General features: G+C 70.6%; 55 protein-coding genes (2 of these 55 cut by a window edge). 48 read left to right on the forward strand and 7 right to left on the reverse strand.

Features of this window, described 5'->3' with window-relative positions; all coding sequences use genetic code 11:
- Both thrS and AB0903_RS02580 read left to right on the forward strand, forming a co-directional pair.
- Window positions 1-720, forward strand: the final stretch of a protein-coding gene (thrS, locus tag AB0903_RS02575; protein ID WP_366698179.1) for a threonine--tRNA ligase. It extends 1,254 nt beyond the left edge of the window; 720 of the gene's 1,974 nt are visible here — the last part of the coding sequence; its start codon lies beyond the left edge, outside the window; the stop codon is at window positions 718-720.
- 134 nt (window positions 721-854) lie between these two features.
- Complete coding sequence (locus AB0903_RS02580) at window positions 855-1,412, forward strand: HIT domain-containing protein (RefSeq protein WP_366698407.1); 558 nt, start codon at window positions 855-857, stop codon at window positions 1,410-1,412.
- Window positions 1,413-1,488: 76 nt separating this feature from the next.
- Here the strand turns inward: AB0903_RS02580 and AB0903_RS02585 are convergent, their stop codons facing one another.
- Complete coding sequence (locus tag AB0903_RS02585; RefSeq protein WP_366698181.1) at window positions 1,489-3,144, reverse strand: hypothetical protein; 1,656 nt, start codon at window positions 3,142-3,144, stop codon at window positions 1,489-1,491.
- Window positions 3,145-3,344: 200 nt separating this feature from the next.
- Window positions 3,345-5,555, reverse strand: a complete 2,211-nt coding sequence (locus AB0903_RS02590; protein WP_366698409.1) for an elongation factor G-like protein EF-G2 — start codon at window positions 5,553-5,555, stop codon at window positions 3,345-3,347.
- 278 nt (window positions 5,556-5,833) lie between these two features.
- On the opposite strand from AB0903_RS02590, the gene pgsA reads away from it, so the two are divergent.
- The 15 genes from pgsA to AB0903_RS02665 all read left to right on the forward strand — a co-directional run bounded on the left by pgsA (window position 5,834) and on the right by AB0903_RS02665 (window position 21,615).
- Entirely contained in the window at window positions 5,834-6,499 is a 666-nt protein-coding gene (gene pgsA, locus AB0903_RS02595) for a phosphatidylinositol phosphate synthase (protein WP_366698183.1), read from the forward strand.
- A 17-nt stretch (window positions 6,500-6,516) separates the two neighbouring features.
- Window positions 6,517-7,413 (forward strand): phosphatidylinositol mannoside acyltransferase, encoded by an 897-nt coding sequence (locus tag AB0903_RS02600; RefSeq protein ID WP_366698411.1) that lies wholly within the window; start codon window positions 6,517-6,519, stop codon window positions 7,411-7,413.
- The gene (locus AB0903_RS02605; RefSeq protein ID WP_366698185.1) at window positions 7,410-8,573 is read left to right on the forward strand and encodes a glycosyltransferase family 4 protein; all 1,164 of its coding nucleotides are present in this window, start codon (window positions 7,410-7,412) and stop codon (window positions 8,571-8,573) included. The genes AB0903_RS02600 and AB0903_RS02605 overlap by 4 nt, the downstream gene beginning before the upstream one ends.
- Window positions 8,574-9,129: 556 nt before the next feature.
- Window positions 9,130-9,636, forward strand: a complete 507-nt coding sequence (locus AB0903_RS02610) for a hypothetical protein (RefSeq protein WP_366698412.1) — start codon at window positions 9,130-9,132, stop codon at window positions 9,634-9,636.
- Window positions 9,637-9,822: 186 nt separating this feature from the next.
- On the forward strand, window positions 9,823-10,731 hold the full coding sequence (pdxS, locus tag AB0903_RS02615; protein ID WP_366698187.1) for a pyridoxal 5'-phosphate synthase lyase subunit PdxS: 909 nt from the start codon (window positions 9,823-9,825) through the stop codon (window positions 10,729-10,731).
- Complete coding sequence (pdxT, locus tag AB0903_RS02620; RefSeq protein ID WP_366698188.1) at window positions 10,731-11,330, forward strand: pyridoxal 5'-phosphate synthase glutaminase subunit PdxT; 600 nt, start codon at window positions 10,731-10,733, stop codon at window positions 11,328-11,330. Before pdxS ends, pdxT begins: the two co-directional genes overlap by 1 nt.
- A 62-nt stretch (window positions 11,331-11,392) precedes the next feature.
- The gene (locus AB0903_RS02625; protein ID WP_366698190.1) at window positions 11,393-12,145 is read left to right on the forward strand and encodes a YebC/PmpR family DNA-binding transcriptional regulator; all 753 of its coding nucleotides are present in this window, start codon (window positions 11,393-11,395) and stop codon (window positions 12,143-12,145) included.
- A 118-nt stretch (window positions 12,146-12,263) separates the two neighbouring features.
- Window positions 12,264-12,806 (forward strand): crossover junction endodeoxyribonuclease RuvC, encoded by a 543-nt coding sequence (ruvC, locus tag AB0903_RS02630; protein WP_366698192.1) that lies wholly within the window; start codon window positions 12,264-12,266, stop codon window positions 12,804-12,806.
- The gene (gene ruvA, locus AB0903_RS02635) at window positions 12,803-13,411 is read left to right on the forward strand and encodes a Holliday junction branch migration protein RuvA (RefSeq protein WP_366698194.1); all 609 of its coding nucleotides are present in this window, start codon (window positions 12,803-12,805) and stop codon (window positions 13,409-13,411) included. Before ruvC ends, ruvA begins: the two co-directional genes overlap by 4 nt.
- Before the next feature lie 182 nt (window positions 13,412-13,593).
- On the forward strand, window positions 13,594-14,655 hold the full coding sequence (ruvB, locus tag AB0903_RS02640; protein ID WP_366698196.1) for a Holliday junction branch migration DNA helicase RuvB: 1,062 nt from the start codon (window positions 13,594-13,596) through the stop codon (window positions 14,653-14,655).
- Between the two features lie 235 nt (window positions 14,656-14,890).
- Complete coding sequence (gene yajC, locus AB0903_RS02645) at window positions 14,891-15,370, forward strand: preprotein translocase subunit YajC (protein WP_366698198.1); 480 nt, start codon at window positions 14,891-14,893, stop codon at window positions 15,368-15,370.
- Between the two features lie 150 nt (window positions 15,371-15,520).
- A complete protein-coding gene (secD, locus tag AB0903_RS02650) occupies window positions 15,521-17,266 on the forward strand; it encodes a protein translocase subunit SecD (protein ID WP_366698200.1) in 1,746 nt (581 codons plus the stop codon).
- A gap of 1 nt (window position 17,267) precedes the next feature.
- The gene (gene secF, locus AB0903_RS02655; protein WP_366698202.1) at window positions 17,268-18,374 is read left to right on the forward strand and encodes a protein translocase subunit SecF; all 1,107 of its coding nucleotides are present in this window, start codon (window positions 17,268-17,270) and stop codon (window positions 18,372-18,374) included.
- Window positions 18,371-18,916 (forward strand): adenine phosphoribosyltransferase, encoded by a 546-nt coding sequence (locus tag AB0903_RS02660; protein WP_366698204.1) that lies wholly within the window; start codon window positions 18,371-18,373, stop codon window positions 18,914-18,916. Before secF ends, AB0903_RS02660 begins: the two co-directional genes overlap by 4 nt.
- 215 nt (window positions 18,917-19,131) lie before the next feature.
- Window positions 19,132-21,615: a RelA/SpoT family protein gene (locus AB0903_RS02665; RefSeq protein WP_366698206.1), complete on the forward strand. Its 2,484-nt coding sequence runs from the start codon at window positions 19,132-19,134 to the stop codon at window positions 21,613-21,615.
- Window positions 21,616-21,772: 157 nt separating this feature from the next.
- Here AB0903_RS02665 and AB0903_RS02670 read toward each other — a convergent pair whose 3' ends face one another.
- Together AB0903_RS02670 and AB0903_RS02675 are read right to left on the reverse strand one after the other, a co-directional pair.
- A complete protein-coding gene (locus AB0903_RS02670) occupies window positions 21,773-23,002 on the reverse strand; it encodes a DUF349 domain-containing protein (RefSeq protein WP_366698208.1) in 1,230 nt (409 codons plus the stop codon).
- A 174-nt stretch (window positions 23,003-23,176) separates the two neighbouring features.
- Window positions 23,177-23,956: a peptidylprolyl isomerase gene (locus AB0903_RS02675; RefSeq protein WP_366698210.1), complete on the reverse strand. Its 780-nt coding sequence runs from the start codon at window positions 23,954-23,956 to the stop codon at window positions 23,177-23,179.
- 183 nt (window positions 23,957-24,139) lie between these two features.
- Between AB0903_RS02675 and AB0903_RS02680 the strand changes: the two genes are divergently transcribed.
- The 4 genes from AB0903_RS02680 to AB0903_RS02695 all read left to right on the forward strand — a co-directional run bounded on the left by AB0903_RS02680 (window position 24,140) and on the right by AB0903_RS02695 (window position 28,413).
- Window positions 24,140-24,847 (forward strand): MBL fold metallo-hydrolase, encoded by a 708-nt coding sequence (locus AB0903_RS02680; protein WP_366698212.1) that lies wholly within the window; start codon window positions 24,140-24,142, stop codon window positions 24,845-24,847.
- Between the two features lie 13 nt (window positions 24,848-24,860).
- Window positions 24,861-26,123, forward strand: a complete 1,263-nt coding sequence (gene hisS, locus AB0903_RS02685) for a histidine--tRNA ligase (protein ID WP_366698214.1) — start codon at window positions 24,861-24,863, stop codon at window positions 26,121-26,123.
- A gap of 217 nt (window positions 26,124-26,340) precedes the next feature.
- On the forward strand, window positions 26,341-26,985 hold the full coding sequence (locus AB0903_RS02690) for a vitamin K epoxide reductase family protein (RefSeq protein ID WP_366698216.1): 645 nt from the start codon (window positions 26,341-26,343) through the stop codon (window positions 26,983-26,985).
- Between the two features lie 63 nt (window positions 26,986-27,048).
- Window positions 27,049-28,413, forward strand: coding sequence for a replication-associated recombination protein A (locus tag AB0903_RS02695; RefSeq protein WP_366698218.1), 1,365 nt, complete (start codon window positions 27,049-27,051; stop codon window positions 28,411-28,413).
- Window positions 28,414-28,443: 30 nt separating this feature from the next.
- On the opposite strand, the gene AB0903_RS02700 is transcribed toward AB0903_RS02695, so the two are convergent.
- Window positions 28,444-29,139: a DUF2470 domain-containing protein gene (locus AB0903_RS02700; protein WP_366698414.1), complete on the reverse strand. Its 696-nt coding sequence runs from the start codon at window positions 29,137-29,139 to the stop codon at window positions 28,444-28,446.
- A gap of 188 nt (window positions 29,140-29,327) precedes the next feature.
- Here AB0903_RS02700 and rpsD point away from each other — a divergent pair, with 188 nt between their 5' ends.
- Entirely contained in the window at window positions 29,328-29,942 is a 615-nt protein-coding gene (rpsD, locus tag AB0903_RS02705; protein ID WP_366698219.1) for a 30S ribosomal protein S4, read from the forward strand.
- A 27-nt stretch (window positions 29,943-29,969) separates the two neighbouring features.
- On the opposite strand, the gene AB0903_RS02710 is transcribed toward rpsD, so the two are convergent.
- On the reverse strand, window positions 29,970-30,428 hold the full coding sequence (locus AB0903_RS02710) for a hypothetical protein (protein WP_366698220.1): 459 nt from the start codon (window positions 30,426-30,428) through the stop codon (window positions 29,970-29,972).
- A 199-nt stretch (window positions 30,429-30,627) separates the two neighbouring features.
- Between AB0903_RS02710 and AB0903_RS02715 the strand changes: the two genes are divergently transcribed.
- The 14 genes from AB0903_RS02715 (at window position 30,628) to nusB (ending at window position 44,658) form a co-directional block, all read left to right on the forward strand.
- Complete coding sequence (locus tag AB0903_RS02715; protein ID WP_366698221.1) at window positions 30,628-31,059, forward strand: DUF948 domain-containing protein; 432 nt, start codon at window positions 30,628-30,630, stop codon at window positions 31,057-31,059.
- A gap of 3 nt (window positions 31,060-31,062) precedes the next feature.
- Window positions 31,063-31,482: a DUF6167 family protein gene (locus tag AB0903_RS02720; protein WP_366698223.1), complete on the forward strand. Its 420-nt coding sequence runs from the start codon at window positions 31,063-31,065 to the stop codon at window positions 31,480-31,482.
- Window positions 31,482-34,166 (forward strand): alanine--tRNA ligase, encoded by a 2,685-nt coding sequence (alaS, locus tag AB0903_RS02725; RefSeq protein ID WP_366698225.1) that lies wholly within the window; start codon window positions 31,482-31,484, stop codon window positions 34,164-34,166. Before AB0903_RS02720 ends, alaS begins: the two co-directional genes overlap by 1 nt.
- A gap of 17 nt (window positions 34,167-34,183) precedes the next feature.
- Complete coding sequence (ruvX, locus tag AB0903_RS02730; RefSeq protein ID WP_366698416.1) at window positions 34,184-34,648, forward strand: Holliday junction resolvase RuvX; 465 nt, start codon at window positions 34,184-34,186, stop codon at window positions 34,646-34,648.
- 102 nt (window positions 34,649-34,750) lie between these two features.
- The gene (mltG, locus tag AB0903_RS02735; RefSeq protein ID WP_366698227.1) at window positions 34,751-36,526 is read left to right on the forward strand and encodes an endolytic transglycosylase MltG; all 1,776 of its coding nucleotides are present in this window, start codon (window positions 34,751-34,753) and stop codon (window positions 36,524-36,526) included.
- Window positions 36,526-37,356, forward strand: coding sequence for a shikimate dehydrogenase (locus AB0903_RS02740; protein WP_366698229.1), 831 nt, complete (start codon window positions 36,526-36,528; stop codon window positions 37,354-37,356). Before mltG ends, AB0903_RS02740 begins: the two co-directional genes overlap by 1 nt.
- Before the next feature lie 512 nt (window positions 37,357-37,868).
- Window positions 37,869-39,053 carry a chorismate synthase gene (gene aroC, locus AB0903_RS02745; RefSeq protein ID WP_366698231.1) on the forward strand — a complete coding sequence of 395 codons (1,185 nt, stop codon included), beginning with the start codon at window positions 37,869-37,871 and terminating at the stop codon, window positions 39,051-39,053.
- 29 nt (window positions 39,054-39,082) lie between these two features.
- Window positions 39,083-39,565, forward strand: coding sequence for a shikimate kinase (locus AB0903_RS02750; protein ID WP_366698418.1), 483 nt, complete (start codon window positions 39,083-39,085; stop codon window positions 39,563-39,565).
- The gene (aroB, locus tag AB0903_RS02755; protein ID WP_366698233.1) at window positions 39,562-40,656 is read left to right on the forward strand and encodes a 3-dehydroquinate synthase; all 1,095 of its coding nucleotides are present in this window, start codon (window positions 39,562-39,564) and stop codon (window positions 40,654-40,656) included. The genes AB0903_RS02750 and aroB overlap by 4 nt, the downstream gene beginning before the upstream one ends.
- Window positions 40,653-41,093 (forward strand): type II 3-dehydroquinate dehydratase, encoded by a 441-nt coding sequence (locus AB0903_RS02760; protein ID WP_366698235.1) that lies wholly within the window; start codon window positions 40,653-40,655, stop codon window positions 41,091-41,093. The genes aroB and AB0903_RS02760 overlap by 4 nt, the downstream gene beginning before the upstream one ends.
- A 177-nt stretch (window positions 41,094-41,270) precedes the next feature.
- Complete coding sequence (locus AB0903_RS02765; protein WP_366698237.1) at window positions 41,271-42,107, forward strand: Pro-rich N-terminal domain-containing protein; 837 nt, start codon at window positions 41,271-41,273, stop codon at window positions 42,105-42,107.
- Between the two features lie 372 nt (window positions 42,108-42,479).
- Window positions 42,480-43,598, forward strand: coding sequence for an aminopeptidase P family protein (locus tag AB0903_RS02770; RefSeq protein ID WP_366698239.1), 1,119 nt, complete (start codon window positions 42,480-42,482; stop codon window positions 43,596-43,598).
- A gap of 62 nt (window positions 43,599-43,660) precedes the next feature.
- Window positions 43,661-44,227 (forward strand): elongation factor P, encoded by a 567-nt coding sequence (gene efp / locus AB0903_RS02775; RefSeq protein ID WP_366698241.1) that lies wholly within the window; start codon window positions 43,661-43,663, stop codon window positions 44,225-44,227.
- Between the two features lie 2 nt (window positions 44,228-44,229).
- Entirely contained in the window at window positions 44,230-44,658 is a 429-nt protein-coding gene (nusB, locus tag AB0903_RS02780) for a transcription antitermination factor NusB (protein WP_366698243.1), read from the forward strand.
- Between the two features lie 203 nt (window positions 44,659-44,861).
- On the opposite strand, the gene bldD is transcribed toward nusB, so the two are convergent.
- On the reverse strand, window positions 44,862-45,362 hold the full coding sequence (bldD, locus tag AB0903_RS02785) for a transcriptional regulator BldD (protein WP_329828429.1): 501 nt from the start codon (window positions 45,360-45,362) through the stop codon (window positions 44,862-44,864).
- A gap of 229 nt (window positions 45,363-45,591) precedes the next feature.
- Here bldD and pyrR point away from each other — a divergent pair, with 229 nt between their 5' ends.
- From pyrR to coaBC, 12 genes are all read left to right on the forward strand, one after another.
- Entirely contained in the window at window positions 45,592-46,170 is a 579-nt protein-coding gene (gene pyrR, locus AB0903_RS02790) for a bifunctional pyr operon transcriptional regulator/uracil phosphoribosyltransferase PyrR (RefSeq protein ID WP_366698245.1), read from the forward strand.
- 90 nt (window positions 46,171-46,260) lie between these two features.
- Complete coding sequence (locus AB0903_RS02795; protein WP_366698247.1) at window positions 46,261-47,298, forward strand: aspartate carbamoyltransferase catalytic subunit; 1,038 nt, start codon at window positions 46,261-46,263, stop codon at window positions 47,296-47,298.
- 4 nt (window positions 47,299-47,302) lie between these two features.
- Window positions 47,303-48,589: a dihydroorotase gene (locus AB0903_RS02800; protein ID WP_366698249.1), complete on the forward strand. Its 1,287-nt coding sequence runs from the start codon at window positions 47,303-47,305 to the stop codon at window positions 48,587-48,589.
- Window positions 48,586-49,152 (forward strand): hypothetical protein, encoded by a 567-nt coding sequence (locus AB0903_RS02805; protein ID WP_366698251.1) that lies wholly within the window; start codon window positions 48,586-48,588, stop codon window positions 49,150-49,152. Before AB0903_RS02800 ends, AB0903_RS02805 begins: the two co-directional genes overlap by 4 nt.
- Entirely contained in the window at window positions 49,149-50,300 is a 1,152-nt protein-coding gene (gene carA / locus AB0903_RS02810) for a glutamine-hydrolyzing carbamoyl-phosphate synthase small subunit (protein WP_366698253.1), read from the forward strand. Before AB0903_RS02805 ends, carA begins: the two co-directional genes overlap by 4 nt.
- Entirely contained in the window at window positions 50,293-53,601 is a 3,309-nt protein-coding gene (gene carB, locus AB0903_RS02815) for a carbamoyl-phosphate synthase large subunit (protein ID WP_366698255.1), read from the forward strand. Before carA ends, carB begins: the two co-directional genes overlap by 8 nt.
- Before the next feature lie 58 nt (window positions 53,602-53,659).
- Window positions 53,660-54,766 carry a quinone-dependent dihydroorotate dehydrogenase gene (locus AB0903_RS02820; protein WP_366698257.1) on the forward strand — a complete coding sequence of 369 codons (1,107 nt, stop codon included), beginning with the start codon at window positions 53,660-53,662 and terminating at the stop codon, window positions 54,764-54,766.
- Window positions 54,763-55,605, forward strand: coding sequence for an orotidine-5'-phosphate decarboxylase (pyrF, locus tag AB0903_RS02825; protein ID WP_366698259.1), 843 nt, complete (start codon window positions 54,763-54,765; stop codon window positions 55,603-55,605). Before AB0903_RS02820 ends, pyrF begins: the two co-directional genes overlap by 4 nt.
- 322 nt (window positions 55,606-55,927) lie before the next feature.
- Window positions 55,928-56,251 carry an integration host factor gene (locus AB0903_RS02830; protein WP_005319887.1) on the forward strand — a complete coding sequence of 108 codons (324 nt, stop codon included), beginning with the start codon at window positions 55,928-55,930 and terminating at the stop codon, window positions 56,249-56,251.
- A 38-nt stretch (window positions 56,252-56,289) separates the two neighbouring features.
- The gene (gmk, locus tag AB0903_RS02835; RefSeq protein ID WP_366698261.1) at window positions 56,290-56,853 is read left to right on the forward strand and encodes a guanylate kinase; all 564 of its coding nucleotides are present in this window, start codon (window positions 56,290-56,292) and stop codon (window positions 56,851-56,853) included.
- A gap of 42 nt (window positions 56,854-56,895) precedes the next feature.
- A complete protein-coding gene (gene rpoZ / locus AB0903_RS02840; RefSeq protein WP_005319902.1) occupies window positions 56,896-57,168 on the forward strand; it encodes a DNA-directed RNA polymerase subunit omega in 273 nt (90 codons plus the stop codon).
- A 105-nt stretch (window positions 57,169-57,273) separates the two neighbouring features.
- On the forward strand, window positions 57,274-57,671 hold the beginning of the coding sequence (gene coaBC / locus AB0903_RS02845; RefSeq protein WP_366698263.1) for a bifunctional phosphopantothenoylcysteine decarboxylase/phosphopantothenate--cysteine ligase CoaBC. Its footprint extends 829 nt past the window's final position; the window shows 398 of its 1,227 coding nt (coding positions 1-398); the start codon lies at window positions 57,274-57,276; the stop codon falls past the right edge of the window.

Here is a 57,671-nt window from a genome sequence, read left to right on the forward strand (position 1 = left end):
CTGACCTTCGTGCTGAATCTGCTGCGCGACTACGGTCTGACCGACTTCTACCTGGAGCTGTCCACCAAGGACCCCGAGAAGTTCGTCGGCTCGGACGAGGTCTGGGAGGAGGCCACCGAGACGCTGCGCCAGGTCGCGGAGAAGCAGGGCCTCCCGCTGGTCCCGGACCCGGGCGGAGCCGCGTTCTACGGGCCGAAGATCTCGGTGCAGGCGAAGGACGCCATCGGCCGGACCTGGCAGATGTCGACCGTGCAGCTCGACTTCAACCTGCCGGAGCGCTTCGACCTGGAATACACCGGCCCGGACGGCACCAAGCAGCGGCCGGTCATGATCCACCGTGCGCTGTTCGGTTCCATCGAGCGGTTCTTCGCGGTACTGCTGGAGCACTACGCGGGCGCGATGCCGCCGTGGCTCGCCCCTGTGCAGGCCGTCGGTATCCCGATCGGTGACGCCCACGTCGAGTATCTGCAGGCGTTCGCGGCGGACGCCAGGATGAAGGGCCTGCGGGTCGAGGTGGACTCGTCCTCGGACCGGATGCAGAAGAAGATCCGAAACCAGCAGAAGCTGAAGGTCCCGTTCATGATCATCGTCGGTGACGACGACATGAACGCCGGCACGGTCTCCTTCCGCTACCGCGACGGCTCGCAGAAGAACGGTGTTCCGCGTGACCTCGCGTTGCAGGAACTCGCTGACGCTGTGGACCGGCGTATCCAGGTGTGACCTGGTCCCCGCTGACGCGGGGGTGATCCGCTCGCAGACGTAGTGGAGCGTCGCGTCCAGGTCTGAGCCCGCGAGTGAGGGGCGTCCCTTCCCCAGGGGTCGCCCCTCTCCGCATGCCCGCACCAGCGCCGAATATGCTGGCCCGCATGACGACAGAGCCGGAGCAGCAGATCGGGGTCGGGACGCCTGACGCGTTCCAGCGCCTGTGGACGCCTCACCGTATGGCGTACATCCAGGGTGAGAACAAGCCGACCGGCTCCGGCGCCGGGGACGGCTGTCCCTTCTGCTCCATCCCGTCGAAATCCGACGAGGACGGCTTGGTCGTCGCCCGCGGCGAGCGGGTCTACGCCGTGCTGAACCTGTACCCGTACAACGGCGGCCACATCATGATCGTCCCGTTCCGGCACGTCGCCGACTACACGGACCTCGACGCTGCCGAGACCCTTGAACTGGCCGAATTCACCAAGCGGGCCATGGTCGCGCTGCGGACGGCGTCCGGGGCGCACGGGTTCAACGTGGGGCTGAACCAGGGTTCGGCCGCCGGCGCCGGGATCGCCGCCCATCTGCATCAGCACATCGTGCCGAGGTGGGGCGGCGACACGAACTTCATGCCGGTCGTCGGCAACACCAAGGTGCTGCCGCAGCTGCTCGGCGACACCCGCAAGATGCTCGCGGACGCCTGGCCCGCGTAGCGGCCCTCCCGGCCCCCGAGCGGACGGCGGGCCCGCGTGGGGCAGGCCCGCGCGCCTGCCCCGGCCCGGCTGTGCCCTACGCGTCGTAGACGTCCGCCTTGCCGGGCGCCGGGGCCTGGACGAAGCCGCTGACCACCGATGCGCGGTTGCCGAAGTTCTCGGTGTCGACGCCGTTGTCCTCGAGGACCCTGATCGCGGCCGCGTGTGCTACGCGCAGCACGGGTGCGGCGGCGCGCATGGCATCGTCGGCCATGAACCGGTGGCGCCACGGCTTCTCCGCCCAGGCGTGGCGGAGGCCGAAGGGCTCGGGGAGCACCAGTTTGCCGCCGAGGAAGTCGAGCAGCGGCGGGTACCAGGTGAACGGGGCGCGCACGGCGAGGCGTACGACCTCTTTGGTGTCGACCAGGGGCAGGACCCGGTCGACCGTCTCCCAGAAGCGGACCGTCTTGTTGACGGTCACGGTCTTGGGCTCCGGCTTCGTCGTGAAAAGGGAGTGGACGGGGCCGAGGGCGTGGCCGGTGACCTCGACGCGCAGGGTCTCGTGGAGCACGGTCACGGTGATCAACATGGTGATGACCAGCTGGCCGTCCCAGAGGGTGAACTGCACGCCCAGGTAGTGGCGGTGGCCGCTGCCGAACTGCTGGTGGTTGCAGATGCGCTGTATTTCGTGGCTCTTGATCTGGAAGGTCTCGACCTCCTGGCCCTCGGGGCGGGCGACGGCGGCGGCGTTCTCGCCGACGGGGGAGACGATCCAGTGCTTGACCGAGGGCGTGGGGAAGCCGCCGGAGTTGAGGGGGCCGCGTTCCAGAAGCTTGAGCTTGTCGTGGATGGCCCGTATGACGTCCCAGCTGCGGAACTGGTTGATCTCCTTGCCGGGCTCCTTGGAGACGAGTTCTTCGGCCATCTGCCAGCTGCCCCAGCGGGTGCCCATGCCGAGTATGCCCTTGGGGCCGGCGTAGAAGACGACGTTGGACTGCTGTTCCGCGGTGAGCTTCTCCAGGCCCTGGCGGAGCTGTTCGCGGGCTGCGTCGCCCGGGTCCCCCGGTACGGCTTCGGGCACCTTGGCGCCGACGCCGCCGCCCGACAGCAGGGCGTCCCAGCGGGCGCGCAGGTCCTGGGCGGAGGATTCACAGATGCGTTTGGCGACGAACCAGCCGATGACCGGGGCGATGAGCATGGCCCGGACGTAGTAGGCCCAGAAGCCGCCGAAGGGCAGCCGGACGAGGAAGATCACGACGAGGATGCCGATGCCCACCAGCAGAAGGGTGCCGAGTGCTCCGGCGTTCTTCTTCTGTGAGCCGGCGAAGGTGCGGCGGAGCTGGAACACCCCGAGCCACAGGAGGAGTCCGGGCAGGAAGAGCAGTCCGCACGCGGCCATGACGGCGGTGAGTCTGCCGTCGCGTTCCCGGCGCAGGCGGGTGGCGGCGAGGCAGTGCTCGACGACGGTCTGGGGTTCGGTGCCGAAGGACTGGATGAGCGCGCCGCGCCCGCCGCCGAGCATGCGGACCTGTACGGCCCGGCAGAAGGCTTCTCCGAGGTTGGGCTCGAAAAGGGAGATCTTTCCCGGTTTGACCTCGGACTTGTGCCAGTCGCTGTTGGCTTCGAGGATCTTCTTGAGTTCGGTGTCCCGGTAGGCGGCCGATGCGAGAGCGTGGGTCGCCGCGGTCTGGCCGGCCGCGCCCATGAGCGGGACCTGCGCCCCGGGCGTGAAATCGAATAGGTCGTTCGCCACTGCCGCCCCCATCGCCGCGTGATTGCGCACTGCGGCCTGTTCCCAACTGCCGTGCCCCGCACACCTTCCGAGCCGGGCGGCCCAGTCGGCATGCCCAGCCTATCGAGGGCGCGCCCGTCGGATAAGGGGGCGATCAGGTCGGCCGCCCACCCGGCCCGCGGTGCGCGGGTGGCGGGCGGACGGCGTCGGCAGGGCGCTGTTCAGGCGTTGGCGGCGGCCTGTTCGCGCATTCTGTCGGCAACCTGCTGCGGCATCGGCTCATGGCGGGTGTAGCGGCGGCTGAAGCGGCCGGTGCCATGGGAGATGGAGCGCAGGTCCACGGCGTATCGGCCGATTTCCAGTTCCGGCACCTCGGCTCGTACGAGAGTGCGGGATCCGGCGGTCTGTTCGGTGCCGATGACCCTGCCCCGACGGCCGGACAGGTCGCTCATGACCGGGCCGACGTAGTCGTCGGAGACGAGGACCTGCAGTTCCGCCACGGGTTCGAGCAGGTTGATGCGGGCGTCCGCGGCGGCTTCGCGCAGGGCGAGGGCGCCGGCGGTCTGGAAGGCGGCGTCGGAGGAGTCCACGGAGTGGGCCTTGCCGTCGCGGAGGGTGATCCGTACGTCGACGAGGGGGTAGCCGGCGGCGACGCCTCGGGCGGCCTGGGCGCGTACGCCCTTCTCCACGGAGGGGATGAACTGGCGCGGCACCGTGCCGCCGACGACCTTGTCGACGAATTCGATCCCGGATCCGGGGGGCAGCGGGTCGACGTCGATCTCGCAAATCGCGTACTGGCCGTGTCCGCCGGACTGCTTGACGTGCCGGCCGCGGCCGGCGGAGCTGCCGCTGAAGGTCTCGCGGAGCGACACCCTGTGCGGGACGACGTCGACCTGGACGCCGTAGCGGCTGCGGAGCCGTTCCAGGGCGACGTCCGCGTGTGCCTCGCCCAGGCACCACAGGACGACCTGGTGGGTGGCCCGGTTCTGTTCGAGCCGCATCGTCGGGTCCTCGGCGACGAGGCGGGCGAGGCCCTGGGACAGCCTGTCCTCGTCGGCCTTGCTGTGGGCCTCGATGGCCAGCGGCAGCAGCGGGTCGGGCATCGCCCAGGGCTCCATGAGGAGCGGGTTGTCCTTGGCCGAGAGGGTGTCCCCCGTCTCGGCGCGGGAGAGCTTCGCGACGCAGGCCAGGTCGCCGGCGATGGCGTGGGGGAGGGGGCGCTGCTGTTTGCCGAAGGGTGCGGACAGGGCGCCGACGCGTTCGTCGACATCGTGGTCCTCGTGCCCGCGGTCCGCGAGGCCGTGCCCGGACACGTGCACGGTGTCGTCGGGCCGCAGCGTCCCGGAGAAGACGCGGACCAGCGAGATCCGGCCGACATACGGGTCGGAGGCCGTCCTGACGACCTCGGCGACGAGCGGGCCGCTCGGATCGCAGCTGATCTGCGGGCCCGGCCTGCCGTCGGGGGTGGTGACGGTGGGCGGTACGGGCTCGAGGGGCGTGGGGAAGCCACCGGTGATCAGTTCGAGGAGTTCGACGGTGCCGAGGCCCTGCTTGGCGCCGTTCACGGCGGGTGCGGCGGCCAGGACGGGATGGAAGGTGCCGCGGGCGACCGCCTTCTCGAGATCGTCGATCAGTGTCTTGAGGTCGATCTCCTCGCCGCCGAGATAGCGGTCCATGAGGGTCTCGTCCTCGCTCTCGGCGATGATCCCCTCGATGAGGCGGCCGCGGGCCTCCTCGATCAGCGGTGCCTGCTCGTCCTCGGGCGGGCTCTGGCTGCGTTCGCCGGACGCATAGTCGTGGAGCCGCTGCGTGAGCAGCCCGAGGAGTCCGGTGACGGGTGCGTGTCCGTCGGCGTGCCGGGGCCCGTACCGCGGCAGGTAGAGCGGCAGTACGGCGTCGGGGTCGTCGCCGCCGAAGACGCGGGCGCAGACGCCGGTGAGCTCCTCGAAACCGGTGCGTGCGGTCTCCAGGTGGGTCACCACGATCGCGCGGGGCATGCCGACCGCCGCGCACTCCTCCCAGACCATCCGGGTCGCGCTGTCGACGGCGTCGGCCTCCTGGGCGGCCGAGACGACGAAGAGGGCCGCGTCCGCCGCTCGCAGACCGGCCCGCAGCTCGCCGACGAAGTCGGCGTATCCGGGGGTGTCCAGCAGGTTGATCTTGCAGCCGCCCCATTCGAGGGGGACGAGGGAGAGCTGTACGGAGCGTTGCTGGCGGTGCTCGATCTCGTCGTAGTCGGAGATCGTCGCGCCGTCCTCGACCCGGCCTGCCCGGTTGACCGCTCCCGCGGTCAGCGCGAGCGCTTCGACCAGGGTCGTCTTGCCGGATCCGCTGTGGCCGACCAGCACCACATTCCGTACGGATGCGGGGCGGTCGGCCGTTACCGCCCTGCCGGCGGCTCCGGGGTGGTGTGCGTGTGCCTTGTCGCCCATGATCTTGCCTCCCGATCGATTCACGGCTCGATTGCACGGCGAGGAAGGAAGCCGCGGGCGGGCGGGGAGCCATGAAGGCGTCCCGAAGGGCGTCCGGGGCAGCTCCGGCGATGCCCGCGGTGGTCTTTCGAGCTTTCCACTCCCGTCACTGTGCGTCCATATGTCCGACGCCGCCTCCGGGGGAAGGGTGCGCGGCGTTGCGGCCGGGCGGTCGTGGCTACGATGGGCCAGCCGGTGGCCGCTCGGGCCACACGGCCCACCGGACCCTCGGGAAGGCCATGCTGAACAAGTACGCGCGTGCATTCTTCACGCGTGTCCTCACTCCGTTCGCCGCTTTTCTCCTCCGCCGCGGGGTGAGCCCGGACGCGGTCACGCTCATCGGTACGGCCGGGGTGATGGCGGGGGCGCTGGTCTTCTTCCCCCGTGGCGAGTTCTTCTGGGGCACGATCGTCATCACGCTGTTCGTCTTCTCCGACCTGGTGGACGGGAACATGGCGCGCCAGGCGGGTGTCTCGAGCCGCTGGGGCGCCTTCCTGGACTCGACACTGGACCGGGTCGCCGACGGGGCGATCTTCGGTGGTTTCGCGCTCTGGTACGCGGGCGGCGGTGACGACGACGTGCTGTGCGCGGTGGCCATCTTCTGCCTGACCAGCGGGCAGGTGGTGTCGTACACGAAGGCGCGGGGCGAATCGATCGGTCTGCCGGTGGCGGTCAACGGGCTCGTCGAGCGCGCGGAACGCCTGGTGATCTCGCTGGTGGCCGCCGGGCTCGCGGGGCTGCACGGTTTCGGCGTGCCGGGGATCGACATCCTGCTGCCGATCGCGCTGTGGATCGTCGCCGTGGGCAGTGCCGTGACGCTGGGGCAGCGGGTGGTGACCGTGCGGCGTGAGTCGGCGGAGGCCGACGCGGCCGCGGCGCGCGATCGCGGGGCGGAGGCGTCGTGATGCGGGACAGCGCCGTGATGCGGGACAAGCTGACGGACGCGCTGTACGGACTCGGGTGGGGCGCCGTCACGAAGATGCCGGAGCCCATGGCGGCCCGGCTGGGCCGCACCATCGCCGATACGGCGTGGAAGCGGCGCGGAGAGGGCGTGCTGCGGCTCGAGTCGAACCTGGCCCGCGTGGTGCCCGACGCCGGTGCCGAGCGGCTCCGGGAGCTGTCCAGAGCCGGCATGCGTTCGTACATGCGCTACTGGATGGAGTCGTTCCGGCTGCCCACCTGGAGCAGGGACCGTGTCAAACGCAGCGTCGAGATCCAGGACCTGCACCGCCTGACCGACGGCCTCGCCTCCGGCCGGGGCGTGATCCTCGCGCTGCCGCACCTGGCCAACTGGGACCTGGCGGGGGTGTGGGTGACCAGGGCCCTCGGCGTGCCCTTCACCACGGTCGCCGAGCGCCTGCGGCCCGAGTCGCTGTACGACCGGTTCGTCGCCTACCGCGAGAGCCTCGGTATGGAGGTGCTGCCGCACTCGGGCGGCGCGGCCTTCGGCACCCTCGCGCGCCGGCTGCGCTCCGGCGGCCTGGTCTGTCTGGTCGCCGACCGCGACCTTTCGGCGTCCGGGGTCGAGGTGGAGTACTTCGGCGAGACGGCACGCATGCCGGGGGGGCCGGCGCTGCTCGCGCAGCACACCGGGGCGCTGCTGCTGCCCGCGACCCTCTGGTACGGCGAGGAGTCCGTCATGCACGGGCGGGTCCACGCTCCCGTCGCCGTACCGGAGAGCGGCACACGGGCCGAGAAGACGTCCTCCATGACACAGGCGCTGGCCGACGCCTACGCCACAGGGATCGCCGAACACCCGGAGGACTGGCACATGCTGCAGCGGCTGTGGCTCGCGGACCTCGAGGAGCGCCGGACGTGAAGATCGGCATCGTGTGCCCGTACTCGTGGGACGTACCCGGTGGTGTGCAGTTCCACATCCGGGACCTCGCCGAACACCTGATCCGTCTCGGCCACGACGTCTCCGTGCTCGCCCCGGCCGACGACGAGACGCCGCTGCCGCCGTACGTCGTCTCCGCCGGGCGGGCCGTGCCCGTCCCGTACAACGGTTCCGTCGCACGGCTGAACTTCGGCTTCCTGTCAGCCGCCCGGGTGCGGCGGTGGCTGCACGACGGCACCTTCGACGTCATCCACATCCACGAGCCGGCGTCGCCCTCGCTGGGGCTGCTGTCGTGCTGGGCGGCGCAGGGCCCCATTGTGGCGACCTTCCACACGTCGAACCCCCGCTCACGGGCCATGATCGCCGCGTACCCGATCCTGCAGCCGGCCCTGGAGAAGATCAGCGCGCGTGTCGCGGTCAGCGAGTACGCGCGGCGCACGCTGGTGGAGCACCTCGGCGGCGACGCCGTCGTCATCCCCAACGGTGTCGACGTCGGCTTCTTCGAGAAGGCCGAGCCCAAGGAGGAGTGGCAGGGGAACACGATCGGCTTCATCGGCCGGATCGACGAGCCGCGCAAGGGTCTGCCGGTCCTGATGAAGGCGCTCCCCGCGATCCTCGAGCAGTGCCCGGACGCGCGGCTCCTGGTCGCCGGGCGCGGTGACGAGGAGGAGGCGGTCGCGACCCTGCCGCCCGCCATGCGCCGGCGCGTCGAGTTCCTCGGGATGATCAGTGACGAGGACAAGGCGCGGCTGCTGCGCAGTGTCGACGTGTACGTGGCGCCCAACACGGGCGGCGAGAGCTTCGGCATCATCCTCGTCGAGGCGATGTCGGCGGGCGCGCCGGTGCTCGCCTCGGACCTGGACGCGTTCGCGCAGGTCCTCGACCAGGGCGGGGCGGGCGAGTTGTTCGCCAACGAAGACGCGGAGGCGCTGTCGTCGTCGGCGGTGCGGCTGCTGAGGGACCCGGAGCGGCGCGCGGAACTGCGGGCTCGGGGCAGCGCGCATGTGCGGCGCTTCGACTGGTCGACCGTGGGCGCGGACATTCTGGCGGTGTACGAGACCGTCACGGACGGGGCGGCGTCGGTGGCGGCGGACGAACGCGTAGGGCTGCGGGCGCGGTTCGGACTGGCGGCGCGCGACTGACGCGGCGGGCGCGGTGGCGGTGGCGGGCCGCTGACGTGGCGGTGGCGGAGGCGGAGGCGCGATGCGGGTCGGGGTGACGCCTGAGGCGGGCCCGTTCCCCACCCCGCGCCTTCCCGGACCCGGTGCTCAGTCCTGGCGGAGCCCGGGAGCCCCGCGTGCCGGGCGGGCGGCCCGCGCTTCGCCCGGGGCCGGTACCGCGCTTCGCGCGGTGGCCTCAATCGCCTCGCCGGGCTGACGCGTCAGCCCCGTCGGCTTTCGGGGCGCCGGGTCCGGCGGGCGGAGCCCGTGGACGGGGCGAGTGGCAGGTGTTCGGGGCGCGGAGACGGGGCGAGTGGCGGCCTCGACGGTGTTCGGGGCGCGGAGCCCGACGGCGGGGCGGGTTGCAGCGTCGCCGGCGCTTGAGGCGCGGGGCCCGCGCGGTGGCCCCGGGTTCGGGAAGCGGCGCGGAACAGGCCCCGCGCCGGACCCGTGGGGGACGGGTGCGGCGCGCCCACCGGTAGCCTTGCCGCCCGTGAGCACCCTGATCTGGATCGTCGTCGCGCTCGTCGCCATCGGCATGTACCTCTCCTGGACCGCCGGCCGCCTCGACCGGTTGCACGCCCGGATCGACGCGGCCCGTGCCGCGCTCGACGCGCAACTGCTGCGGCGTGCCTCAGTCGCGCAGGAACTCGCGACCTCCGGCGTGCTCGACCCGGCCGCGTCGATCGTTCTCTACGAGGCGGCGCACGAGGCCCGACAGGCGGAGGAGGAGCACCGTGAGGTCGCGGAGAGCGAGCTCAGCGCGGCTCTCCGGGCCGTGTTCGGCGCCGCCGAGCAGGTCGAGGCGGTACGGGAGGTGCCGGGCGGCGAGGAGGCCGCCGGGGAGCTGGCGCAGGCGGTGCGCCGAGTGCCCATGGCGCGCCGGTTCCACAACGACGCCGTGCGCGCGGCCCGCGCGCTGCGGCGGCACCGTACGGTCCGCTGGTTCCGGCTCGCCGGCCATGCTCCGTTCCCGCTGGCCTTCGAGATGGACGACGAGCCGCCCACCGCCCTGGCGGACCGTCCCGTGACCGGCGCCCCGTGACCCCCGCCGCCGGCCCCGGCGCCGCACGACCGGCCCCGACCGCCACCGCCGTGCGGTCCGGCGCCACATGATCGCCGTTTGACCGGCGAAAACGATCCACCGGGTGTTCATTGGCCCTTGCAGCGGACTGGTCGGTGCCTGTTCCATCGATGACGCACCACAACGTCGTCATCGAGTGAGGTTCCCGTGTCCGTCACCCCCACCCCGCAGACCCCCGAGACCGGCACCGCGCGCGTGAAGCGCGGTATGGCCGAGCAGCTCAAGGGCGGCGTGATCATGGACGTGGTCAACGCCGAGCAGGCGAAGATCGCGGAAGACGCGGGCGCCGTGGCCGTCATGGCGCTGGAGCGCGTGCCCGCCGACATCCGCAAGGACGGCGGCGTCGCCCGGATGTCCGACCCGAACATGATCGAAGAGATCATCGACGCGGTCTCCATCCCGGTGATGGCCAAGTCGCGTATCGGCCACTTCGTCGAGGCCCAGGTGCTGCAGTCCCTCGGCGTCGACTACATCGACGAGTCCGAGGTCCTCACCCCGGCCGACGAGGTCAACCACTCCGACAAGTGGGCCTTCACCACCCCGTTCGTGTGCGGTGCCACCAACCTGGGCGAGGCCCTGCGCCGTATCGCCGAGGGCGCGGCCATGATCCGCTCCAAGGGCGAGGCGGGCACGGGCAACGTCGTCGAGGCCGTACGCCACCTGCGCCAGATCAAGAACGAGATCGCCAAGCTGCGCGGCTTCGACAACAACGAGCTGTTCGCCGCCGCCAAGGAACTGCGCGCCCCGTACGAGCTGGTCAAGGAGGTCTCCGAGCTCGGCAAGCTGCCGGTCGTGCTGTTCTCCGCCGGCGGTGTGGCCACCCCCGCGGACGCCGCGCTGATGCGCCAGCTCGGTGCCGAGGGCGTCTTCGTCGGTTCCGGCATCTTCAAGTCGGGCGACCCCGCCAAGCGCGCCGCTGCCATCGTGAAGGCCACCACCTTCTACGACGACCCGAAGATCATCGCGGACGCGTCCCGCAACCTCGGCGAGGCCATGGTCGGCATCAACTGCGACACCCTGCCCGAGAACGAGCGCTACGCCAACCGGGGCTGGTGATGACGAGTCCCGACGTCCCCGTCATCGGGGTTCTGGCCCTCCAGGGCGACGTACGGGAGCACCTGATCGCCCTGGCCGCGGCCGACGCCGTGGCCAGGCCGGTCCGGCGCCCCGAGGAGCTGGCCGATGTCGACGCCCTGGTGATCCCGGGCGGTGAGTCCACCACGATCTCCAAGCTGGCCGTCCTGTTCGGCCTGATGGAGCCGCTGCGCGAGCGGCTGCGCGCGGGCATGCCCGTCTACGGCACCTGCGCCGGCCTCATCATGCTCGCCGACAAGATCCTCGACCCGAGGTCGGGCCAGGAGACGTTCGGCGGCATCGACATGATCGTCCGCCGTAACGCCTTCGGCCGGCAGAACGAGTCGTTCGAGGCGGCCGTCGACGTCAAGGGCATCGACGGGGAGCCGGTCGAGGGCGTCTTCATCCGTGCGCCGTGGGTGGAGTCCGTGGGGGCGGAGGCCGAGGTGCTCGCGGAGCACGACGGCCACATCGTCGCCGTCCGGCAGGGCAACGCCCTGGCCACTTCCTTCCACCCCGAACTGACGGGCGACCACCGGGTGCACGGGCTGTTCGTGGACATGGTGCGCGCAGGCGGGTGACGCGATCCCGGTAGGATCTCTCGGGTTCGGATCGTAAAGGGTTACGCGAAGGAGACAGGCAGATGTCCGGCCACTCTAAATGGGCTACGACGAAGCACAAGAAGGCCGTGATCGACGCCAAGCGCGGCAAGCTCTTCGCGAAGCTGATCAAGAACATCGAGGTCGCGGCCCGCACCGGTGGCGCCGACCTGGACGGTAACCCGACCCTCTTCGACGCCGTGCAGAAGGCCAAGAAGAGCTCGGTCCCGAACAAGAACATCGACTCGGCGATCAAGCGCGGAGGCGGCCTCGAGGCCGGCGGCGTCGACTACGAGACGATCATGTACGAGGGTTACGGTCCGAACGGTGTCGCGGTGCTGATCGAGTGCCTGACCGACAACCGCAACCGCGCCGCGTCCGACGTCCGTGTCGCCATGACGCGCAACGGCGGCTCGATGGCCGACCCGGGCTCGGTGTCGTACCTCTTCAACCGCAAGGGCGTCGTGATCGTCCCCAAGGGCGAGCTGACCGAGGACGACGTCCTCGGTGCGGTGCTCGACGCGGGCGCCGAGGAGGTCAACGACCTCGGTGAGTCCTTCGAGGTCCTCAGCGAGGCGACCGACCTGGTCGCGGTCCGCACGGCCCTGCAGGACAACGGCATCGACTACGACTCGGCCGAGGCCAACTTCGTCCCGACCATGCAGGTCGAACTGGACGAGGAGGGCGCCGCCAGGATCTTCAAGCTCATCGACGCGCTCGAGGACAGCGACGACGTGCAGAACGTCTTCGCCAACTTCGACGTGTCCGACGAGGTCATGGAGAAGGTCGACGTCTGACGCACCCTCATGGACGCCTGTGCGACGGGCCGACGGGACACGCTCCCGTCGGCCCGTCCGTGCGTTGTCGGTGCCGACCGATAGCCTGCACAAACAGTTGAGCGAAGGAGGCGGCTGCGTGCGCGTACTGGGGGTGGACCCGGGGCTCACCCGGTGTGGTGTCGGCGTCGTCGAGGGCGTCGCCGGCCGTCCGCTGACGATGCTCGGCGTCGGTGTCGTCCGGACACCGGCCGACGCCGAGCTGGGCAGCCGGCTGGTCGCGATCGAGGACGGCATCGACGAGTGGCTCGACGAGTACCGCCCCGGTTTCGTCGCCGTGGAGCGCGTCTTCAGCCAGCACAACGTGCGTACGGTCATGGGCACCGCCCAGGCCAGCGCTGTCGCCATGCTGTGCGCGGCCCGGCGTGGCATCCCCGTGGCCCTGCACACCCCCAGCGAGGTGAAAGCGGCCGTCACCGGCAGCGGCCGTGCCGACAAGGCGCAGATCGGCGCGATGGTGACGAGGCTGCTGCGGCTGGGCGCGCCGCCGAAGCCGGCCGACGCGGCGGACGCCCTCGCCCTCGCCATCTGCCACATCTGGCGCGCGCCCGCCCAGAACCGCCTCCAGCAAGCCGTCGCCGCGCACCGCACGGCGTACGCATCGAAAGGCCGTCCCGCATGATCGCGTATCTGAGCGGCCCTGTCGCCGCGCTCGCACCGACCACCGCCGTGATCGAGGTCGGCGGCATCGGCATGGCCGTCCAGTGCACACCCAACACGCTCTCCACACTGCGCATCGGGCAGGAGACGAAGATCGCGACCTCGCTCGTCGTCCGCGAGGACTCGCTCACGCTGTACGGCTTCGCCGACGACGACGAGCGCCAGATCTTCGAACTGCTCCAGACCGCGAGCGGCGTCGGACCGCGGCTGGCGCAGGCGATGCTCGCCGTGCACAGCCCCGACGCGCTGCGGATCGCCGTCGCCGGCGGGGACGAGAAGGCGCTGACTGCCGTGCCCGGCATCGGGAAGAAGGGCGCGCAGAAGCTGCTGCTCGAGCTGAAGGACCGGCTGGGCGACCCGCTGGGCTCGGCCCCGGCCGTCGGCGCCCCGGTCAGCGGGTCCTGGCGCGACCAGCTGCACGCGGCGCTGACCGGCCTCGGCTATGCGACGCGGGAGGCGGACGAGGCGGTGACCGCGGTCGCGCCGCAGGCGGAGGCGATGGGGGGCGCGCCGCAGGTGGGCCCGCTGTTGCGAGCGGCGCTCCAGTCACTGAGCCGCGCGCGATGACACCCCGTCCGCTCCGCCGACTCAGCCCGGCCGGCGTTTGAGGCCACCGCGCGAGGCGCGGTCCCCTGTCCGGGCAGAGCCCGGTTCCGGGAAGGGGCGGGGAGGGGGAACGGCCCGCCGCAGGCGCCCCCGCACCGGCCCGATCACCCGCACAGACCACCACCACAAAAGGCAGACACCACGTGAACCGGGACGACGAGACGACCACCCAGGCCGCAGACGCGCGACTGGTCGCGCCCGCCGCCGACGGTGAGGACAGCGCCGTCGAGGCGGCCCTGCGCCCCAAGAGCCTGGACGAGTTCGTCGGCCAGGAGCGGGTCCGCCGGCAGCTCGACCTCGTGCTCAGGGCGGCCCGCCGGCGCGGCGCCACCGCCGACCACGTCCTGCTGTCCGGCGCCCCCGGCCTCGGCAAGACCACCCTGTCCATGATCATCGCGTCCGAGATGAACGCACCGATCCGTATCACCTCCGGCCCCGCGATCCAGCACGCCGGTGATCTCGCGGCCATCCTCTCCTCCCTCCAGGAGGGCGAGGTGCTCTTCCTCGACGAGATCCATCGGATGTCCCGCCCCGCCGAGGAGATGCTGTACATGGCGATGGAGGACTTCCGCGTCGACGTCATCGTCGGCAAGGGCCCCGGCGCCACCGCCATTCCGCTGGAGCTCCCGCCGTTCACGCTGGTCGGCGCGACGACGCGGGCGGGACTGCTGCCGCCCCCGCTGCGCGACCGCTTCGGTTTCACCGCGCACATGGAGTTCTACGAACCGCCCGAGCTGGAGCGCGTCATCCACCGTTCCGCACAGCTGCTCGACGTCGAGATCGACACCGACGGCGCCGCCGAGATCGCCGGCCGCTCCCGCGGCACCCCCCGTATCGCCAACCGCCTGCTGCGCCGGGTCCGCGACTACGCGCAGGTGGAGGCCGACGGGCGGGTCGACCGGGAGGTGGCGGCTGCTGCGCTGAAGGTGTACGAGGTCGACAACCGCGGCCTGGACCGTCTCGACCGCGCCGTGCTCCAGGCGCTGCTCAAGCTCTTCGCCGGGGGCCCCGTCGGTCTGTCGACGCTCGCCGTGGCCGTCGGGGAGGAGCGGGAGACGGTCGAGGAGGTCGCGGAGCCGTTCCTCGTCCGGGAGGGCCTGCTGGCCCGTACACCCCGTGGCCGGGTCGCGACCCCCGCGGCCTGGGCGCATCTCGGCCTGGTGCCGCCGCAGGCTCCGGGTGGGGGACAGCAGGCCGCGTTCTGACGCCCTGAGGACGGGCCGCGGCCCCGGGGCGGGCTGCTCCGGGGCCGGGCGCTGCGGCGGCCGCCGGCGGGACACGACGAGGACAGTGGCTTCGGAGGAACTACGGTGCCATGCTGAGCGTTGTTCCATCGGTGCGGACTCGCTTAGACTCCGCCGATGCCGCCCTTCCAGGTCGGCGTGCCCACCCCCGTAGATCGGCCGCTCACTCAGCGCGGTCATGCGAAGGAATTCCCCCGTGGATATCTTGACCCTCCTCCCCTTCATCGTGCTCATCGGGGCCATGTTCCTGATGACCCGCTCCGCCAAGAAGAAGCAGCAGGCGGCCGCCAGCATGCGCGACCAGATGCAGCCCGGAACCGGCGTGCGGACCATCGGCGGCCTGTATGCCACCGTCAAGGAGGTCACAGACGACACGGTCCTCCTCGAGGCGGCTCCCGGCGTCCACCTGATGTTCGCGAAGAACACGATCGGCGCCGTCCTCTCCGACGAGGAGTACAACCGCATCGTCCACGGCGACGACGACACCCATGTCGTCCCGGACGACGCCTCCTCGCTGACCGACGGTGACGCCGAGGCCGGTCTCGCCGATGTCGACGCCAAGGTCGACTTCGGCAAGAAGACCGAGCAGGCCGCCGAGCCGAAGAAGGCCGACACGGCCGAGGACGGTGTCGAGTCCAAGGACGGCAAGGCCGACGGCGAGGCCGACGCGAAGTAGTCACGATCGGGGACCGCGGTGGTGCCGGGCAGGCGCCGGGCGGTCCCGTGGCGTGTCGACTGATCGCGGGGGCAGGTCCCCACAACACTTCGTGGCCGTCACGGGCGCACACCCGGCGCCGTGGGCGGTTGGACAGGGAGAATCGAGAAGGTGGCAGCACCGAACAGGGGCCGAAGGCCCGCGGGGGCTCAGGGGAAGCCGGGGCGCGCCCTGGCTCTGATCCTGATCGCCATGGTCGCGCTCACGGGCGGGATGTTCGCAGCGGGCGAGTTCACGCCACGGCTGGGCATCGACCTGGCGGGCGGTACGTCCATCACGCTCCAGGCCAAGAGCCTGCCCGGCCAGAAGGACGCGGTCAACGAGACCAACATGAACACGGCGGTCGACATCATCGAGCGCCGTGTCAATGGTCTCGGTGTCTCCGAGGCCGAGGTTCAGACCCAGGGTGACAATCACATCATTGTGAACATCCCCAAGGGGACGGACTCGGAGCAGGCCCGGCAGCAGGTCGGCACCACCGCCCAGCTCTTCTTCCGGCCCGTTCTGACGGTGGCCGCCGGCGGCCCCGCCGCTCCGGAGCCCTCCCCGAGTGCCTCCGCCGGCGACAAGGCGAAGGAGGACAAGGAGACGGGCACCACGCCGTCCGGCAGCCCCTCGCCCAGCACCACCACCCAGGGCCGCGCGGTCACCGACGGCATCAAGGCGCCCGCCGCGAGCCCGAGCCCTTCCGGCTCCGGGGAGCCGAAGGGCTCGCAGAGCCCCGAGCCGAAGCCGTCCGCCGATCCCGCCACCGGCGCGCTCGAGAAGCAGTTCACCACTCTGGACTGCACCGACCCCAAGGCCCGCGGCAAGCTCGGTGACAACGTCAAGCCCTCCGACACGATCGTCGCCTGCGGCCTGAACGGCGTCGACCAGTGGGAGAAGTACATCCTCGGCCCCGCCGAGGTGGACGGCAGGGACGTCGACGACGCCGCTGGTCAGCTCGACCAGACCCGCGGCATGTGGATCGTCACCATGGAGTTCACCGAAGCCGGTGCCAAGAAGTTCCAGAAGATCACCAGCCGTCTGTCGCAGCAGCAGCCCCCGATGAACCAGTTCGCCATCGTCCTCGACGGTGAAGTGGTCTCCGCCCCGCAGGTCAACCAGACGCTGAGCGCCAGCGCCGAGATCACCGGCAACTTCGACCAGGAGTCCGCCCAGAACCTGGGCAACATCCTGTCGTACGGCGCGCTGCCGCTGTCCTTCGAGGAGGACAGCGTCACCACCGTCACGGCCGCCCTCGGTGGCGAGCAGCTGAGGGCCGGTCTGATCGCCGGTGCGATCGGTCTCGCCCTCGTCGTGATCTACCTGGTCGTGTACTACCGGGGTCTGTCGCTGATCGCCCTGCTGAGCCTCGGCGTCTCGGCGGTGCTGACGTACACGATCATGACCCTGCTCGGCCCGGCCATCGGCTTCGCGCTGAACCTGCCGGCCGTCTGCGGTGCCATCGTCGCCATCGGTATCACCGCCGACTCCTTCATCGTGTACTTCGAACGCATCAGGGACGAGATCCGGGAAGGCCGGACCCTGCGCCCGGCGGTCGAGCGCGCCTGGCCGCGTGCCCGCCGCACCGTCCTGGTCTCCGACTTCGTGTCGTTCCTCGCCGCCGCGGTGCTGTTCGCGGTCACCGTCGGCAAGGTCAAGGGCTTCGCCTTCACGCTCGGCCTCACCACCCTCCTCGACGTGGTCGTGGTGTTCCTCTTCACCAAGCCGGTGATGACGATGCTGGCCCGCCGGAAGTTCTTCTCCGACGGCCACCCGTGGTCCGGACTCGACCCGAAGCGGCTCGGCGCCAAGCCGCCGCTGCGGCGTTCGCGCCGCACCACCGCCCCGACGACCGACCCGAAGGAGGCGTGAGATGTCCCGATTCGGCAATCTCGGCGCCAGGCTCTACCAGGGCGAGGTCGGGTACGACTTCGTCGGCAAGCGCATGCTGTGGTACGGCGTCTCCATCCTGATCACGATCACCGCGATCGTCGCCCTCGCCGTCCAGGGCCTCAACATGGGCATCGAGTTCAAGGGCGGCGCCGTCTTCACGACGCCGAAGGCGGACGTCAGCGTCAGCCAGGCCACGGAGGCCGCGGGGTCGGTCTCCGAACACATCCCGATCGTCCAGGAGCTGGGCACCGGCGGTCTGCGCATCCAGATCAGCGGTGTCGACACGGCCGAGGCGGACCGTGTCCAGAAGGATCTGGCCCAGGAGCTGAACATCCCCGCCGACCAGATCAACGCCGATCTGGTCGGGCCCAGCTGGGGGGAGCAGATCGCCAACAAGGCATGGACCGGCCTCGCCGTCTTCATGCTCCTCGTCGTGGTCTACCTGGCCATCGCCTTCGAGTGGCGGATGGCCGTCGCGGCCCTGATCGCGCTGATCCACGACATCACCATCACGGTCGGCATCTACTCCCTCGTCGGGTTCGAGGTCACCGTCGGCACGGTCATCGGTCTGCTGACGATCCTCGGTTACTCGCTGTACGACACGGTGGTCGTCTTCGACAGCCTCAAGGAGGGCCAGAAGGACATCACCAAGCAGACCCGCCTCACCTACAGCGAGGTCGCCAACCGCTCCATCAACAGCACCCTGGTGCGCTCCATCAACACCACCGTCGTCGCGCTGCTGCCGGTCGCCGGCCTGCTCTTCATCGGCGGCGGTTTCCTCGGTGCCGGCATGCTCAACGACATCTCGCTGTCGCTGTTCGTCGGTCTCGCGGCCGGTGCCTACTCCTCGATCTTCATCGCCACCCCGCTCGTCGCCGACCTCAAGGAACGCGACCCGCAGATGAAGGCCCTGAAGAAGCGGGTGCTCGCCAAGCGTGCGGCCGCGAACGCCAAGGGCGAGGACGGGCAGGAACCGGCGGACGGCCAGGACGTGCCGGACGGCGTGACACCCGCCGGGGCAGCCGCCGGAGCGGTCGTCGGGCCGCGCAACCGCGGCCGGGGCCGTCCCACGGGCAGGCGTCGATGACGGTGCACACCACCCAGGAGCTGCTGCTCAGCCGCATCCGGGATGTCGCGGACCATCCGAAGCAGGGTGTGGTCTTCAAGGACATCACCCCGCTGCTCGCGGACCCGGTCGCGTTCACGGCGCTGACGGACTCGCTGAGCGAGTTCTGCGTCCGCCACGGCGCGACGAAGATCGTGGGCCTCGAAGCGCGCGGCTTCATCCTCGCCGCCCCGGTCGCCGTCCGCGCCGGCATCGGATTCATCCCGGTGCGCAAGGCGGGCAAGCTGCCCGGGGCGACGCTCTCGCAGGCGTACGAGCTGGAGTACGGCACCGCCGAGATCGAGGTGCACGCCGAGGACCTCGGCGCGGGCGACCGCGTCGTGGTCATCGACGACGTGCTCGCCACCGGCGGCACCGCGGAGGCGTCCCTGGAGCTGATCCGCCGCGCCGGAGCGGAGGTCGCCGGCGTCGTGGTCCTGATGGAGCTGGGATTCCTGGGCGGCCGTATCCGGCTCGAGCCGGCATTGGCCGGTGCGCCGCTGGAGGCCCTGATCACCCTGTGACACGGCTGTGAGCTGCTGGTTCACCGCCGCGCTGGCACAGCGTGCCGCCCAAGACGGGCGCCCGGGAACACCGGGCGCCCGTCTCGCGTTGTGAGAGGCCCCGTCCCCGGCGCGATCGGTGGCCCCGAGGTCGATATCATGGCCTTTCCGGGCCTGATCTGGGGACCCGGAACCTCCCCCGGACACCGTCCGGGAGGACCCCCAGAGGAGCGCCCTTGCCAGACGAGGCCCAGCCCGCCGCCGCGCAGCCCGACCAGCAGGCCGACAAGGCCGCGGCATCCCCTGCCACGCCCGAGCCGAAGCGGACCCAGGGGCCGGCTCCCGCCGCGCCCGAGCGAGTGAGCCAGGTCCCCGTCACCGCCCCGAAGCCGATCCCGCCCGGCCCGGCCCGCAACGGCGGCTCCTCGAACCGTGTGCGCGCCCGTCTCGCACGCCTGGGCGTGCAGCGCTCCTCGCCGTACAATCCGGTCCTCGAGCCGCTGCTGCGGATCGTGCGCGGCAACGACCCCAAGATCGAGACGTCCACGCTTCGCCAGATCGAGAAGGCGTACCAGGTCGCCGAGCGCTGGCACCGCGGCCAGAAGCGCAAGAGCGGCGACCCGTATATCACGCACCCGCTCGCCGTCACCACCATCCTCGCCGAGCTCGGCATGGACCCGGCGACCCTCATGGCCGGACTGCTGCACGACACGGTCGAGGACACCGAGTACGGCCTCGACCAGCTGCGCCGCGACTTCGGCGACTCCGTGGCGCTCCTCGTCGACGGCGTCACCAAGCTCGACAAGGTCAAGTTCGGCGAGGCCGCTCAGGCCGAGACCGTGCGCAAAATGGTCGTCGCCATGGCCAAGGACCCGCGCGTCCTGGTCATCAAGCTCGCCGACCGGCTGCACAACATGCGCACCATGCGCTATCTCCAGCGGGAGAAGCAGGAGAAGAAGGCGCGCGAGACCCTCGAGATCTACGCGCCCCTGGCCCACCGGCTGGGCATGAACACCATCAAGTGGGAGCTCGAGGACCTCGCCTTCGCGATCCTCTACCCGAAGATGTACGACGAGATCGTCCGCCTCGTCGCCGAGCGCGCGCCCAAGCGCGACGAGTACCTCGCCATAGTGACCGACGAGGTCCAGTCCGACCTGCGCGCCGCGCGCATCAAGGCCACCGTCACCGGCCGGCCGAAGCACTACTACAGCGTCTACCAGAAGATGATCGTCCGCGGCCGGGACTTCGCGGAGATCTACGACCTGGTGGGCATCCGCGTCCTCGTCGACACCGTCCGCGACTGCTACGCCGCCCTCGGCACCGTGCACGCGCGATGGAACCCGGTCCCCGGCCGGTTCAAGGACTACATCGCGATGCCCAAGTTCAACATGTACCAGTCGCTGCACACGACGGTGATCGGCCCCAACGGCAAGCCCGTCGAACTGCAGATCCGCACCTTCGACATGCACCGCCGCGCCGAGTACGGCATCGCCGCGCACTGGAAGTACAAGCAGGAGACCGTCGCCGGAGCCTCCAAGGTCCGCACCGACGTCCCCAAGGCCGGCAAGGGCACCGCCGGTCAGGACACCGTGAACGACATGGCCTGGCTGCGGCAGCTGCTGGACTGGCAGAAGGAGACCGAGGACCCCGGAGAGTTCCTGGAGTCGCTGCGCTTCGACCTCTCCCGCAACGAGGTCTTCGTCTTCACGCCCAAGGGCGACGTCATAGCGCTCCCCGCGGGCGCCACCCCCGTCGACTTCGCCTACGCGGTGCACACCGAGGTGGGCCACCGCACCATAGGCGCTCGTGTCAACGGGCGGCTCGTACCGCTCGAGTCCACCCTCGACAACGGTGACCTGGTGGAGGTCTTCACCTCCAAGGCCGAGGGGGCGGGGCCCTCCCGCGACTGGCTCGGCTTCGTGAAGTCGCCGCGGGCCCGCAACAAGATCCGCGCCTGGTTCTCCAAGGAGCGCCGGGACGAGGCCATCGAGCAGGGCAAGGACTCCATCGCGCGGGCCATGCGCAAGCAGAACCTGCCGATCCAGCGCATCCTCACCGGCGACTCACTGGTCACCCTCGCGCACGAGATGCGCTATCCCGACATCTCGTCGCTGTACGCGGCCATCGGCGAGGGCCATGTCGCCGCGCAGGGTGTCGTACAGAAGCTGGTGCAGGCCCTGGGCGGCGAGGAGGCCGCCAACGAGGACATCGCCGAGTCCACCCCGCCGTCCCACGGCCGCGGCAAGCGCCGCAAGAGCGCCGACCCCGGTGTGGTCGTCAAGGGCGTCGAGGACGTCTGGGTCAAGCTCGCCCGCTGCTGCACGCCGGTGCCGGGCGACCCGATCATCGGCTTCGTCACGCGCGGCAGCGGCGTGTCGGTGCACCGCGCGGACTGCGTCAACGTCGACTCACTCTCGCAGCAGCCCGAACGGATCCTCGACGTCGAATGGGCCCCGACCCAGTCGTCCGTCTTCCTGGTCGCCATCCAGGTCGAGGCGCTGGACCGCTCCCGGCTGCTGTCCGACGTGACCCGGGTCCTGTCCGACCAGCACGTCAACATCCTCTCGGCGGCCGTGCAGACCTCCCGCGACCGGGTGGCCACCTCGCGCTTCACGTTCGAGATGGGCGACCCCAAGCACCTGGGCCACGTCCTCAAGGCCGTCAGAGGCGTGGAGGGCGTGTACGACGTCTACCGCGTCACCTCGGCACGTCGGCCGTAGCAGGGCGGTCCGCAGCGCCGACCGGTGACGCGGCGCACGGAATGCGCGGCGCCGACCCGTAGCGCCGTCCATGGGCACACGGCGCCGGCCGTACGCGGCGCACGGAGAGGGGCCCGGTAGCGAGTGATCGCGTACCGGGCCCTTCTGTGCGGCCGGCTCAGCCGCCGAACTCCTGGAGACCCTTCAGCGCCTGGTCGAGCAGCGCCTGACGGCCCTCGAGCTCCTTGGCGAGCTTGTCCGCCCTGGCGTTGTTGCCCGAGGCGCGGGCCGCGTCGATCTGGCCCCGCAGCTTGTCTACGGCTGCCTGCAGCTGACCGGTCAGGCCCTCGGCACGCGCACGCGCCTCCGGGTTCGTCCGGCGCCACTCGTTCTCCTCGGACTCCTGCAGAGCCCGCTCCACCGCGTGCATCCGGCCCTCCACCTTGGGACGGGCGTCGCGCGGTACGTGGCCGACGGCCTCCCAGCGCTCGTTGATCGAACGGAAGGCGGCACGGGCGGCCTTGAGATCGGTCACCGGCACCAGCTTCTCGGCCTCGGCGGCGAGCTCCTCCTTCAGCTTGAGGTTCTCCGTCTGCTCCGCGTCACGCTCGGCGAACACACCGCTGCGCGCAGCGAAGAAGACGTCCTGGGCGCCGCGGAAACGGTTCCACAGGTCGTCCTCCGCCTCGCGCTGGGCACGGCCCGCGGCCTTCCACTGCGCCATCAGATCCCGGTAACGGGCCGCGGTGGGACCCCAGTCCGTCGAACCGGAGAGCGCCTCGGCCTCCGCGACCAGCCGCTCCTTGATCTGCCGGGCCTCCTCGCGCTGCGCGTCCAGCGACGCGAAGTGCGCCTTGCGGCGCTTGGAGAACGCGGAACGCGCGTGCGAGAAGCGGTGCCACAGTTCGTCGTCCGACTTCCGGTCGAGCCTGGGCAGGCCCTTCCAGATGTCCACCAGCGCACGCAGCCGCTCGCCGGCCGATCGCCACTGCTCGCTCTGCGCCAGCTCCTCCGCCTCGGTGACCAGAGCCTCCTTGGCCCGGCGCGCCTCGTCGGCCTGCTTCGCCCTCTGGGCCTTGCGCTCCTCGCGGCGCTTCCCGACCGTCTCGACCAGTGCGTCGAGCCGCACCCGAAGTGCCTGGAGGTCGCCCACCGCGTGGTGCTCGTCCACCTGCTGACGCAGATGGTCGATGGCGGCCTGGGCGTCCTTGGCCGACAGGTCGGTCGTCTTCACCCGCCGCTCGAGGAGGCCGATCTCGACCACCAGGCCCTCGTACTTGCGCTCGAAGTAGGCCAGAGCCTCCTCGGGAGTCCCGGCCTGCCACGATCCGACGACCTGCTCGCCCTCGGCAGTACGCACGTACACGGTGCCCGTCTCGTCGACGCGGCCCCACGGGTCGCTGCTCACAGCGCCTCCTCAACCTGATGCCGACGAGGGTTCGTCCCCCCGGGCATCGTCCACAGTTTCCCGGACGGGCCTCGCCCGCCCTCCACAACGCGCGTCAGCACACGCTGCACAACGCCCAATCTAGGCGACCGGCCGCCCGGCTGTCCGCACTCAGCGCGACCGAAATCTTCTCGCTCACACCTTCGTGACCGTGGCCTTCTCGGTGGTGACGGCCTGCTTCGGGGGGCCGTCGGCGCCGCCGCCCTCGACTCCGGCCTTCGCCACGCCCTGCACGGCCTTCAGGCCCTTGTCGTCCATGGTGCCGAAGGGTGTGTAGGCGGGCGGCAGCTTGGTGTCCTTGTAGACGAGGAAGAACTGGCTGCCGCCGGTGTCCGGCTGGCTCGTGTTCGCCATCGCCACCGTGCCCGCCGGGAACGTGACGTTGCCGTCCGCGCCCGCCTTGCCGAGAGCGTCGAGGTTCTCGTCGGGGATGGTGTAGCCGGGACCGCCGGTGCCGTCGCCCTTCGGGTCGCCGCACTGCAGCACGAAGATGTTCTCCGTGGTCAGACGGTGACACTTCGTACCGTCGAAGTAACCTTTGTCCGCCAGCGACTTGAACGAGTTCACCGTGCGCGGCGTCTTCGCGGCGTCCATGGCGATCGTGATGTCGCCCTCGTTCGTCCTGATCGAGAAGGAGTACTTCGCCTTCTTGTCGATCGCCATCGCGGGCTCGGGGCTGCCGGTCTCGGAAGGAGAAGGACTCGGCGCGGCGTCGGTCGGCGCGGCATCGTCCTTCTTGTCACCGGTGAGGCCCATGGCGTAGACGCCGCCACCGGCGCAGAGCACCACCGCCACCGCCGCCGCGATGGCCGAGTTGCGCACCTTGGCCTTCCTCCGTGCCTGCTCCCGACGCTGCTGCTGGCGCTCGAACTTCTCCCGGGCGAGCTGCCGCCGCCGCTGATCGCTGCTGACCACCGGGTCTTCTCCTTGTGCGTCTTGTCCGTCTGGATACGTCGCGTAGTACGTCGCGTAGCGGTAACCGCCGAGCTTGCCCCGTACCGTATACGGGTTGGCTGTGCGATACGCAGCGCCGGTAGGCTCTGATCTGCTGCATTCCACGGCATCCGCTGTCCGACGACGACCGAACCGAGGACGATCGTGCTTATTGCCGGGTTCCCCGCCGGGGCCTGGGGGACCAACTGCTACCTGGTCGCCCCCGCCGCGGGCGAGGAGTGCGTGATCATCGACCCCGGCCACCAGGCCGCGGAGGGTGTCGAGGAAACGCTGAAGAAGCATCGCCTCAAGCCCGTCGCCGTCGTCCTCACCCACGGCCACATCGACCACGTGGCATCCGTCGTCCCCGTGTGCGGTGCCCATGACGTACCGGCCTGGATCCACCCCGAGGACCGCTACATGATGAGCGACCCGGGGAAGGCCCTCGGTCGCTCCATCGGGATGCCCCTCATGGGCGAGCTCACCGTGGGGGAGCCCGACGACGTCAAGGAGCTCACGGACGGCGCCGCGCTGAGCCTGGCCGGCCTCGACTTCTCCGTCTCCCACGCGCCCGGCCATACCAAGGGGTCGGTGACCTTCAAGATGCCCGAGTCCGCGGACGTCCCGTCCGTCTTCTTCTCGGGCGACCTGCTGTTCGCCGGCTCCATCGGACGCACGGACCTGCCCGGCGGCGACATGGACGAGATGCTCGAGTCGCTGGCACGGGTGTGCCTGCCGCTCGACGACTCGACCGTGGTGCTGTCCGGCCACGGCCCCCAGACGACCATCGGCCGCGAGCGTGCCACCAACCCGTACCTGCGGGAAGTGGCCGCCGGTCTCGGGAGCGTGGACGCGCCCCGACGAGGAATGTGACGAGAGAACCTCCGTGAGCACCTTCAAGGCCCCCAAGGGCACGTACGACCTGATCCCGCCGCGCTCCGCGGTGTACCTCGCGGTGCGCGAGGCCATCGCCGCGCCGCTGAAGAACTCCGGTTACGGCTACGTCGAGACGCCCGGCTTCGAAAGCGTCGAGCTGTTCGCACGCGGGGTCGGTGAGTCCACCGACATCGTCACCAAGGAGATGTACACCCTCACGACCAAGGGCGGCGACCAGCTGGCCCTCCGTCCCGAGGGCACCGCATCGGTGCTGCGCGCGGCGCTCGAGGCCAACCTGCACAAGGCCGGCAACCTGCCGGTGAAGCTCTGGTATTCGGGCTCCTACTACCGCTACGAGCGTCCGCAGGCCGGCCGCTTCCGGCACTTCTCCCAGGTCGGCGCCGAGGCGATCGGCGCCGAGGACCCGGCGCTGGACGCCGAGCTGATCATCCTGGCCGACCAGGCGTACCGCACGCTGGGGCTGCGCAACTTCCGCATCCTGCTCAACTCGCTCGGGGACGGCACCTGCCGGCCCGTCTACCGTGAGGCGCTCCAGTCGTTCCTGCGCGACCTGGACCTCGACGAGGACACCCGCCGCCGGATCGAGATCAACCCGCTGCGGGTCCTCGACGACAAGCGCGACGCCGTGCAGAAGCAGCTCGTGGGCGCCCCGATGCTCCGCGACCACCTGTGCGACGCGTGCAAGGCGTACCACGAGCAGGTGCGTGAACTGCTGACCGCGGCGGGCGTCGTCTTCGAGGACGACGAGAAGCTGGTGCGCGGACTCGACTACTACACGCGCACGACGTTCGAGTTCGTCCACGACGGCCTCGGCTCGCAGTCCGCGGTGGGCGGCGGCGGCCGTTACGACGGCCTGTCCGAGATGATCGGCGGCCCCGCACTGCCGTCCGTCGGCTGGGCACTGGGCGTGGACCGGACGGTGCTGGCCCTGGAGTCGGAGGGCGTCGAGCTGGACATCCCGGCCGCCACCAGCGTGTACGCCGTGCCGCTGGGCGACGGGGCGAGGCGCGTCCTGTTCGGTGTGGTGACCGAACTGCGCAAGGCCGGCGTGGCGACCGACTTCTCGTACGGCGGGAAGGGCCTCAAGGGCGCCATGAAGAACGCCAACCGCAGCGGCGCCCGCTACACGATCGTCGCCGGCGAACGCGATCTCGCCGAAGGTGTGGTCCAGCTCAAGGACATGGAGTCCGGCGAACAGGAGCCGGTGGCCCTCGCCGGGTTGGTCACCGAGCTGCGGGCGAGACTCTCCTGACGGACTGCGGCGCTGGGCCCGGGGCGCAGGACGCCGCTCGTTGAGCGGAGGACGTTGTCCGTCCATACGGGCAACGCCCCGGGCCCGGTCCGCGTTGTGCGCGGAAACGGCCACCTCCTCCGGGTACTCCTTATCCGGATCGAACGGAGGCGACCCCGTCCGGTGCGGCACAATGACTCTGCCCGACGGACCAGCGAGCGAGCGACGGACCAGCGATATGACGACTGCAGCAGTTGACGGCGTGTCCTTTGACCACGGCGAGCCCGGTGACCGCCGCGTCGGCGGCAGCCGCGCTCTCGCCTGGCTGCTCGTCGTCACGGGTGCGGCAGGGGTGCTCGCCGCCTGGGTCATCACCATCGACAAGTTCAAGCTCCTCGAGGCGGAGATCGCCGGCACCACCTTCACCCCCGGGTGCAGCCTCAATCCGGTGGTCTCCTGCGGCAATGTCATGGAGAGCGACCAGGCCGCGGCCTTCGGCTTCCCCAACCCGATGCTCGGTCTCGTGACCTACGCCATCGTGGTCTGCGTCGGCATGAGCCTGCTCGCCGGCGCCCGGTTCCGCCGCTGGTACTGGCTGACCCTCAACGCGGGCACCCTGTTCGGCGTGGGCTTCTGCACCTGGCTGATGCAGCAGTCGCTGTACGAGATCAACGCGCTGTGCCTGTGGTGCTGCCTGGCCTGGGTCGCCACGATCTTCATGTTCTGGTACGTGACCTCGCACAACGTCCGCCAGGGTCTGCTGCCCGCCCCGGCTTGGCTGCGCGGCTTCCTCGACGAGTTCACCTGGGTCCTGCCCGTGCTGCACACCGGTGTGATCGGCATGCTGATCCTGACCCGCTGGTGGGACTTCTGGACCAGCTGACCGGGTCCTCCCGGCTCCTGACCGGCTCCGGCGCTGTCAGTGGGCTGGCATAGGCTTCACAGCGTGGAGCCCGACCTCTTTACCGCAGCAGCCGAAGAACGCCAGGAGAGGGATCCGACCAGCAGCCCGCTGGCGGTCCGGATGCGCCCGCGCACCCTCGACGAGGTGGTCGGACAGCGGCATCTGCTGGGGCTCGGATCACCACTGCGCCGGCTGGTCGGCGAAAGCGGGGGCGGGGGCGGCGGACCGGCCGGTGTGTCGTCCGTGATCCTCTGGGGCCCGCCCGGCACGGGCAAGACGACGCTGGCCTATGTGGTTTCCAAGGCGACCAACAAGCGCTTCGTAGAGCTCTCCGCGATCACCGCGGGCGTCAAGGAGGTCCGGGCCGTCATCGAGGGCGCCAAGCGCGCCGCGGGCGGCTTCGGCAAGGAGACCGTTCTCTTCCTCGACGAGATCCACCGCTTCTCCAAGGCCCAGCAGGACTCGCTGCTGCCGGCGGTCGAGAACCGCTGGGTCACGCTGATCGCCGCCACCACGGAGAATCCGTACTTCTCGGTGATCTCGCCGCTGCTGTCCCGTTCGCTGCTGCTGACACTTGAGCCGCTGACCGACGACGACATCCGCGATCTGCTGAGCCGTGCGCTCACCGACGAGCGGGGACTCGGCGGCGCCGTCTCGCTGCCCGACGACGCCCGGGCGCATCTGCTGCGGATCGCGGGCGGCGACGCCCGCAGGGCACTGACCGCGCTGGAGGCCGCGGCGGGCGCGGCCATCGACAAGGGCGAGGACGCCATCAGTCTCCTGACCGTGGAGGAGACCGTCGACCGGGCGGCGGTGACGTACGACCGCGACGGCGACCAGCACTACGACGTCGCCAGCGCGCTCATCAAGTCGATCCGCGGCTCCGACGTGGACGCGGCGCTGCACTATCTGGCGCGGATGATCGAGGCCGGGGAGGACCCGCGGTTCATCGCCCGGCGGCTGATGATCTCGGCGAGCGAGGACATCGGGCTGGCCGACCCGACGGCTCTGCCGACGGCCGTGGCGGCGGCACAGGCCGTGGCCATGATCGGTTTCCCCGAGGCGGCACTGACCCTCAGCCACGCCACGATCGCGCTCGCGCTCGCCCCCAAGTCGAACGCGGCGACGACGGCGATCGCCGCCGCCCGGCAGGACGTGCGAAGCGGCCTGGCCGGCCCGGTCCCGCCCCATCTGCGCGACGGCCACTACAAGGGGGCCGCCAAGCTGGGCCACGCCCAGGGCTATGTCTATCCGCACGACGTCCCCGGAGGGATCGCGGCCCAGCAGTACGCACCGGACGCCGTCCACGGCAGGCGCTACTACGAACCGACGCGCTACGGCGCGGAGGCGCGGTACGCGGACGTGGTGGAGAAGGTGCGCGAGCGCCTGCGCGGCGAGGAGGACTGAGCGGCCTCGGGCGAGGAGGACTGAGCGGCCTCAGTGGGCCGCCGCGTCGAACAGGGCGTGCATCGCGCGGCGCAGCTCCGTGATGTTCCCCACGGGCGACGGGAAGTCGAAGCGGGTGTCGAAGCAGCTCTCACCGGTGAACCGCACCCGCAGCCCGAACCGGTCCAGCGCCAGCGGTACCGCTCGGCGTCCCTCCGCGGCGGCCGCCGCTTCCCGCTCTCCGGCCAGTGACGCGAGCGCCTGCACCTGGTCGCCGTGTGCCGAGGCCAGGTGCTGCAGAAGCTCGGTCTCATGGGCCACGAGGGGATCGACGGACGCGCTCGCGAACGCCTCCGGTTCCACGTGCGAGGCGCCCCACAGGTCCTCGACGCTCGCTTCGCCGACCTCCAGGCGCAGCATCATGTACCCGGGTTCGGTCGCGAGGCCGGGCGCGCTGGTCAGCCAGCCGGAGACCCGGGCATGCCCCCGGATACGGTGGGGCACGGCGACCGGTGCAACGTCGACCATCTCCAGCACGGCGGAGAGTTCGTCGTCCTGTGCGTGGGTGGCGGCCCGTACTGCGGGGGAGTCGGCCGGGAACAGCAGGAAGACCTCGCCGTCGGTGCCGACGGCCCGGGCCTGCGGGCTCAGCTGCTCGTGCCGGGCGCCTCCGAGGCCCGGCACGAGCAGCACACTTGAGCATGTACTCTGTACGAGAGTTCGTGTGCGCTCGGCTGCTGACGGCATCCGGGTGATTTCAAGCCCGCTGGGACGCGGCTGACCATGAGCTGATCGGACCTCCGTCACCTCCACGCTCGTAGAAGCGTCGGTGTTCTTCGTGCTGTCCGTGATGCGCTTGGTGTTCCCAGGGCGAGACATGCGATCTCCTTGAGTAAGGTGAGCCTAACCTAACCTACAATGGAGGTCTGGAGAACGTGCCTAACCAGTCGCGTCCCAAGGTCAAGAAGTCGCGTGCGCTCGGTATTGCGCTGACGCCGAAGGCCGTCAAGTACTTCGAAGCCCGCCCCTACCCGCCGGGCGAGCACGGCCGTGGCCGCAAGCAGAACTCGGACTACAAGGTCCGTCTGCTCGAGAAGCAGCGCCTGCGTGCGCAGTACGACATCAGCGAGAAGCAGATGGCCCGCGCCTACGACCGCGCCCGCAAGGCCGAGGGCAAGACGGGTGAGGCCCTGGTCATCGAGCTCGAGCGTCGTCTCGACGCCCTGGTCCTGCGTTCGGGCATCGCCCGCACCATCTACCAGGCCCGTCAGATGGTCGTCCACGGCCACATCGAGGTCAACGGTGGCAAGGTCGACAAGCCGTCGTTCCGCGTCCGTCCCGACGACGTCGTGATGGTCCGCGAGCGCTCCCGCGAGAAGCCCCTGTTCCACGTCGCCCGCGAGGGTGGCTTCGCCGCCGACGGTGAGACCCCGCGCTACCTGCAGGTCAACCTCAAGGCCCTGGCGTTCCGCCTGGACCGCGACCCGCAGCGCAAGGAAGTTCCGGTCATCTGCGACGAGCAGCTGGTCGTCGAGTACTACGCCCGCTGATCGAGGCGTCGTACCGCTCACAGCGCGTCAGCCCGCCGCTCCCCCGCCGTCCCCGGCGGGGGAGCCGGCGGGCTTCCGCGTTTCCGGGGGCTGCACCCGCTGCGGTTCCACCGGCCGGGGCCGCTGTGGCTCCGGCGCCGCCAGAGCGCGCCGCACCGCCGCGTCGACACCGAGCCCAGCCCCCTCCCGCACGCAGGACTCGTAACGTTCGGCCCCCAGCAGCGCCATGGCCTGCTCCTGGCACAGCTCCCGTGGTGCGCCGAAATGGCGGGATCCGAACAGCGCCGGACCCACCGAGCCCCCAGACCGGCGCGGCCGCCCCCTGGAGCACCGCCGCCTCCGCGCGTCGGCGTACCGGTTCTGCAGCGCCGCCGCTGCGTGCGAGACCAGGCTTGACTTGCCGATGCCGCCGACCCCGACGACGGTGACCAAGCGGGAGCCGTCGAGGGCTCCGGAGAGCGCGGTCGGCTCGCGGGTGCGGTCCACGAACCGGTTCAGTTCCGCGGGAAGACTGTGACGGCGTCACATAGGACACGCAGCGTATTCATGCGTAAGCACTGTGTACAATCGGCCCGGGCGGCCGCCCCCTGCGCACCGCTAATGCGGTACGGCCCGCCGTCTGGGGCGCGATAGGCTCGGAGGACGATTTCCCGAGTACCCGAAGACGAGCAGAGAGCGGTGCGCAGTGACCGGTGGAGAGGTTGCCGGGATTCTGGTGGCCGTCTTCTGGGCGATCTTGGTCTCCTTCCTCGCCGTGGTGCTGGTGAGGCTGGCCCAGACGCTCAGGGCGACCACCGAACTCGTGGCGGACGTGACCGAACAGGCCGTGCCCCTGCTGGCCGACGCCTCGGCGACGGTCCGCTCCGCGCAGACCCAGCTCGATCGGGTGGACGCCATCGCGACGGACGTCCAGGAGGTCACCTCCAACGCCTCCGCGCTCTCCACGACGGTCGCCTCCACCTTCGGCGGCCCGCTGGTCAAGGTCGCCGCGTTCGGATACGGCGTCCGCCGCGCCATGAGCCGCAAGGACGACGACAAGCCGGTCAGGCCGTCGCGCCGCGCCGTGATCGTCGGCCGTACCGTGCCGGGTGCCCGGCGCAAGGACCGGAAGGGCTGAGGCATGTTCCGCCGCACGTTCTGGTTCACCGCCGGCGCGGCAGCCGGTGTGTGGGCCACCACCAAGGTCAACCGCAAGCTCAAGCAGCTCACCCCGGAAAGCCTTGCCGCGCAGGCCGCGAACAGGGCGGTCGACGCCGGCCACCGGCTCAAGGACTTCGCGCTCGACGTCAGGTCGGGAATGGTCCAGCGTGAAGGCGAACTCGCCGAGGTGCTGGGGCTGCGCGCCTCCGTCGACCCCGAGCTCCCCGCGCAGCGCGGAAAGGCGGCGATCGGGCGGGGTGAGCCCGCGCGGATCACCTACCTGCACGGCAAGACGTCACACCACAAGCCTGCGCAGCACGACAGGCATGCGAACACCGAGCCCTCGCACGGCGAAGAGCCGTACGACGAGCACCAGTACAACCGGAATGAGGACCACTGATGGAGTCGGCTGAGATCCGCCGCCGCTGGCTGAGCTTCTTCGAGGAGCGCGGGCACACCGTCGTCCCTTCGGCGTCGGTCATCGCGGACGACCCGACTCTGCTCCTCGTCCCCGCGGGCATGGTCCCGTTCAAGCCGTACTTCCTGGGCGAGGTCAAGCCGCCCGCCCCGCGCGTGACCAGTGTGCAGAAGTGCGTGCGCACGCCGGACATCGAAGAGGTCGGCAAGACCACCCGACACGGCACGTTCTTCCAGATGTGCGGCAACTTCTCGTTCGGCGACTACTTCAAGGAAGGCGCCATCGAGCTCGCCTGGGAGCTGCTCACCAGCCCCCGGGACAAGGGAGGTTACGGCCTCGAGCCGGAGAAGCTCTGGATCACCGTCTACCTGGACGACGACGAGGCCGAGCGGATCTGGCGCGAGAAGATCGGCGTGCCCGCCGAGCGCATCCAGCGCCTCGGCAAGAAGGACAACTTCTGGTCGATGGGCGTCCCCGGACCGTGCGGTCCCTGCTCCGAGATCAACTACGACCGCGGTCCGGAGTTCGGTGAGGAAGGCGGCCCCGCCGTCAACGACGAGCGCTACGTGGAGATCTGGAACCTGGTCTTCATGCAGTACGAGCGCGGCGCCGGCGACGGCAAGGAGGATTTCCCCATCCTCGGTGACCTGCCGAGCAAGAACATCGACACCGGTCTCGGTCTCGAGCGCCTCGCCATGATCCTGCAGGGCGTGCGGAACATGTACGAGACCGACACCCTGCGCGTCGTCATGGACAAGGCCACCGAGCTCACCGGCGTCCGCTACGGCGAGAAGCACGAGACCGACGTCTCCATGCGCGTGGTCGCCGACCACATCCGCACCTCCACGATGCTCATCGGCGACGGCGTCACCCCCGGCAACGAGGGCCGCGGCTACGTGCTGCGCCGCATCATGCGCCGCGCCATCCGCAACATGCGCCTGATGGGTGCCACGGGCCCGGTCGTCAAGGACCTCGTCGACGTCGTGATCGACACCATGGGGCAGCAGTACCCGGAGCTGATCACCGACCGCAGCCGGATCGAGACCGTCGCCCTCGCCGAGGAGGCCGCCTTCCTCAAGGCCCTCAAGAGCGGCACCAACATCCTCGACACCGCTGTCACCGAGACGAAGGCCGCCGGCGGTACCGTGCTCTCCGGCGACAAGGCGTTCCTGCTCCACGACACCTGGGGCTTCCCGATCGACCTCACCCTCGAGATGGCCGCCGAGCAGGGCCTGTCCGTGGACGAGGACGGCTTCCGCCGCCTGATGAAGGAGCAGCGGGACAAGGCCAAGGCCGACGCCAAGGCCAAGAAGACCGGCCACGCCAATCTCTCCGCCTACCGTGAGGTCGCCGACGCCTCCGGCAACACCGAGTTCACCGGCTACACCTCCACCGAGGGCGAGTCCACCGTCGTCGGACTGCTCGTCGACGGTGTCTCCTCCCCGGCCGCCTCCGAGGGCGACGAGGTCGAGGTCGTCCTCGACCGCACCCCCTTCTACGCCGAGGGCGGCGGCCAGCTCGCCGACCAGGGCCGGATCAAGCTCCACTCGGGCGCGGTCATCCAGGTCCGCGACGTGCAGCAGCCCGTTCCGGGCGTCAGCGTCCACAAGGGTGTCGTCCAGGTCGGCGAGGTCACCGTCGGCGCCTCCGCCTACGCCGCCATCGACGTACGCCGCCGTCGCGCCATCGCCCGTGCCCACAGCGCCACCCACCTCACCCACCAGGCGCTGCGCGACGCCCTCGGGCCGACGGCCGCCCAGGCCGGCTCGGAGAACTCGCCGGGCCGGTTCCGCTTCGACTTCGGTTCGCCGAACGCCGTCCCCGGCACGGTCCTCACCGACGTCGAACAGAAGATCAACGAGATCCTCGCCCGCGAACTCGACGTGCACGCCGAGGTCATGGGCATCGACGAGGCCCGGAAGCAGGGCGCCATCGCCGAGTTCGGCGAGAAGTACGGCGAGCGGGTGCGCGTCGTGACCATCGGCGACTTCTCCAAGGAGCTGTGCGGCGGCACGCACGTCCACAACACGGCCCAGCTGGGTCTGGTGAAGCTGCTCGGTGAGTCGTCCATCGGCTCCGGAGTCCGCCGCGTCGAGGCCCTCGTCGGTGTCGACGCGTACAGCTTCCTCGCCAAGGAGCACACGGTCGTCGCCCAGCTCCAGGAGCTGGTCAAGGGCCGCTCCGAGGAACTGCCGGAGAAGATCGCCGCCATGCTCGGCAAGCTGAAGGATGCCGAGAAGGAGATCGAGAAGTTCCGCGCGGAGAAGGTGCTGGGCGCCGCCGCCGGTCTCGCCGAGGGCGCCAAGGACGTCCGCGGCGTCGCCCTGGTCACGGGCACCGTCCCGGACGGGACGTCCGCCGACGACCTGCGCAAGCTGGTGCTCGACGTCCGCGGTCGGCTGGATCAAATGTCGGGGGCCGGCGACCGCCCGGCCGTCGTCGCCGTGTTCACCACGGCGAACGGGCGTCCGCTGACCGTCATCGCCACCAACGAGGCCGCCCGCGAGCGCGGCCTCAAGGCCGGCGACCTGGTCCGCACCGCCGCCAAGACGCTGGGCGGCGGCGGAGGCGGCAAGCCGGACGTCGCCCAGGGCGGCGGCCAGAACCCGGACGCCATCGGTGACGCCGTGGCGGCCGTCGAGCGCCTCGTCGCCGAGACCGCGTGACCGAGGACAGGCCGCAGATGCGCCGCGGACGCCGGCTCGCGATCGACGTCGGGGACGCCCGGATCGGGGTCGCCTCGTGCGACCCCGACGGGCTCCTCGCCACACCGGTGGAGACCGTGCCGGGACGCGACGTCCCGGCCGCCCACCGGCGGCTGCGCCAACTGGTCGAGGAGTACGAGCCGATCGAGATCGTGGTCGGCCTGCCCCGCTCGCTCAGCGGGCGGGAGGGGCCGGCGGCCAAGAAGATCCGCGGCTTCGCCCGCACGCTCGCCCAGGGCGTCAAGCCGGTGCCGGTCCGCCTCGTCGACGAGAGGATGACCACAGTGACGGCCACTGCGGGCCTGCGCGCTTCAGGCGTGAAGTCCAAAAAGGGCAGGTCCGTCATCGATCAGGCTGCAGCTGTGGTGATCCTTCAGAACGCTCTGGAGTCCGAACGGGCGTCAGGCACTGCCCCGGGTGAGGGCGTCGAACCGATTGTCTGATCGCGATACGGTAACGTTCCGCGCGATGCGGCGGTGTTCGAACAGCCGCCGCACAGAGAAGAGGCGGATGGTTTCGCGCCGTCTCGCGGCCCTAGGGGATCGATGACTGAGTATGGCCGGGGCCCCGGCTCCGAACCGTGGCATCCCGAGGACCCCTACTACGGGGACCGGGGATGGGGAGGACAGCAGCCCGCGACCGGTCACGCTCAGTACAGCGACCAGGCCCAGCAGCAGTACCCGCACCAGGCCCAGCAGCAGGACGCCTACGCACAGGACCCGCACGCACAGGACGCCTACGCACAGGACACGTATGCGCAGGAGCAGTACGGGAACCAGCAGTACGGGAACCAGCAGGGCGAACAACAACAGTACGGCGAGCAGCCGTATCAGGACCCGTACCAGCAGTCCGGTGGGCAGCAGCAGTATCAGGACCCGTACCAGCAGCAGCATTACGACGGCGGCTGGGAGACGGGGCAGCAGCCGCAGATGCCCTACGGCGACGACCCGTCGGCCACGTACGGCGGCCAGCCGGGCGGCTACGCCGGCCAGCAGCAGGCCGACTACTTCGGCACGTCCGAGGCATACCCGCCGCCGAAGCCCCCAGGGCGGCGGCGCCGGGCCGAGCCGGAACCGGCCACCGACTGGGACGCCGAGGCCCAGCAGGAGGAGACCCACCCCTTCTTCACCGGCAACGACGACGCGGACGACGGCCGTGACGACCACGACGAGCAGCCCCGCGATCCTCGAGGGGGCGGCGGAGGCCGTGACCGCCGCGGCAAGGGGAAGACCAAGAAGAAGGGCGGCCGCAACGGCGTGGCCTGCCTGGTCGTCGCCACGGTCCTGCTGGGCGGCCTCGGGGCCGTCGGCTACTACGGGTACACGTTCTTCCAGGACCAGTTCGGGGAGCCCGAGGACTTCCAGGGCACGGGCATCGCCACGACCGTCGAGGTGACGATTCCGAAGGGCGCCACCGGCAGCGAGATCGGCAACATCCTCAAGAAGAACGGCGTGGTCAAGAGTGTCGACGCCTTCGTGGCCGCCCAGATCAAGAACCCCAGGGGCGGCAGCATCCAGGACGGTGTCTACCTCCTGAAGAAGGAGCAGTCGGCCGAGAGCGCGGTCAAGACGATGCTCGACCCGGCCAGCCACAACAACCTGATCATCGCCGAGGGAAAACGCAACGCTGCCGTCTACGAGCTGATCGACAAGCGCCTCGACCTCAAGGCGGGCACCACCGAGAAGGTCGCCGAGGACAAGGCGGACAGCCTCGGCCTGCCCGACTGGGCCAAGAACCACAAGGACGTCAAGGACCCCCTCGAAGGCTTCCTCTTCCCCGCCGCGTACCCGGTCTCCAAGGACGACAAGCCCGAGTCGATCCTGAAGAAGATGGTCGCCCGCGCCAATGCGGAGTACGACGAGGCGGGTCTGGAGTCGAAGGCCGAGGGCCTCGGTCTCGAAGGCCCCTGGGAGCTGCTCACCCTCGCCAGCCTGGTCCAGGTCGAGGGCAAGACGCACGACGACTTCCGCAAGATGTCGGAGGTCGTCTACAACCGTCTCAAGCCCTCCAACACCGAGACCAACCAACTCCTGCAGTTCGACTCGGCCTTCAACTACCTCATGCGACAGAGCGAGATCGACATCTCCGAGGACGAGATCAACAGCAATCAGGACCCGTACAACACGTACACCCAGAAGGGTCTGACGCCGGGGCCCATCAGCAACCCCGGCAACGAGGCACTGACCGCGGCCCTCAACCCGACGGACGACGGCTGGCTGTACTTCGTGGCGACGGACGGCATGAACAAGACCGAGTTCGCGAAGACGCTCGCCGAGCACCAGAAGCTGGTGGACAAGTTCAACGACTCGCGAGGCAACTGATGTCCTCTCCCCGTCACCGTGCCGCGGTTCTCGGCTCGCCCATCGCGCACTCCCTCTCCCCGGTGCTGCACCGCGCCGCCCATGCCGCGCTCGGTCTGAGCGACTGGACCTACGACCGGTTCGAGGTCGACGAGGCGGCGCTGCCCGGGTTCGTCGCCGGGCTGGACGCGTCATGGGCGGGCCTTTCGCTGACCATGCCGCTCAAGCGGGCGATCATCCCGCTGCTCGACGAGATCAGCGACACCGCCGCCTCCGTCGAGGCCGTCAACACGGTGGTGTTCACCGAGGACGGCCGCCGGCTGGGCGACAACACCGACATCCCCGGGATGGTCGCGGCACTGCGGGAGCGCGGCGTCGAGAAGGTCGACTCCGCCGCCGTCCTCGGCGCCGGCGCCACCGCCTCCTCGGCGCTCGCCGCCCTCGCCCGCGTCTGCACCGGCCCCGTCACCGCGTACGTCCGGAGCGAGGCCCGGGCCGCCGAGATGCGCGGCTGGGGCGAGCGTCTCGGGGTCGACGTGCGCACCGCGGACTGGTCGGACGCGGCCCACGCCCTGCGCGCCCCCCTGGTCATCGCCACGACGCCCGCCGGTACGACGGACGCGCTCGCGACGGACGTGCCCACCACCCCGGGCACGCTCTTCGACGTGCTGTACGACCCGTGGCCGACGCCCCTGGCCGCCGCCTGGTCCGGGAACGGCGGCGGGGTCGTCGGTGGGCTCGACCTCCTCGTCCACCAGGCGGTGTTCCAGGTCGAGGAGATGTCGGGCCGCTCGCCGGGACCGCTGCGCGAGATGCGGGCAGCAGGCGAACGCGCGCTCGCTTCTCGATAGGATCTTCCTCTGGTTCCGACGAGCACCGGGGGAGACGCAGTCATGGAAACCGGTCAGCCGCAGGCGTCGATCCTCAAGCGCGTCCTCGGGGCGGGGCGTTCTGCAGCTCCTGCCGGACCGGCTGGAGATCCTGCTCCTTGTCTGCTCGTCGCGGTGATCCTGTTCGGCTGGGTGCAGGCGAACAGAGGGAAGGCCGCCCGGCGCCGTGCCGCCGGGTCCCCTCAGCCCGTTCCCCCGCCGCCGGGCGCCCAGGGGCGGGGCGCCGACCATCCCGGTCCGTACGCCCCGGCCGCCGGTCGGCCCGACGCGCACACGCCGAGCGGGGCCGACTTCCTCGGCGCGTACGCCCTGCGCGGCGCCGGGACGGTGACCGACCGGCGTCCACAGCGCGTCCGCCTACTGGACCGGAGACCGGATGGCGGCCGGGGACGTGGGAGGATCGGATCAGGCGGGCCAGGGCCGCGCACCCGGCCGCGCCGTCGCAGTTCGAGGCGCGAGCATGAGGAGCACCGTTGAGCAGGTTGCGTTGGCTGACCGCGGGCGAGTCGCACGGACCCGCACTGGTGGCGACGCTGGAGGGTCTTCCCGCCGGTGTGCCGATCACCACGGACATGGTGGCGGACCATCTCGCCCGGCGGCGCCTCGGGTACGGGCGCGGCGCCCGGATGAAGTTCGAGCGGGACGAGGTCACCTTCCTCGGCGGTGTGCGCCACGGTCTGACCATGGGCTCCCCGGTGGCCGTCATGGTCGGCAACACCGAGTGGCCGAAGTGGGAGAAGGTCATGGCGGCCGACCCCGTCGACCCCGACGAGCTGGCCCGGCTGGCCCGTAACGCGCCGCTGACCCGGCCCAGGCCCGGCCACGCCGACCTCGCCGGTATGCAGAAGTACGCGCTGGAGGAGGCCCGCCCGATCCTGGAGCGCGCGAGCGCCCGCGAGACCGCCGCACGCGTCGCGCTCGGCGCGGTGGTCCGGTCGTACCTGAAGGAGACGACGGGCATCGAGATCGTCTCCCACGTGGTGGAGCTGGCGGCGGCCAAGGCCCCGTACGGGGTGGTCCCCGTCCCCGCCGACGAGGAACGCCTCGACGCGGACCCGGTGCGCTGCCTCGACGCCGACGCGAGCAAGGCGATGGTCGCCGAGATCGACCAGGCCCACAAGGACGGCGACACGCTCGGCGGCGTGGTCGAGGTCCTGGCGTACAACGTGCCCGTCGGTCTCGGGTCCCACGTCCACTGGGACCGCAGGCTCGACGCGCGCCTCGCGGCCGCGCTGATGGGCATCCAGGCGATCAAGGGCGTCGAGGTGGGCGACGGCTTCGAGCTGGCCCGCGTGCCCGGCTCGAAGGCACACGACGAGATCGTCTCCACCGACGAGGGCATCCGCCGCACCACCGGCCGTTCCGGCGGCACGGAGGGCGGCATGTCCACCGGCGAGCTGCTGCGGGTCCGCGCCGCGATGAAGCCGATCGCGACCGTGCCGCGCGCGCTGAAGACCATCGACGTCGAGACGGGCGAGCCCGCGGCGGCCCACCACCAGCGCTCCGACGTCTGCGCCGTACCCGCCGCGGGCATCGTGGCCGAGGCGATGGTGGCCCTGGTCCTGGCGGACGCGGTCGCCGAGAAGTTCGGCGGCGACAGCGTCACCGAGACGCGCCGCAACGTCCGCGCGTACCTCGACAACCTCCACATCCGGTGAGCGGCCCGCAGATCGTCCTGGTCGGGCCGATGGGCTCGGGCAAGTCCACGGTCGGCGAGCTGCTCGCCGACCGGCTGGGCGTGGCCTTCCGGGACACCGACGCGGACATCGTCGCCGCCGAGGGGCGCGAGATCTCCGACATCTTCGTCGAGGACGGCGAGGACCGCTTCCGCACCCTCGAACGCGCGGCCGTGCGGACGGCCGTCGCCGATCACACGGGCGTCCTCGCTCTCGGCGGCGGCGCGATCCTCGACGACGGGACGCGCGAGCTGCTCGCCGGCCTGCCCGTCGTGTACCTCTCGATGGACGTGGACGAGGCGGTGAAGCGCGTGGGCCTCAACACCGCGAGGCCGCTGCTCGCCGTCAATCCGCGCCGTCAGTGGCGCGAGCTGATGGAAGCCCGCCGCCACCTCTACACCGAAGTGGCCCGCGTGGTCGTGGCAACCGACGACCGCACCCCCGAAGAGGTCGCGCAGGCGGTCCTCGACGCACTGGAGCTGAAGGACGCATGACTGATCAGGCAATGACCCGTATCCAGGTCGGCGGCACGGCCGGCTCCGACCCGTACGAGGTGCTGGTCGGGCGGCAGCTGCTCGGCGAGCTGCCGGGCCTGATCGGGACGCGGGCCCGGCGGGTGGCGGTCATCCACCCGGAGGCGCTCGCGGAGACCGGTGAGGCGCTGCGTGCCGACATCGCCGACCAGGGGTACGAGGCCGTCGCGATCCAGGTGCCGAACGCGGAGGAGGCCAAGACGGCCGAGGTCGCCGCCTACTGCTGGAAGGCCCTCGGCCAGACCGGCTTCACCCGCACCGACGTCATCGTCGGCGTCGGCGGCGGCGCGACCACCGACCTCGCCGGCTTCGTCGCGGCTACCTGGCTGCGCGGTGTGCGCTGGATCGCCGTGCCCACCACCGTGCTCGCCATGGTCGACGCGGCGGTCGGCGGCAAGACCGGCATCAACACCGCGGAGGGCAAGAACCTCGTCGGCGCGTTCCACCCGCCGGCCGGTGTGCTCTGCGACCTGGCGGCGCTGGACTCGCTGCCGGTCAACGACTACGTCAGCGGCATGGCGGAGATCATCAAGGCCGGCTTCATCGCCGACCCGGTCATCCTCGACCTCGTCGAGGCCGACCCGCAGGGTGCCCGGACGCCCGCGGGGCCGCACACCGCCGAGCTGATCGTGCGCTCCATCCAGGTCAAGGCCGACGTCGTCTCCAGCGACCTCAAGGAGGCCGGACTCCGCGAGATCCTCAATTACGGGCACACCCTCGCGCACGCCATCGAGAAGAACGAGCGCTACAAGTGGCGGCACGGCGCCGCCGTCTCCGTGGGCATGGTCTTCGCCGCCGAACTCGGCCGCCTGGCGGGGCGGTTGGACGACGCCACCGCCGACCGGCACCGCAGCGTCCTCGAATCCGTGGGCCTGCCGCTCACCTACCGCGGCGACCAGTGGCCCGAACTGCTGGAGACCATGAAGGTCGACAAGAAGTCCCGCGGCAACCTGCTGCGCTTCATCGTCCTCGACGGCCTCGGCAAGCCCACCGTCCTGGAAGGCCCCGACCCCGCGGTCCTGCTCGCCGCGTACGGGGAGGTCTCCGCGTGAGCCGCCGGGTCCTGGTGCTCAACGGGCCGAACCTCGGCCGCCTCGGCTCCCGCGAGCCCGACGTCTACGGAGCGACCTCCTACGCCGGTCTGGTCGGCACCTGCCAGGCCCTCGGCAAGGAGCTCGGCTTCGACGTGGAGGTACGGGAGACGAACGACGAGGGCGAGATGATCCGCTGGCTGCACGAGGCGGCGGACGGTTCCGTCCCGGTCGTGCTCAACCCGGGTGCCTTCACGCACTATTCGTACGGGATGCGTGACGCCGCCGCCCAGCGTACGGCCCCGCTCATCGAGGTCCACATCTCCAACCCGTACACCCGCGAGACATTCCGCCACACGTCGGTCGTCGCGGCGGTGGCCAGCGGCACGGTGGCGGGCTTCGGCATCGGCTCCTACCGGCTCGCGCTGCGCGCGCTGGCGGAGGAACTCGGCGGCTGACGGGGCGCCCCCTCGCCTCGGCGCCTCAGCGGGCACTTCGCGCCGTTCCGGGCCGTTGACGTTACGGCGGCCGGGCCGGCGGCACGTCCGAGCGGCACCAGGCGGGTACCGTTCGGTAGCACGACGGCCGACGGCCGTTCGATCAAGCGTCAGTCGCACGAGACGGAGTGGCACCGGATGCAGCACGCAGTGGGGGCTCCGCTGCCGCCGCCCCACGGACCGGGGCAGGGACCGGCCGGATGGATACACAGCGCACAGCACCCGGGCCCCGGTCCGGGCCTGCCCGCAGGGCCGCCTCCGCCGCCCCCCGCGCCGCCCGGTGCCCCCGTGGGGCCGCCCGCACCCGGCTGGGCCGGGCCGCCGCAGCCCTCCCGTGAGGCGACCGGCCACGTCCAGCTCCCGCCAGGCGGACCCGTCCCCATACCCGCGCCGCCCCCGGCGGACAGCGGCACCGGCGCGGCCATGCTCGCCGTGCTGCTCATCGGCCCGGCCGGAGCGGGCAAGACCACGGTGGCGCGCCACTGGGCCAGCAACCGCCGGGTGCCCACGGCGCACATCAGCCTCGACGACGTACGGGAATGGGTCTGCTCCGGTTTCGCCGACCCCCAGTCGGGCTGGAACGACAACTCCGAGGCCCAGTACCGCCTCGCCCGCCGCACCTGCGGCTTCGCCGCGCGCAACTTCCTGGCGAACGGCATCTCCTGCATCCTCGACGATGCGGTCTTCCCCGACCGCCCCGTCGTCGGCCTCGGCGGCTGGAAGCGCCACGTCGGTCCCGGCCTGCTGCCGGTCGTCCTCCTGCCCGGCCTCGAGATCGTCCTCGAACGCAACGCGGAGCGCAGCGGCAACCGTCGCCTGTCCGACGAGGAGGTCGCCGGCATCCACGGGCGGATGGCCGGGTGGTACGGGTCGGGCCTGCCGATCATCGACAACTCGAAGTACGACGTGGAGACGACGGCGCGGGTGCTGGACGACGTCCTGGCCCGGGCGATCGCGAGCCCGCCGAGCTGGTAGGGGACCGTGCGGGGGGCGTCCGCTGCGCGGGCTTGCCCCCTCCCCGCCCCTTCCCCGTAACCGGGGCAGGCCCCGGACCCCGTGCGGCCTTCGGCCGTGCCCTCAAACGCCGGGCGGGCTGCATACGCAGCCCCGCTGGGGGCACCTCCCACGGCCGCCGGGCCGTAGGGGGAGATTGAGGCGCGGGGGTCCGGGGGCGGAGCACCCGGTTCGGGAAGGGCCGGGAAGGGCCGGGGAGGGGAACAGCCCGCCGCAGGCGCCCCGCCCCGCCCACGGCGACCTCGCGACCGCGACCCGCCGCCGACCCCACGTGGCGGACCCGCTCGGCCGTGTCACCGAGCCCCGGGCCCCCCGCACTCGTACGCTCGGAGAATGTCTGAGGTGTATGGGGTCCGTCGCGGCCGACTGCGGGACCGCTGTACCGCGACCGGCAGCGCGGCGGCCCTGATCTCCCGGCCCGCCAACGTCCGCTATCTCGCGGGAGGCGCCCCGCCCGGCGCCGTGCTGCTCCTCGGGCCCGGCGACGACGTGCTGCTCTGTCCGCGCACGCCCGCCGCCGGCGCCCCGGGCGCCCCCGCCGACGGCCGGCCGGACGACGGACTGCGGCTCGTCGCACTGCCGACGTCCGCAGGCGACGCCGCGGTCGCGGCCGCGGAGCTGGCCCGTACGGACGGCGTGGAGTCGCTCGCGGTCGAGGAGCACCATCTGACGGTCACCAGACATCGCGCGCTGCGCTCCGTCGCGCCCCGGCTGCGCCTCGCCGATCTCGGGCTCGCGGTCGAGCAGCAGCGGATCGTCAAGGACGAGGACGAGATCGCCTGTCTGCGCATCGCCGCCGAGATCACCGACCAGGCCCTCGGCGAACTGCTCGAATCCATCCTCGTGGGCCGTACCGAGCGGCATCTGGCCCTCGAGCTGGAGCGTCGGCTCGTCGACCACGGTGCCGACGGCCCCGCGTTCGCGACCTCCGTCGCCACCGGACCGAACTCGGGCCGGGTGGGCCACCGGCCGGGCGACCGGCGGGTCGAGGAGGGAGATTTCCTCTCCGTGTGTCTCGGCGCGAACTACCGCGGCTACCGCTGCGAGATCGGCCGTACCTTCGTGATCGGCACCTCCCCGGCGGGCTGGCAGATCGAGCTCTACGATCTCGTCTTCGCCGCTCAGCGGGCCGGTCGGGAGGCCCTGCTGCCCGGGACCGCGTACCGGGAGGTCGACCACGCGGCACGGCAGATCCTGGACGCCGCGGGCCACGGGGAGGACCTCACCTCGCGTACGGGCCACGGTGTCGGGCTCGAAATCGACGAGGACCCGCAGCTCGCCCCTGCGGCCATGGGTAAACTGGACGCTTGTGTGCCGGTCACCGTCGAACCGGGGGTCCACCTCCCGGGGCGGGGCGGGGTCCGGATCGATGACACGCTCGTCGTACGCCAGGAGGCGGACGGCGGACCCGAGCTACTCACCATCACGACCAAGGAGCTGCTCGCGCTGTAGCCGAGCTGCGGTGCGAAAGCCTTGGTCGTCCACCCAGCGTCAGTCCAGGAGATTCCGCAACCGTGGCTTCCACGAACGACCTCAAGAACGGCATGGTGCTCAAGCTCGACGGAGGCCAGCTCTGGTCCGTCGTCGAGTTCCAGCACGTCAAGCCCGGCAAGGGCCCGGCCTTCGTGCGCACCAAGCTCAAGAACGTGCTCTCCGGCAAGGTCGTCGACAAGACCTTCAACGCCGGCGTGAAGGTCGAGACGGCCACCGTCGACCGGCGCGACATGCAGTTCTCGTACATGGACGGCGAGTACTTCGTCTTCATGGACATGCAGACGTACGACCAGTTGATGATCGACCGCAAGCAGGTCGGTGACACCGCGAACTTCCTCATCGAGGGCTTCACGGCCAGCGTCGCGCAGCACGAGGGCGAGGTGCTCTACGTGGAGCTGCCGGCCGCCGTCGAGCTCACCATCCAGCACACCGACCCCGGTGTGCAGGGCGACCGCTCCACCGGCGGCTCCAAGCCGGCCACCCTGGAGACCGGCTACGAGATCCAGGTCCCGCTCTTCATCACGACGGGCGAGAAGATCAAGGTCGACACCCGTTCCGGCGACTACCTCGGCCGGGTGAACAGCTAACCGTGGCTGCCCGTAACAAGGCCCGCAAGCGTGCCTTCCAGATCCTCTTCGAGGCCGACCAGCGCGGGGCGTCCGTGCAGAGCGTCCTCGCGGACTGGGTCCGGCACGCCCGTACCGACGAGCGGCAGCCGCCGGTCGCCGAGTACACGATGGACCTCGTCGAGGGGTACGCGCAGTACGCGGACCGCATCGACGAACTCATCGCCACCTACGCCGTCGGCTGGACGATCGACCGCATGCCGGTCGTCGACCGGAACATCCTCCGGCTGGGGGCCTACGAGCTGGTCTGGAAGGACGAGACCCCGGACGCGGTGGTGATCGACGAGGCGGTGCAGCTCGCCAAGGAGTTCTCCACGGACGAGTCCCCGGCATTCGTGAACGGCCTGCTCGGCCGTTTCAAGGACCTCAAGCCGAGCCTGCGCCGCGACTGACGCGGCGGCGCCCCGGTTCCCCGGGCCCGGTGGGGGAAGACGTGCCGTCTTCCCCCACCGGGCCCGGCGCGTTTGCCGCGCTCTGCGCAGGGCGGCACCGGCCGATGCCGCCCTGCGGTGGGACGACGGAGGGCGGGACCGGTCCGGACCGGTCCCGCCCTCCGCGGCGTGACGTTTTTTCAGTTCAGGTGCAGGCTCGTGCGTCAGCTCTCGTCGTGCGCCACCGCGCGGCGGGCGTCCGCGTCCAGCACGCCCCAGCTGATGAGCTGTTCGGTCAGGACCGACGGCGACTGGTCGTAGATCACCGCGAGCGTACGCAGGTCGTCCTGGCGGATCGACAGCACCTTGCCGTTGTAGTCACCGCGCTGCGACTGGATCGTCGCCGCGTACCGCTGGAGCGGGCCCGCCTTCTCCTGGGGGACGTGCGCCAGGCGCTCCAGGTCCAGGACGAGCTTCGGCGGCGGCTCGGCGGCCCCGCCCGGCGTCGTGCCCGGGAGCAGCTCCTGGACCGGAACGCCGTAGAAGTCCGCCAGCTCGGCGAGGCGCTGCACGGTCACGGCGCGGTCGCCGCGCTCGTACGAGCCGACCACCACGGCCTTCCAGCGGCCCTGGGACTTCTCTTCCACGCCATGGAGGGACAGTCCCTGCTGGGTGCGGATGGCGCGGAGCTTGGCCCCGAGCTGTTTTGCGTATTCGCTGGACATATAGCTCCCCGGACGCTGTGACAACGTGCGGCTCCGCCGCGCGACTGGTAACTCACTGTGAGGTTACGCAGCGTGACTTGGATGAGTCAAGCCGAATGGTCCGGACCGGTTTCGGCCGGCGGCCGGCCGGCCCGGATCAGTACACCCATCAAGCCCTGGTAACGTGGACTGCGCAATTCCGACGTCCTTTAAGGTCCGTCCCGTGAGGCGGAGAAGGAGGTCCTTTTTCATGGACGCTTCCAGCAGTTCCGATGCCGCCCGGCCCGTTCTCGAGGGCCCCGACATCGCGCGGGTACTGACCCGTATCGCCCACGAGATCGTCGAGCGCGCCAAGGGCGCGGACGACGTGGTACTCCTCGGCATCCCCACCCGCGGTGTCTGCCTGGCCCGCCGACTGGCCGAAAAGCTTCAGAGCATCACCGGCCGGAAGATCCCGGTCGGCTCGCTCGACATCACCATGTACCGGGACGACCTGCGGCTCAAGCCCGCGCGTGCCCTCGAGCGCACCGAGATCCCCGGCGACGGCATCGACGGCCGTCTCGTCGTCCTCGTCGACGACGTCCTCTTCTCCGGCCGCACCATCCGGGCGGCCCTCGACGCCCTCGGCGACCTCGGCCGCCCCCGGGCTGTGCAGCTCGCCGTCCTGGTCGACCGCGGCCACCGCGAGCTGCCCATCCGCGCCGACTACGTCGGCAAGAACCTTCCCACGTCGCTGCGCGAGACGGTCAAGGTCCTGCTCGACGAGGAGGACGGCCGCGACGCCGTGCTGCTCGGCGAACGGCAGGCCGCTCCGGCCGGCGAGCGGTAGCGGCCCCGTACGGCCCACCCCTTCGTACGGCGTGCCCTTCCGTGCGCCCGCATGCCTCGAAAACCTCCACAGACCTGGAGAAATCCCCCGATGATGCGCCACCTCATCTCGGCCGCCGATCTCACGCGCGACGAAGCCGTCCTCATCCTCGACACCGCGGAGGAAATGGCCCGGGTCGCCGACCGGCCGATCAAGAAGCTGCCGGCCCTGCGCGGTCGTACCGTCTGCAACCTCTTCTTCGAGGACTCCACGCGGACCCGCATCTCCTTCGAAGCGGCGGAGAAGCGGCTCTCCGCGGACGTCATCAACTTCGCGGCCAAGGGCTCGAGCGTCTCCAAGGGCGAGTCCCTGAAGGACACCGCGCAGACGCTGGCGGCGATGGGCGTCGACGCCGTCGTCATCCGGCACGGCGCGTCCGGCGCCCCCTACCGCCTCGCCAACTCCGGATGGATCGACGCCCCCGTCGTCAACGCCGGCGACGGTACCCACCAGCACCCCACGCAGGCCCTGCTCGACGCGTTCACCATGCGCCGCCGCCTCGTCGGCAGGGACGCCGGCCTCGGCCACGACCTGGCCGACCGGCGCATCACGATCGTCGGCGACATCCTGCACAGCCGGGTCGCCCGCTCCAACGTCGACCTGCTGCACACTCTCGGCGCCGAGGTCACCCTCGTCGCCCCGCCGACCCTGGTGCCGGTCGGCGTGGAGACCTGGCCCTGCGAGGTCTCGTACGACCTGGACTCCACCCTGACCAAGTCCGACGCCGTGATGATGCTCCGCGTCCAGCGCGAGCGAATGAACGCCGCCTTCTTCCCGACCGAGCGCGAGTACTCGCGGCGCTACGGACTGGACGGCGAGCGGATGGCGAAGATGCCGGAGCACGCGATCGTGATGCACCCCGGCCCGATGGTCCGCGGCATGGAGATCACCGCAGAGGTCGCCGACTCCGACCGCTGCACGGTCGTCGAGCAGGTCGCCAACGGTGTCTCCATCCGCATGGCCGTGCTGTACCTGCTGCTGGGTGGGAACGAGTCCGATGTCCCCGCCACCACCCGCCCGTCCGTCTCCCACCCCCACCCTTCCAACGAGCGCTCCGCGCACACCATCGCTGCGGCCGAGGAGAAGTAAGACCATGAGCAAGATCCTGATCCGCGGTGCGAAGGTACTCGGTGGAGACCCCCAGGACGTTCTGATCGACGGCGGGACGATCGCACAGACCGGTACCGGGCTGTCGGGCGAGGGCGCCCGGGTGATCGAGGCGGAAGGGCAGATCCTGCTGCCGGGCCTCGTCGACCTGCACACCCATCTGCGCGAGCCCGGCCGCGAGGACTCGGAGACCGTCCTCACCGGTACCCGCGCCGCCGCGAGCGGCGGCTACACGGCCGTGTTCGCCATGGCCAACACGTTTCCCGTCGCCGACACCGCCGGTGTCGTCGAGCAGGTCTACCGGCTCGGCAAGGAGTCCGGCTACTGCGACGTGCAGCCCATCGGCGCCGTCACGGTGGGCCTCGAGGGCAAGAAGCTCGCCGAGCTCGGCGCCATGCACGAGTCCGCGGCCGGGGTCACCGTCTTCTCCGACGACGGCAAGTGCGTCGACGACGCAGTGATGATGCGCCGGGCACTGGAGTACGTGAAGGCGTTCGGCGGCGTCGTCGCCCAGCACGCACAGGAGCCGCGCCTCACGGAGGGCGCCCAGATGAACGAGGGCATCGTCTCCGCCGAGCTGGGACTCGGCGGCTGGCCCGCCGTCGCCGAGGAGTCGATCATCGCCCGCGACGTGCTGCTCGCCGAGCACGTCGGCTCCCGTGTCCACATCTGCCACCTCTCCACCGCCGGGTCCGTCGAGATCGTCCGATGGGCCAAGTCCCGCGGCATCGACGTCACCGCCGAGGTCACCCCGCACCACCTGCTGCTGACCGACGAGCTGGTCCGCTCCTACAACCCGGTCTACAAGGTCAACCCGCCGCTGCGCACCGAGCGGGACGTCATGGCGCTGCGTGAGGCCCTCGCCGACGGCACCATCGACATCGTCGCCACCGACCATGCCCCGCACCCGCACGAGGACAAGGACTGCGAGTGGGCGGCGGCCGCCATGGGCATGGTCGGTCTGGAGACCGCCCTCTCCGTCGTCCAGCAGACGATGGTGGAGACGGGACTGCTCGACTGGGCGGGCGTCGCCGACCGGATGTCGTTCAAGCCCGCGCGGATCGGACAGGCCAAGGGACACGGCCGGCCCGTCTCGGCTGGTGAGCCCGCCAACCTCACTCTGGTCGATCCGGCATACCGTGGTGCGGTGGACCCCGCGGGCTTCGCCTCCCGCAGCCGCAACACCCCCTACGAGGGCCGCGAGCTGCCGGGGCGCGTCACCCATACCTTCCTGCGGGGCCGGGCGACGCTCGTGGACGGGAAGCTGGCGTGACACCTGTACTGATCACCATGGCCATGGAAAAGAAGTCGGCGGAGGTGACCGACTGGGCCGCCCGCATCGGCTGGGTCGTCGGCCTGCTGCTCTTCGTCGTGTTCGTCTACTGGCTGATGCGCCAGGGCTGGAAGTGGCGCGGCAGCCTCCAGTCGGACCTGCCGGAGCTGCCCACCGCGCCCGCCGAGCCCGGCGAGGCGAAACTGACGATGACCGGTCGCTACCACGGCTCCACCACCGCCGGGCAGTGGCTCGACCGGATCGTCGCCCACGGGCTCGGCACCCGCAGCCGCGCCGAGCTCACCCTCACGGAACAGGGCCTGGTCGTGGAGCGCCCCGGTGCGCAGGACTTCTTCGTACCGGCGGCGGCGCTGCGCGAGGCCCGGCTCGACAAGGGCATCGCGGGCAAGGTCCTCGCCGAGGGCGGTCTGCTGATCGTCACCTGGGCGCACGGCGGCAAGCTGATCGACTCCGGCTTCCGCTCCGACCACGCGGCTGAACAGAGCACATGGGTCGAGAGTCTGACCAACATGATCAACACGACGGAAGGCGCCGCACGATGACGATCTCCAAGCCGGGGAACGCCTCGAAGAGGAAGGAGGTGTCTCCCGCCGTGCTCGTCCTGGAGGACGGCCGCACCTTCCGCGGCCGTGCCTACGGGGCCGTGGGGGAGACCTTCGGCGAGGCGGTGTTCAACACCGGCATGACCGGCTACCAGGAGACCCTCACCGACCCCTCGTACCACCGCCAGGTGGTCGTGATGACCGCGCCGCACGTCGGCAACACGGGCGTCAACGACGAGGACGACGAGTCGAAGAAGATCTGGGTCGCCGGCTACGTCGTACGCGACCCCGCCCGTATCCCCTCGAACTGGCGCTCGCGCCGCACCCTCGACGACGAACTGACGTCCCAGGGCGTCGTCGGCATCAGCGGCATCGACACCCGAGCCCTCACCCGCCATCTGCGTGAGCGGGGCGCGATGCGCGTCGGTATCTTCTCCGGCGAGGCGCTGGCCGACGACGCGACGCTGCTCGCCCGCGTCCAGCAGGCCCCCGAGATGAAGGGCGCAGACCTCTCCGCCGAGGTCGCCACCACCGAGGCGTACGTCGTCCCGGCCATCGGGAGCAAGAAGTTCACCGTCGCCGCCCTCGACCTCGGCATCAAGGGCATGACCCCGCACCGGATGGCGGAGCGCGGCATAGAGGTCCACGTCCTGCCCGCCACCGCGACCGCCGACGACGTCTACGCCGTGAACCCGGACGGCGTCTTCCTCTCGAACGGCCCTGGCGACCCGGCCACCGCCGACCTGACCGTCATCAAGTCGGTCCTGGAGCGCAGGACGCCGCTGTTCGGCATCTGCTTCGGCAACCAGCTGCTCGGCCGCGCCCTCGGCTTCGGTACGTACAAGCTGAAGTACGGTCACCGCGGTATCAACCAGCCCGTGCAGGACCGCACCACCGGCAAGGTCGAGGTCACCGCGCACAACCACGGATTCGCCGTCGAGGCCCCCCTCGACAAGGTGTCCGACACCCCCTACGGCCGCGCCGAGGTCTCCCACGTCTGCCTCAACGACAACGTGGTGGAGGGCCTGCGGCTGCTCGACAGGCCGGCCTTCAGCGTCCAGTACCACCCCGAGGCGGCCGCGGGCCCGCACGACGCCGCGTACCTCTTCGACCGCTTTGTATCCCTGATGGAGGCCGAGCGTGCCTAAGCGCACCGATATCCAGTCCGTCCTGGTCATCGGCTCCGGCCCGATCGTCATCGGCCAGGCCGCCGAGTTCGACTACTCCGGCACCCAGGCATGCCGCGTCCTCAAGGCAGAGGGCCTGCGGGTCATCCTGGTCAACTCCAACCCGGCGACGATCATGACCGACCCGGAGATCGCCGACGCCACGTACGTCGAGCCGATCACCCCCGAGTTCGTCGAGAAGATCATCGCCAAGGAGCGCCCCGACGCGCTGCTGCCGACCCTCGGCGGCCAGACCGCCCTCAACACCGCCATCTCCATGCACGAGCAGGGTGTGCTGGAGAAGTACGGTGTCGAGCTGATCGGCGCCAACGTCGAGGCCATCAACAAGGGCGAGGACCGCGACCTGTTCAAGGACGTGGTGGAGGCCGTCCGCGAGAAGATCGGGCACGGCGAGTCCGCCCGTTCGGTCATCTGCCACTCCATGGACGACGTCCTCAAGGGCGTCGACACGCTCGGCGGATACCCCGTCGTCGTCCGCCCCTCCTTCACCATGGGCGGCGCCGGCTCCGGCTTCGCCCACGACGAGGACGAGCTGCGCCGCATCGCCGGCCAGGGCCTGACCCTCTCGCCGACCACCGAGGTGCTCCTGGAGGAGTCCATCCTCGGCTGGAAGGAGTACGAGCTGGAGCTGATGCGCGACAAGCACGACAACGTCGTGGTCGTCTGCTCCATCGAGAACTTCGACCCGATGGGCGTCCACACCGGCGACTCGATCACCGTCGCCCCGGCGATGACCCTCACCGACCGCGAGTACCAGCGGCTGCGCGACATCGGCATCGCGATCATCCGCGAGGTCGGCGTCGACACCGGCGGCTGCAACATCCAGTTCGCGGTCGACCCCGAGGACGGCCGGATCATCGTCATCGAGATGAACCCGCGCGTCTCCCGGTCCTCGGCCCTCGCGTCGAAGGCCACCGGCTTCCCGATCGCCAAGATCGCCGCGAAGCTCGCCGTCGGCTACACCCTGGACGAGATCCCGAACGACATCACCGAGAAGACCCCGGCGTCCTTCGAGCCGACGCTCGACTACGTCGTCGTGAAGGCCCCGCGGTTCGCGTTCGAGAAGTTCCCGTCCGCCGACGCCACCCTCACCACCACCATGAAGTCGGTCGGCGAGGCCATGGCCATCGGCCGCAACTTCACCGAGGCGCTGCAGAAGGCCCTGCGCTCCCTGGAGAAGAAGGGCAGCCAGTTCTCCTTCACCGGCGAGCCGGGCGACAAGGACGAACTGCTGCGGGAGGCCGTGCGGCCCACCGACGGCCGGATCAACACGGTCATGCAGGCGATCCGCGCGGGCGCGACCCCCGAGGAGGTCTTCGAGGCCACCAGGATCGACCCCTGGTTCGTCGACCAGATGTTCCTGATCAAGGAGCACGCGGACGAACTCGCCGCCGTCGAGAAGCTCCACCCCCAGGTGCTCGCCGATGCCAAGCGCCACGGCTTCTCCGACGCCCAGATCGCCGAGATCCGCGGGCTGCGCGAGGACGTCGTCCGCGAGGTCCGGCACGCGCTCGGCATCCGCCCGGTCTACAAGACGGTCGACACCTGCGCCGCCGAGTTCGCGGCCCGCACCCCGTACTTCTACTCGTCCTACGACGAGGAGTCGGAGGTCGCGCCGCGCTCCAAGCCCGCCGTGATCATCCTCGGCTCCGGCCCGAACCGCATCGGCCAGGGCATCGAGTTCGACTACTCCTGCGTCCACGCCTCCTTCGCGCTGCGCGACGCCGGATACGAGACCGTGATGGTCAACTGCAACCCGGAGACCGTCTCCACCGACTACGACACCTCCGACCGCCTGTACTTCGAGCCGCTGACGCTCGAGGACGTGCTGGAGATCGTGCACGCCGAGTCGCTGGCCGGCCCGATCGCCGGTGTCGTCGTCCAGCTCGGCGGGCAGACCCCGCTGGGCCTGGCCCAGGCGCTCAAGGACAACGGCGTCCCGGTCGTCGGCACCCCGCCGGAGGCCATCCACGCCGCCGAGGACCGCGGCGCCTTCGGCCAGGTCCTCGCCGAGGCGGGGCTGCCCGCGCCGAAGCACGGCACGGCCACCACCTTCGCCGGCGCCAAGGCCATCGCCGACGAGATCGGCTACCCGGTCCTGGTCCGCCCGTCGTACGTGCTCGGCGGCCGCGGCATGGAGATCGTCTACGACGAGGCGCGCCTCGAGGCGTACATCGCCGAGTCGACCGAGATCTCCCCGACCCGCCCCGTCCTCGTGGACCGCTTCCTCGACGACGCCATCGAGATCGACGTCGACGCGCTCTACGACGGCCACGAGCTCTACCTCGGCGGCGTCATGGAGCACATCGAGGAGGCCGGCATCCACTCCGGCGACTCCGCCTGCGCGCTGCCTCCGATCACGCTCGGCGGCTTCGACATCAAGCGCCTGCGCATCTCCACCGAGGCCATCGCCAAGGGCGTCGGCGTCCGGGGACTGATCAACATCCAGTTCGCGATGGCCGGCGACATCCTCTACGTGCTCGAGGCCAACCCGCGCGCCTCCCGCACCGTTCCCTTCACCTCGAAGGCGACCGCGGTGCCGCTGGCGAAGGCCGCCGCGCGCATCTCGCTCGGCGCCACCATCGCCGAGCTGCGCGAGGAGGGCCTGCTGCCGAAGAACGGCGACGGGGGCACTCTGCCGCTCGACGCGCCGATCTCCGTCAAGGAGGCCGTCATGCCGTGGTCGCGCTTCCGCGACGTCCACGGCCGCGGTGTGGACACCGTGCTCGGCCCGGAGATGCGCTCCACCGGCGAGGTCATGGGCATCGACTCGGTCTTCGGCACGGCGTACGCCAAGTCGCAGGCCGGCGCGTACGGCCCGCTGCCGACCGGCGGTCGCGCGTTCGTCTCCGTCGCCAACCGCGACAAGCGCTCGATGATCTTCCCGGCCCGCGAACTGGTCGCCCACGGCTTCGAACTGATGGCCACCTCCGGTACCGCCGAGGTCCTCAAGCGCAACGGCATCAACGCCACCATCGTGCGCAAGCAGTCGGAGGGCGAGGGCCCGGACGGCGAGAAGACCATCGTCCAGCTGATCCACGACGGCGAGGTCGACCTCATCGTCAACACGCCCTACGGCACCGGCGGCCGTCTCGACGGCTACGACATCCGCACCGCGGCCGTCGCCCGCGGCGTCCCGTGCCTGACGACGGTCCAGGCGCTCGCCGCCGCCGTCCAGGGCATCGACGCACTGAACCGCGGAGACGTCGGCGTCCGTTCACTGCAGGAACACGCGGAACACCTGACCGCGGCCCGCGACTAGCAACGACGAGGGGGACACCGGAAACGGTGTCCCCCTCCTCATGAGGACACCACTTCCCATGTACAAGCTCTTCTTCAACCTCGTCTTCAAGCGGATGGACCCGGAGCAGGCGCACCACCTCGCCTTCCGCTGGATCCGGCTCGCGGTCCGCGTCCCCGTGCTGCGCACCTTCGTCGCCGCCGCACTCGCCCCCCGGTACAAGGAACTGCGCACCGAGGCGCTCGGCCTGCGGATGCACGGCCCGTTCGGGCTCGCCGCCGGCTTCGACAAGAACGCCGTCGCCGTCGACGGCATGTCGATGCTCGGCTTCGACCACGTCGAGATCGGCACGGTCACCGCGCAACCCCAGCCCGGCAACCCCAAGAAGCGCCTCTTCCGGCTCGTCCCCGACCGTGCGCTGATCAACCGGATGGGATTCAACAACGACGGCTCGGCCGCCGTCGCCGAACGGCTCGCGGCCCGCCGTGAGATCTTCCGTACCGTCGTCGGCGTCAACATCGGCAAGACCAAGGTCGTCCCCGAGGAGGAAGCGGTCGGCGACTACGTCACCTCCACCGAGCGCCTGGCCGCCCACGCCGACTACCTCGTCGTCAACGTCTCATCGCCCAACACGCCCGGTCTGCGCGACCTCCAGGCCACCGAGTCGCTGCGCCCGCTGCTGACCGCCGTGCGCGAGGCCGCCGACCGCACGGTCACCGGCCGGCGCGTCCCGCTCCTCGTCAAGATCGCGCCCGACCTCGCGGACGAGGACGTCGACGCCGTCGCCGACCTCGCCCTGGAGCTCGGCCTCGACGGCATCATCGCCACCAACACCACCATCGCCCGCGAGGGCCTGAAGTCACCGGCACACCTGACGAGCGAGACCGGCGGCCTGTCCGGCGCGCCCGTCAAGGAGCGCTCCCTGGAGGTCCTGCGCCGCCTCTACGCCCGTGTCGGCGACCGGATCACCCTCGTCGGCGTCGGCGGCGTCGAGAACGCGGAGGACGCCTGGCAGCGCATCCTCGCCGGCGCCACCCTCGTCCAGGGCTACAGCGCCTTCATCTACGAGGGCCCCTGCTACGCCCGCGCCATCCACAAGGGTCTGGCCGCGCGCCTCGCGGCGAGCCCGTACGCCACCCTCGCCGAGGCCGTCGGCGCCGAGACGCGAAAGGCCACCCGCGCATGACCGTCACTGAGACCTTCGGCGCTCGGCTGCGCCACGCCATGGACACCCGTGGCCCGCTGTGCGTCGGCATCGACCCGCACGCCTCGCTGCTCACGGCGTGGGGCCTGAACGACGACGTGGCCGGCCTGGAGCGCTTCACCCGTACGACCGTGGAGGCGCTGGCCGACCGGGTCGCCGTGCTCAAGCCGCAGTCCGCGTTCTTCGAGCGCTTCGGCTCGCGCGGCATCGCCGTGCTGGAGAAGGCCGTGTCGGAGGCACGGGCGGCCGGTGCGCTGGTGCTGATGGACGCCAAGCGGGGCGACATCGGCTCGACCATGGGCGCGTACGCACAGACGTACCTGCACAAGGACTCCCCGCTCTTCTCCGACGCGGTCACCGTCTCCCCGTACCTGGGCTTCGGCTCCCTGCGGCCCGCGCTGGACCAGGCCGTGCTGAGCGGCTGCGGTGTCTTCGTCCTGGCCCTCACCTCCAACCCGGAGGGCGCGGAGGTCCAGCGCTCCACCGCGGCAGGCGGCAGGTCGCTGGCCCAGGTGATGCTCGACCACATGGCCGCCGAGAACGCCGGTGCGCAGCCCCTCGGCTCGGTCGGCGCGGTCGTGGGCGCGACGCTCGGCGACGCCGGTGCGGACCTCGCCATCAACGGGCCGCTGCTCGCCCCCGGCATCGGTGCGCAGGGTGCGACGCCGGCCGACCTCCCGCGGGTCTTCGGCGCGGCGGTGCGCAACGTGGTGCCGAGCGTGAGCCGTGGCGTCCTGAAGCAGGGACCGGACGCGGCCGGGCTGCGATCGGCGGCGGACCGGTTCGCCGCCGAGGTCCGCGCGGCCGTCGGGGACGCCTAGCAGCGGCAGAGGGGGCTGCGGGAGGGGCGCGGGACCGGTGGCGGACCGGCCGTGAAGCGGCGCCGGCGTCCTGCCGGAGACTGCTTTGACTTTTTCTTCACGCAAAACCCGGTTATTTTGCCTGAAATGTCCCGATCGGTCGATGCTGACCAGGACTTTTCGTCTGTTCTCGCTGACTGGAGCGGTCATGGCCGCTAGTCTCCGTCGAAGAGAGAACGTGCAGGGCGGACGCACTGCGTTGCACGTTGCTCGCCCTGGTGTGGGGCAACTAGGTTCCTCACTGGTCCGTATCCGACAGTTCGACATCCGAGGTGACGTAGGCGTGGCTCTTCCGCCCCTTACCCCTGAACAGCGCGCAGCCGCGCTCGAAAAGGCCGCCGCGGCTCGCCGGGAGCGGGCCGAGGTCAAGAATCGACTCAAGCACTCCGGCGCCTCGCTCCACGAGGTCATCAAGCAGGGTCAGGAGAACGACGTCATCGGCAAGATGAAGGTCTCCGCCCTCCTCGAGTCCCTGCCGGGCGTGGGCAAGGTCCGCGCCAAGCAGATCATGGAGCGGCTCGGCATCTCCGAGAGCCGCCGCGTGCGAGGTCTCGGCTCCAACCAGATCGCCTCCCTGGAGCGCGAGTTCGGCGGTGGCGCCGCCTGACGTTCCCGGGCACTCCCGAGAACCTGGATAATCGCTGCATGGCAGCAGAGGTACGTCCGCGGCTGACCGTGCTCTCCGGCCCCTCCGGGGTCGGCAAGAGCACGGTCGTCGCCCATATGCGCAAGGTCCACCCCGACGTCTGGCTCTCGGTGTCGGCAACCACCCGGAAGCCACGCCCCGGCGAGAAGCACGGCGTCCAGTACTTCTTCGTCAGCGACGAGGAGTTCGACAAGCTGGTCGCCAACGGCGAGCTGCTGGAGTGGGCCGAGTTCGCGGGCAACCGCTACGGCACGCCCCGCCGCGCGGTCCTCGACCGCATCGAGGCGGGCGAGCCCGTGCTGCTGGAGATCGATCTTCAGGGTGCCCGGCAGGTCAAGGAGTCCATGCCGGAGTCACGGCTGGTTTTCCTCGCCCCGCCGAGCTGGGAGGAGCTGGTGCGCCGCCTCACCGGCCGCGGCACCGAGTCCCCCGAGGTCATCGAGCGCCGGCTGACGGTCGCCAGGGTGGAGCTGGCGGCCGAGCCGGAGTTCGACACCACCTTGGTCAACACCTCCGTCGAGGACGTGGCGCGCGAGCTGCTAGCCTTGATGGCAGTTGTTTGATCTTTTGTCCGATCTTTCTGCAAGTTCTTCGGAAGGCATAGCGTGTCCTCTTCCATCACCGCGCCCGAGGGCATCATCAACCCTCCGATCGACGAGCTGCTCGAGGCTACCGACTCGAAGTACAGCCTCGTGATCTACGCGGCCAAGCGCGCCCGTCAGATCAACGCGTACTACTCGCAGCTCGGTGAGGGCCTGCTCGAGTACGTCGGGCCCCTGGTGGACACCCACGTCCACGAGAAGCCGCTCTCGATCGCCCTGCGCGAGATCAACGCGGGTCTGCTGACGTCCGAGGCCATCGAGGGCCCGGCCCAGTAGCCGCGAGAAGTCCTTCCACCACAGGCCCGGCGCAGCAGCTGCCGGGCCTGTGGTGTGTCATGAGGTGGTGTGTCATGAAGACGTGGCCGAGTGCGGGGAGACACAGTGGATCAGGCAGTGGGCCGGGCGGCGGACAAGCCGAAGGTCGTTCTCGGGGTCAGCGGCGGCATCGCCGCCTACAAGGCGTGCGAACTGCTGCGCAGACTGACCGAATCCGGCCATGACGTCCGGGTCGTACCGACCGCGTCGGCCCTGAACTTCGTCGGGGCGGCGACCTGGTCCGCGCTTTCCGGCCACCCCGTCTCCACCGAGGTGTGGTCCGACGTCCACGAGGTCCCACACGTACGCATCGGACAGCACGCCGACCTCGTCGTGGTCGCGCCCGCCACCGCCGACCTGCTGGCCAAGGCCGCGCACGGCCTCGCCGACGACCTGCTGACCAACACGCTCCTCACCGCCCGCTGCCCGGTCGTCCTCGCTCCGGCGATGCACACCGAGATGTG

It is taken from the genome of Streptomyces sp. NPDC048389 (assembly GCF_040706335.1).
In the GTDB taxonomy this organism is placed as follows: Bacteria; Actinomycetota; Actinomycetes; order Streptomycetales; family Streptomycetaceae; genus Streptomyces.

Excerpts from the sequence above, each read along its gene's own strand:
- AB0903_RS02580 (WP_366698407.1), top strand. The coding sequence starts at position 855 with ATGCTGGCCCGCATGACGACAGAGCCGGAGCAGCAGATCGGGGTCGGG.
- AB0903_RS02590 (WP_366698409.1), bottom strand. The coding sequence starts at position 5,555 with ATGGGCGACAAGGCACACGCACACCACCCCGGAGCCGCCGGCAGGGCG.
- pgsA (WP_366698183.1), top strand. The coding sequence starts at position 5,834 with ATGCTGAACAAGTACGCGCGTGCATTCTTCACGCGTGTCCTCACTCCG.
- AB0903_RS02600 (WP_366698411.1), top strand. The coding sequence starts at position 6,517 with ATGCGGGACAAGCTGACGGACGCGCTGTACGGACTCGGGTGGGGCGCC.
- AB0903_RS02610 (WP_366698412.1), top strand. The coding sequence starts at position 9,130 with ATGTACCTCTCCTGGACCGCCGGCCGCCTCGACCGGTTGCACGCCCGG.
- pdxT (WP_366698188.1), top strand. The coding sequence starts at position 10,731 with ATGACGAGTCCCGACGTCCCCGTCATCGGGGTTCTGGCCCTCCAGGGC.
- AB0903_RS02625 (WP_366698190.1), top strand. The coding sequence starts at position 11,393 with ATGTCCGGCCACTCTAAATGGGCTACGACGAAGCACAAGAAGGCCGTG.
- ruvA (WP_366698194.1), top strand. The coding sequence starts at position 12,803 with ATGATCGCGTATCTGAGCGGCCCTGTCGCCGCGCTCGCACCGACCACC.
- secF (WP_366698202.1), top strand. The coding sequence starts at position 17,268 with ATGTCCCGATTCGGCAATCTCGGCGCCAGGCTCTACCAGGGCGAGGTC.
- AB0903_RS02660 (WP_366698204.1), top strand. The coding sequence starts at position 18,371 with ATGACGGTGCACACCACCCAGGAGCTGCTGCTCAGCCGCATCCGGGAT.
- AB0903_RS02690 (WP_366698216.1), top strand. The coding sequence starts at position 26,341 with ATGACGACTGCAGCAGTTGACGGCGTGTCCTTTGACCACGGCGAGCCC.
- AB0903_RS02700 (WP_366698414.1), bottom strand. The coding sequence starts at position 29,139 with ATGCCGTCAGCAGCCGAGCGCACACGAACTCTCGTACAGAGTACATGC.
- AB0903_RS02720 (WP_366698223.1), top strand. The coding sequence starts at position 31,063 with ATGTTCCGCCGCACGTTCTGGTTCACCGCCGGCGCGGCAGCCGGTGTG.
- alaS (WP_366698225.1), top strand. The coding sequence starts at position 31,482 with ATGGAGTCGGCTGAGATCCGCCGCCGCTGGCTGAGCTTCTTCGAGGAG.
- ruvX (WP_366698416.1), top strand. The coding sequence starts at position 34,184 with ATGCGCCGCGGACGCCGGCTCGCGATCGACGTCGGGGACGCCCGGATC.
- mltG (WP_366698227.1), top strand. The coding sequence starts at position 34,751 with ATGACTGAGTATGGCCGGGGCCCCGGCTCCGAACCGTGGCATCCCGAG.
- AB0903_RS02740 (WP_366698229.1), top strand. The coding sequence starts at position 36,526 with ATGTCCTCTCCCCGTCACCGTGCCGCGGTTCTCGGCTCGCCCATCGCG.
- AB0903_RS02750 (WP_366698418.1), top strand. The coding sequence starts at position 39,083 with ATGGGCTCGGGCAAGTCCACGGTCGGCGAGCTGCTCGCCGACCGGCTG.
- aroB (WP_366698233.1), top strand. The coding sequence starts at position 39,562 with ATGACTGATCAGGCAATGACCCGTATCCAGGTCGGCGGCACGGCCGGC.
- AB0903_RS02765 (WP_366698237.1), top strand. The coding sequence starts at position 41,271 with ATGCAGCACGCAGTGGGGGCTCCGCTGCCGCCGCCCCACGGACCGGGG.
- AB0903_RS02770 (WP_366698239.1), top strand. The coding sequence starts at position 42,480 with ATGTCTGAGGTGTATGGGGTCCGTCGCGGCCGACTGCGGGACCGCTGT.
- bldD (WP_329828429.1), bottom strand. The coding sequence starts at position 45,362 with ATGTCCAGCGAATACGCAAAACAGCTCGGGGCCAAGCTCCGCGCCATC.
- pyrR (WP_366698245.1), top strand. The coding sequence starts at position 45,592 with ATGGACGCTTCCAGCAGTTCCGATGCCGCCCGGCCCGTTCTCGAGGGC.
- AB0903_RS02795 (WP_366698247.1), top strand. The coding sequence starts at position 46,261 with ATGATGCGCCACCTCATCTCGGCCGCCGATCTCACGCGCGACGAAGCC.
- AB0903_RS02800 (WP_366698249.1), top strand. The coding sequence starts at position 47,303 with ATGAGCAAGATCCTGATCCGCGGTGCGAAGGTACTCGGTGGAGACCCC.
- carA (WP_366698253.1), top strand. The coding sequence starts at position 49,149 with ATGACGATCTCCAAGCCGGGGAACGCCTCGAAGAGGAAGGAGGTGTCT.
- AB0903_RS02820 (WP_366698257.1), top strand. The coding sequence starts at position 53,660 with ATGTACAAGCTCTTCTTCAACCTCGTCTTCAAGCGGATGGACCCGGAG.
- pyrF (WP_366698259.1), top strand. The coding sequence starts at position 54,763 with ATGACCGTCACTGAGACCTTCGGCGCTCGGCTGCGCCACGCCATGGAC.
- gmk (WP_366698261.1), top strand. The coding sequence starts at position 56,290 with ATGGCAGCAGAGGTACGTCCGCGGCTGACCGTGCTCTCCGGCCCCTCC.